Below are 57,671 nucleotides of genomic sequence, written 5' to 3' on the forward strand. Positions count from 1 at the left end.
GAGGCCCTGCCTTTATGCGCCGGCCTGTCCACGATCACCCGAACGAGACCCCTGTTCGATCGACAAGCCCCACGAGCGGTACGACAACGGCTTCTCAGAGGCTCAATCCCTCGGCCGCCAAGGTGGGGGTTGCGGTCTGCTCCGGGGGCAGCCCGCCGCAGCCGCCGGCCGGGTGCCTGAAGCGGCCGACTGGGACGGAGAATGTCAGAGGGCCCGGTCCGCTTGTGCGGTTCGGGCCCTCTGGGCTGGCGGAGAATACGAGATTCGAACTCGTGAGGGGTTGCCCCAACGTTTCTGGTCAGCTGACTCCTGCCGCCTCCGCCATGAGGCGAGCTCGCTGCTTCGGTGGCGAGGAGCGTGACATCGTCCAACTCGTCACGGTTCAAGCGGAGTTGCATCAGGCCCAGCTCGATCCTGATCCGTTGCCTCGTCAGCGGTACCAGGCGGGTGTCCGTCGGGAGCACGAATTTCAGCAATGCCATGAAAGGTTCCTCCGGGCCGTGTGATCAGGGTCGGCATGAGGTCGGTGCGGCAAAAGCGGCCACGGCCAGTTGTGGACCGCCGAGGCGCGGAAGCCGGTAGCCGCGGCGGTGAGCCGCGACGCGGACCCGCCTGGCAGTCGGCCACATAGGCAGTGCAGTGCAGTCAGGGCGCAGCCCGACGACTTGTCACTGAATGCATGTGAATCGTCACGCTCAGGATGGAGGGTTGGCAGGGCATCAATGCAAGTCGTTCTTCGGAAACTGCAAATTCTCATTCCTGGGTGTGATCTGTCGCTCCACAGTGCGGTGGGGTAGTGGCGGCGCGATCGGCGAAGCGGGCAGACTGTCAGGCAGCAGTCCGGGAGGGGTAAATCCGCATGACACAGCCCACCGTGCGTCGACGGCAGCTCGGTACGCAGCTGCGCATGCTTCGGGAGGGGCGTGGACTCCTCCTTGAGGATGTGGAGAGGCTGACCGGCATCACCGCGGCCAAGTTGTCCCGGCTTGAAAGCGCCCGCTCGGCGGCCAAACCCAAGGACGTCACGGCACTCGCCGAGGTGTACGAGTGCGAGAGCGACCTTCAGGAGTCGCTGATCGCCCTCGCCCGCGACGGCAGCAAGCGTGGCTGGTGGCAGAACTACCAGGACGTGCTGTCGCCGCACTATGCGGACCAGATCAGCCTGGAAGCCGACGCCTCCGCGTTCCGCACCTACCAGGTCCAGCTCGTACCGGGACTGCTGCAGACCGCGGACTACGCGCGGGCGATCATCTCGCGACTCGGTATCGGCATCTCAACGAGCGACGTGGAGGCGCGTGTTCAGGTGCGGATGAGCCGCCAAGCCGTGCTGACCCGCCCGAAGCCCCTGGAGGTCTGGGCCGTGATCCACGAGGCGGCGCTGACGAGCAGCGTCGGCGGCTCCCAGACGATGCGTGGGCAGCTGGACAGGCTGCTCGACCTCTCGGCCTTGCCCAACATCAACATCCAGGTCATGCCGGCCGGTGCCTCCGCGCATCAGGGCATGAACGGTCCGTTCGCCATCCTGGGCTTCGCCGAGCACAGTGATCTCGACGTCGTGTTCATCGAGGGGATGCTGACCAGCCTGTGGGTCGAAGACCGTACCGAGGTCGGTTACTACGAGACGGCGTTTCGAGGGATCACGGCCGAGGCGTGGCCGCTCGAAAGCTCGCTCGACTTCATCGTCAAGCAGAGGGACAAGATCACGTGAGCACCTACGTAACCGACTCCACCCTCCTCGCCGTGTCCTGGCGGAAGTCCAGCTACAGCGGGGCCAATGGGGACTGCGTCGAACTCGCCTTCGCCGATGACGCCGTCTACTTCCGCGACTCGAAGAACCCCGTAGGGCCGGCCCTTCGGCTGACGCGGCAGGGCTATGACTCATTTATCGCGACGGTCAAGGCCAGCGCGTTTGACTTCGAACTTCTCTGACAAGACGGCTGCTGAGGGAGTGCTGCCAGCACGCTCAGCTCACGCTCGCCAAGGTCCGGCAGACCCGTACCGGTGAGTATTTGAAGCGCACCCCGGCAGTCCAGCGCGGCGACCGTACCGTCCGGAAGACATGCCAGTGAACGCGGCTGCTGCGGCACTGACGGCCACGGCTGGTCGGTCGGCCGCCCGTTGCTCAACTCGATCAACCGAACCGCGCCCTCGACGTCGGCCGTCAGAACCCAGCCCGCGTACGGTCCCTGGCCGAGCACTGCTGTGGCCAGATCGGGAGCGCCGACGGGCTGCCAGTACGTCCAATCGGCCTGCCAGCCCGGCGCACCGACCTCCGCCAGCATCTCGGCGGCGGCCGTGTCCCGCCCCAACAAGTGAGCCCGCAGGACACCCCGCCCCCCGGCGACGGGCTCGTCGATCAACGCCGGCCCAGCAGCCCGCCAGCTAGCGGCCAAGCGAGCGTCCGGCACAGCGGCGAGCGCCGCAGTCCGCGCCGAGCCGCCGACGAGGCCTTCGCGCTGCTCGAACACGGCTGGGCAGCCTCCCATCCGGGCAACTGACCCGGTCTGCGAGGAACCCCGGTGTGCGCGGACATGGAAGGCGAGGGCTACTGGCCCTGAGCGACGCGGGCGGCACGCCCGGGCGAGCCGTTGCGGGAGACCGGGGAGGAGGACTGGGTGTTTCGGGCGGCGTGGGCGGGGCGGCTACGGCGGTCCCGACCCGTGGACGTGCCTCGGCGAGGGCGCTCGACCACCGGGTCGGCCACGACCACGGGCACACCGGTGGGCACGCGGGCGCCGGTGATCCGGGCGAGTTCCGCATCGCCGGAGTGGACGTGGGCGGACTCGGGGGTGACACCGGCGGCGGCCATCATGCGGGCCGTGCCCCTGCGCTGGTTGGGCAGTACGAGGGTGACGACGGTGCCGGACGCACCGGCTCGGGCGGTGCGTCCGCCTCGGTGCAGGTAGTCCTTGTGGTCGGTCGGCGGGTCGATGTTGACGACCAGGTCGAGGCCGTCGACATGGATACCGCGGGCGGCGACGTTGGTGGCGATCAGTGCGGTCACCGCCCCGGTGCGGAACTGCTCCAGCGTGCGGGTGCGCTGGGGCTGGGACTTGCCGCCGTGCAGTGCGGCCGCCTTCACCCCGCTCGCCAGCAGGTTCTCCACCAGGCGGTCGGCTCCGTCCTTGGTGTCGGTGAACATGATGAGGCCGCCGTCACGGGAGGCGATGTGGGCGATGGCGGCGTGCTTGTCCGAGTGCCGCACATGGAGCACGTGGTGCGTCATCGTACTGACCGCGGCGGTCGACGGGTCCACCGAGTGGATGACCGGGTCCTTGAGGAAACGGCGCACCAGGCGCTCGACGTTGCGGTCCAGGGTGGCGGAGAACAGCATGGTCTGACCGCCGCCGGGAACCTGGTCGAGCAACTCGGTGACCTGGGGCAGGAAGCCCATGTCGGCCATCTGGTCGGCTTCGTCGAGGACCGTGACACTCACACTGTCGAGCTGGCAGGAGCCGCGCTCGATCAGGTCCGCGAGTCGGCCGGGGGTGGCGACGACGACCTCGGCCCCGCGGCCCAGCGCCTGTGCCTGACGGCCGATCGGCATGCCGCCGACGAGGGTGGCCAGCCTGAGCCGGACCGAATCGGCGTAGGGGGTGAGCGCACCGGCGACCTGTTGGGCGAGTTCCCTGGTGGGCACCAGCACGAGGGCCAGCGGCCGCCGCGGCTCCGCCCGCCGCCCCGCGGTACGGGCCAGGACGGCCAGGCCGAACGCGATGGTCTTGCCGGAGCCCGTACGTCCACGGCCCAGGACGTCCCGGCCGGTCAGCGAGTTCGGCAGAGTGGCGGCCTGGATCGGGAAGGGTGAGGTCACACCACGGCGGGTCAGCGTCGTGAGGAGCGTGCCCGGCAGGTCCAGTTCGCCGAACGACTCGACAGCGGGCAACGCCGGCGTGCTGCCGACGAGAACACCCGGCATCTCCTGGGTGAAATCGGCCTTTCGTCCCCTCGAAGCGGACACGGCTCGCGGGCGGGACGTCCGGCTTGGAGAACCAGTTGAGCGAATCATGCGGAACCTTCCTGATGAGGTGGCGCGTCGTATGGAAGGACCCGCAGTGCGGGGCCGCATGAAATTCGCAAGAACGAGCCAGAAATGTGAAGAACAGGCCGGTGGGGTGCCGCGTTCTTTTTCCCGGTGGGATGGCCGCCCGGGCAGGGCCCCGGGGCGTGAAGGGCTGGGCGGGACTCATGAAATGCGGGGGCCCGCACCGTGCGAATGCGCGGTGCGGGCCCGTGCTGCCTGGCAGGTGCCATGCGGCGAGAAGTGTTAGAGGGGGCGAATGTTCTCCGCCTGCGGGCCCTTCTGGCCCTGCGTGACGTCGAACTCGACCTTCTGGCCCTCAAGCAGCTCACGGAAGCCGTTGGCGTTGATGTTCGAGTAGTGGGCGAACACGTCAGGGCCGCCGCCGTCCTGCTCGATGAAGCCGAAGCCCTTTTCCGAGTTGAACCACTTGACAGTGCCATTAGCCATAAAAAAATCTCCTTGAAGGGGACCGTCTGAAACCCACGTCTCGCGGGCTTCGTGCCGCCGCGATGATGACCCATCCGGGGAAGAGCCGGGAAGCAGATATGCGCCTGCGTCGGAACCAGCAGGCGCACACAGAGTTCATGGGAACCAAAACTGCAACTAGGACCACTGTAGCAGGATCCGGCCCGGTCCGGGGGTGATGGCTGGATCTGAAAAAAAGGGAAAATTTCGAACCTCGAACAGCTCTACCACGTCGGACCAGGCGCATACTGGCACGGATGACGAATCCAGCGCCCCGGCGCCACCTACCCACGAGTCCCTTCCGCTCCGCGCCCCCACCGCCACCCAAGCACTTCGAGGTCGGAGACCGGGTGACCCACGACCAGTACGGCCTGGGCCGGGTCGTCAGCCTCGAGGGCAACGGCCTGGTCGCGGTGCTTGTCGACTTCGGCACGCGGCAAGTGCGGATCTCCCCACCCTTCGCCAAACTCTTCCTGCTGTGACGTGAGGGCGCTGAGGCGGTCTTCACCGCCCGAAGCGCCGTCCGGACCGGCGGACAGGACGCCCCCGGCTGTGTGCTCCGGGGCTCATCGGCGTGGACGAAGCCCGCGAGTGCCCAACCGCGGTGCCCTCCCCGGAGGTGCCATGGCGATGTCCCCGGCGACCTTCGCGGTGCCGCCGACGGCTGCTCGGTGTCGTCCCGCGCCTCACGACGCGCTGCCCGCGAACACGCCGCGGTCGAGGGCCGGATGTGAGGGGGCAAGGCGATGGGACTGCGCGACCTTCCCAGCAAGTCGTGGGAGGTCAACCGCGCCTGGATGCTCGCCGCGAACCTCGGCCACGACCTGGACTGTTGGGGCCGACTGATGGGCCTCCACGACCACGACGACGTCGCGCACGCCGAGCCCGACGCCATGCGCTCGTTCGACTGGGGCTGGTACCTCTTCGAGTCCGGCGCGATCCGCCCCGACCCGAAGCCCTCGGGCGCTGCCGCCTCGGCAGACGCCACCGCGGCTATTGCCCGGTTCGAGAGCACGCCATGACCACCGCCCCTGCCGTCGCCAAACGCTCTCTCGCCGAGCTCCTCGAACAAACCTCGCCCGCGGCCCGGGCCCGCCAGGCCGAAGCCATCACCCGTCCACCCCCCCGGTCCACCCCCTCCTCGCCCCGCTGCTCCCACACGCGGCCTGGCCCGCGGCACCGTCACCGAGACCACCGACCTGTCACTGCTCCTGGCCCTCGCGGCAGGGCCTGCGGATGCGACGCCCGCGACCTGGTCCGCAGCCATAGGCATGCCCGACCTCGGGCTGGCCGCCGCGATCGGCCACGGCATCCCGATGCACCACCTCCTCCTGGTCGACGAACCCGGCGAGCATCTCCCCGAGGTCGTCGCAGCTCTCGCCCAGTGCGTTCCGTTCTCCGGTCCGACCTCCCGCCTGGCTGAAACCGCGCGCCACAGCCCGCCTGGCCGCACACCTATGCCGTACCGGATCCGTCCTTCTCTCCCACGGCCCCTGGCCCGGCGGCGCCCAGCTACGCCTGGACGTCACCGCAGCCGCCCGGTTCGGGCTCGGGGACGGCCAGCTGCTGCATCGCCGGGTGACGGTGCGGTCGAGCGGCCGGGGTCTCGCATCCCGCCCACGGACGGCCGACCTGCTGCTACCGATCGAGAACGGCCGGGTCGGCCGCGGCCGCGAAGCCCTTCACAGCCCGGTTCGGGGCCGGCCCGGCCTGCGGGGCTTGGGCGCGGGCTCCGGCAGGCGGGCCAGCCTCCCGCTGATCATCGACGCCGCGCGGCTCACGGCGTCGGACAGCGGGGGGATCAGCTTCGCGTCCAGGGCGGTCACCGCGACGGCGGCCACCACCCGGCCGGACGCCGAGTGCACCGGAGCCGCCACGCACGACAGCGAATCCACGCACTGCTCGTAGTCGAACGCGAGCCCCCGCTCCCGGACCCCGGCGACCTCGCGCGCCCAGGCGGCCTCCGTCCACCCCGCGGGCCGCTCCGGCACCGGGGCGGCCGCCGCCAGGACCAGTTCGGCCGCACTGCCGGGCGGCAGGACGACCCCGGAGCGCAGCGGGAAGACCTCGTCCACCTCGCCCCGCATGCCCCCGACGACGATGATGTGTTTTGCTTCGGGCACCGACAGGCTCAGGCTCGCCCCGCCGCTGACCGCCGCGAGTTCCCGTAACGGCTGGGCCGATGCGGCGCGCAGCGCGCGCGCCGGATGCCAGGCCTGTCCGAGCCGGAACGTTCGCGGGCCCAGCCGGTAGCGGCCTTCATGACTCTGCACCGCGCCCAGTGAGACCAGCTGCCCGAGCAGCCGGTGGGCGGTGGCCTTCGGCAGCGCGGCGTCACTCGCCAGCCGGGTCAGCCCTACCTCGTCGTCGTGCGCGAGTACCTCCATGAGTGCGAACGCGCCTTCCAGCACGCCGCGTCCCTCAGCGCCGGATCTCGCCATGAGGGTCCCCCTCTCGTGCCGGGCCGTCGATCGGACGGCCCCACAATTCCCCGTTCGGACCAGGACAGTTGGGGTTTCGGAATGGTTCCCCTCAGTCACCGGTCCGTTGAATCGCGCCACTGTGTTTCCTCGTCACGGGACGGAACGCCCCGCGGCCGGCGGCTTCGGGCAGGCGCCCCTGACCGTCACCACCGTCGGCGCGCACGACGGCGTACGCGTGATCGCCCCGGCCAGCGACCTCGACTTCGACACCGCCACGCTGCGCACCCCACTGTTCGACGCCGTCACCGCGAGGAACACCCCCGTCGCGCGGCAGTACTTCGGGCGGCGCGGGCGTGGGTAGGCCGGCGGTTTTGTCGAGAAGACCTCAGCGGCTCAGGCGAGCGTCACCCCCAGTACCAGTACCAGTACCAGTACTGGTCGGGCGCCTGGTTGCAGTACCACTGAATGACGCGGGCGCCGTCCGCAAGGCTGCCGCCCTGCGCGCTGATGCACAGCTTCGAGGCCGTGTTCATGATGCGCCTGTGTCCGAGACCGTCATCGTCAACGGTGACCCAGACCTGGTTGGCGCCGCCGTGGCAGTCCCACTGCCCGAGCCGGGCTCCGGCAGCGGTGGTCCAGCCGGGTGCTTCCAGGCACTTGTTGTTCGCGTTGACGATCTCGTAGCCGGCGCCGACGTCCTTGGTGTACCAGTACTGGTCGTTGTTCTCGTTGCAGCCCCACTGGATGGCGAGTGTGCCGTTGTTGCTGCCGCCGCCGTAGGTGCCCAGGCACTTGGCGGACTCATGTGATCACCAGGAACTTTGAAACGTCCCTGGGGTCAATCACGGTCTCGTGAAGCGTTCCGAGGTTCTGTGCGGCAGGATCCTGCCGCACCCTCAAGGGATATGGAGAGCAAGCCGACTACTTCGTGAAACGCCAAGTGACGTTGGTACTCTCCTGGCCGAGAGGGCGAGTGCCCTGAATGCGGAGCGCGTCAGATCGAGGCCACACCTTCCCGCAGTTGGGGACTCGTCAAGGACCGTCACGGTTATGGACTTTCCTTGGTACGTGACCACGACCTTCGCTCCGCAGTTACGAGGCGGGTTTCCACCTTCAAACATGGTGGGGTCGAGCGCAACAACGAAATCGTCATCTCTGATGAGCTTGCCGCACGCCACCCTCGACACCATCGGGGGAGAACCACGTCGCTGTTCCGTTGTGTCCCTTCAGCGGCTTGCCGGGCTTCGGAGGTGGTGTCGTTGTCCTGCCCGGCCCCGGAAGGTGCTGCCGTTGTCCTGCCCGGACCCGGAGCGAAAGCGGAACGGGGCAACTCAGCCAGGGCGGGGACGGGCTCCCCCCTGCTGCCCAGAGGTGATCGACGCCGAGCCAGCGGTACCGGCGTCCTCCGAGGCGGAGGCGGCGGCGACGTTGACCACCGCAGCGGAACCAGCGACCGGCAGTGCGGTTATCGCAGTTTTGGCGATTCTTGCTCTCATCGTTCTCTCTCTGAATGTCGCATTCCGGACGGCGTGGATTCGGGGACTCATGGCGGGATATTCCGCGCGACGCTGCCTCGCGACCACGCCACCGTGATGCCCGTGTATATGGGCCGACGATCGCAGCGGACCCATGATGACGAATCCCGCTAACGCTCCACTGACCTCTCGGCTCCAGAAGGCTATCCACGGCCGTATGTTTGCCGCACCTTCACGAGTGCACGATTGAGAGCCGCCGCACCTTCACCAACGCACAGCCTTCACCGCCGACTTGGTGGCCCTGCACGGCCTTCAACGCCGGTTGACCTGGTTCTCCCCAGTCACCGGTCCGTTGAATGGACCCGATCGTTGCCCGCTCGCGGTGATCGCGCCACTGTGTTTCCTCGTCAAGGGACGGAACGCCGGAGCTCCTGCGGAGGTCAGGCGGCCGTCCACCCACAGCAAACAGGGAGGCACAAATGAGTTCCATCAAGACGAGCGCCAAGCAGTTCAAGTACGTCATGGGCGCGCTGACGGCGGTCTTCTTCGGCGCTTGTTCGGCCAGCTGACGTAAACCCCGGGGGTGGGGGCGGCGAGCCGCCTCCACCCCTTCGTCCTGTTCGAGGTGCGAGGGAGGCATCAGTGCTGGAGACCGCTGTCCGGCAGGTACGGGTGGCCACGGCCATGGTGTTCGGCCGACGGCTGAACGTACGGGCCGTGGAACGGCTGGTCGCCGACGCGCTCGTCACGCTGGAGGAGTTCGGCTCGCTCGGCGATGACGTCGACGAACTGGCCGACGGACCGTTCACCGATCCGGCCGAGCGCCGCGACCTGCAGAACCGGGCGCTCCAGCGCACCGTGCGCAGGCTCGCCACACGCTCGCCCTTCTACCGGGAACGGCTCGCCGGCGTGGACCCGGCCGGGATCACGACCGAGACGCTCACCCGCATCCCGGTGACCCGCAAGGCCGACCTGATTGCCCGCCCCGCCGACTTCCTCTGCAGCGACCCGTACCTGGTGACGCAGACCACCGGCACCACCGGCGCGCCGGTCCAGATCTGGCTCTCCCGCTACGAGATGGAGCTGTGGCCCGCCCTGATCGCGCTGTCCCTGGTGCTCCGCGGTGACCTCGGCCCCGGCGACCGGATGCAGATCAACCTCAGCTCGCGGGCGACCGCCGCCGTACAGGAGGACGTTGAGGTGTGCCGCCTCGCCAACGCCGCCTGTCACGTCGTGGGACAGGTCCCGCCCGAGGAGTCCGTCGAGCACCTGCTCGGCCGCTCCGGCCCCCGGCCGACGGTGCTCACCGGAAACCCCAGCTACCTCGCCCGCATGGTGAGCGTCGCCCGCGAACGCGGATACGGGCCGCAGGACTTTGGGCTGCGCGCGGTCTACGCGGGAGGGGAGATGCTGTCGCGCAACCTGGCGGCCGCCTTCCGCGAGACCTTCGGCGCACGCACCGTCGGCGACTCCTTCGGAATGACCGAGCTGCTGCCCGTCAGCGGCCGTACCTGTACCCACCATCACCTGCACATCGACCCCAACATGGGGTACACGGAGGTCCTCGACCTGGAGACGGGCGAGCCCGCCGGGCCCGGCCGCCTCGGCGAGCTGACGGTCACCCCGTACTTCCCCTACCGGGAATGCATGCCCGTCCTGCGGTACAACACCGGTGACGTGGTCCGCACCCTGGACGGCGAGCCCGACTGTGAACTCGCCTCGGTCCCCGCGGTCTCCCACATCCTCGGCAAGGCCGGACAGCTTTACCGCACCGCCGACGCCATCGTCACCCCGCGCGACATCGTGGAGGCGCTGGACGGCACCCCCGGCCTGCCGTGGCCGCTGCGCCACCGGGCCGAGGTCACCGCCCGGGGCCGGCTGCAGGTGGAGGTCGCCTCCAAGGAACTCGGCGCGGCCGACGTGACCGAACGGCTGCGGGCCGAGGGCATCGACGCCGACGTCACCGTCCTGCCGCTGGACGACGCGGAAGCGGCGCTGCGCTTCCCGCTCCGCTGCGACCTGCTGGAGCACACCTTCACCCGGAGCCACGCATGACGGTCTTCTTCCAGCTCGCGGTCAGCTGCACCCTGGCGCTCGCGGTGTGCGTCGGCGCCGTCGGCTACTTCCGCACCGTCCGCACCCCCCGGCCGCCGATCGGCGTCTTCAACGGCGCCGACATCTTCCTGATGATGGGCTTCGTCCTGGCGCTGCCGTACCTCTACCTGGCGCTGCCCGCTGCGGTCCTGCCGGTGGTGCTCGCGATGGCCTTCGCGGGCGGGCTGTCCGTCGGCTACCAGCCCGTCATCGGTGACGGACGGCTGCGCTGGGCGCTGATCGCCGCGCTGATCGCGGCCGTGTTCGGCGCCCACCTCGCCTTCGGCGACACCGCCGCGCCGTACTGGATCGCCAACAGCTGCGTCGTCGGCCTGGTCGTCGTCTCCGCCACCAACATCAACGTCCAGGGCGGGATGCGGCTGAAGAACGTCGCGTGGTTCCTGCTCGCGCTCACCGCCTACGACGCGTTCTTCGCCTGGGTCGTCCCTCTGACCGAGGAACTGTCCGACGCGATCCAGGGCTACCCCTTCGCCCCCGCGGCCGGGCTGCGCATCGGGGAGCACCTCGGCGCCGTGCTCGGCATGGGCGACCTGCTGGCCTACGCCCTCTTCACCACCGCCGCCTACAAGGCCTACGGGAAGGCGGGGCTGCGCACCGGGATCGTGCTGGTCGTGCTCTTCGGCGCCGTGGCCCCGGTGGTCACCCTGCACATCGTCGGCGCGGTCACCGGGCACCCCGCGGCGCTGATCCCGGCCCAGGTGTTCTTCGGCCCGGCGGCCTTCGCCGGCCACCTGCTCCTGCGCCGCCGGGGCCCCGAGCGGCGGATGGCCGAACTCGTGTTCCGCCGCGACCGGATCGGAACCCCGGGGCGGCGGCCGGCCCGCAGGTCACGGGACCTGGTGGCCCTCGGTGAGCGCGGCCCGGTGAGGCGGAGCGAGGGCTTCACCCCCTAGGGACGGGTAGCCGTGATCACGTAGTAGTCGAGGAGGCCCTGTTCCCAGGCGTACCGGAAGTTCCTCGGCCAGGTGCCCGGCTTCCACCGACCGGACAGCCAGTGGTCCCAGCCGGGCCAGACCGAGGGGCCGATGGACTCGCAGCGGACCCCGGTCAGCCCCGACCGGGCCAAGGCGTCGGCCAGTTCGGAGGGCGGGCGGGCGATGTCGAGCCCGTCCGCGAAGGTGTCGAGCAGCTCCGCCAGCCGCGGGGCAGCTCCGGGGTCGGGGGCGAAGAAGCTGGTCACGGCGGCCCGGCCGCCGGGCCGCAGGACCCGGGCGGTCTCCGCGGCGCGCGCCTATGAGCAGGGTGCCGCAGGGTCCGAAAGCGGCTTCAGGGGCTGTGGGCCAGGTCCGTGACGTCGGGACGGCCCTGGAGCCACAGGCGTCGGCCTACCCGGAAAACCCGTTCACGGCTCTGTGTCCGAACGATAAGATCTTCACCGAACGCACACTTGTGCGACGAAGTTCTGTAGAGAAGCAGGTCCATGCCCCACCCGCTCGTCATCGTCACCCTCCTCGTCCTCCTCGTCAGGCTGGGCCTTTGGCTCAACAAGCACCGCAAGGCCAACGCGGGCCACGATGCGGCCGCAGCGGGCCTGGTGCCGCGCGCCGAACTGGTCGAAGTGGGCAGCGAACCCGCCGACCCGGCGGCGCGGGCCGCGCTGGATGCGGCCAAGGCGGGGGACTGGCGACCTGCCGCCGCCTACCTCTCGGACGGCGACGGCGACTGGAGCACCCGCTATGCCCGGATGAACCCGTTCGGCGACCTCGCGGCCACCGACGACATCTGGCTCTGGCAGTGGCGCAAGGAGCAGCCGGACAGCCCCGAGGCCGCCCAGGTGCATACCGACGCCCTGGTCAAGCGGGCGTGGGAGATTCGCACCGGGAAGTACGCCTCCGAGGTGACCCGCGAGCAGGCCATGGGCTTTCACCAGGTGCTGCAGGAGGCAGCGGAGGTGTCGTACGAGGCGATCCGACTCGCCCCGGCCGGGGACCCGAACGCCTGGGTGGTGCAGCAGCCGATCGCGATGGGTCAGGGCTGGTCGCACGAGCGCTACCGCGCGCTGTGGGCGGAGATCGTGGCCCGCGAGCCCCACCACTTCGGCGCGCACACCGCCGCGCTGCAGTATTGGTGCGAGAAGTGGCTCGGCAGCAACGAGTTGATGCACGAGTTCGCGGACAAGGCGATCGCCGGAGCGCCGGCGGGCAGCCTGCTGACGGTGCTGAAGCTGCGGGCGTACTGGGAGCAGGTCCTGCGCGACAAGTCCGCGGCCGCGCTCCGTTCCGCCGAGTACACGGCCGCCCTGGACGAGGCCCTGGCCGACCTGGCGGCCGCCGACCCTGCCCACCCCGGCATCGTCCCGGCGCGCGGCTGGATCGCCCACGGCCTGATCGAGAACGGCCGCCCGGCGCAGGCCTTGGACCTTTTCCGCGGGATGGGCCGGGAGATCGCCGGCCCGTGGATCTATTACGGAAACCCGGCCGCCGTCTTCGACGCCGCCCGCACCAAGGCTGCCCGCGCGGCGGCCTGACACGGCCGCGCCGGCTGCTCGCGGGGCGGTCGACGCCCGCCGGACGGCCCTCGACGAGTAGGCCCGGTCCGCCAGGACCACGACGGGCCGGGTGCGCGGTCGTCCGACCGCTGCAGTCTCCCACTCGACGGCCCTCGGCCCTCGGCCCTCCGCCCTCCGGGCGGAGGGCCGTCGCCCGTAGTACTTCAAAACGGCTGCACCGGTTGTGGCCTGGGGTTTGTCGGGTGGTCAGCCTGCTCGGCGGTATTCGTTGATGAGCCCGGCGACGGCTTGTCGGCGCGCGATTCGGGCTGCGGGTAGGGGGATGACGTTCGGGTCGTCGAGGGGGCGAGCTGGTTGCGGCCTTGGTGGGGCCGATGGCCGTTGAAGTGGCGGGCGTAGTCGTGGAGGATCTTCTCGGCGTGGCCTCGATCGAAGATCAGCAGGCGGTCGGTGCACTCTTCTCGTACGGAGCGGATGAATCGCTCGGCGTGGGGTTGCAGTTGGGGCTGCGTGGCGGGATCTCGGCGACGGTGATGCCCTCGCTGGCGAAGACGGCGTCGAAGGCGTCGGTGAACCTCGCGTCCCGATCCCGGATCAGGTGGGTGAAGTCGGCAGCGCGGTCGCCGAGTTGCCACAGCAGTTGCCGGGCCTGCTGCGTCGCCCAGGCAGCGATGGGGTGGGCGGTGATGCCGAGGATATGGACGGGGCGGGTGCGGATCTCCATGACGAACAGGGCGTACAGCCGTGCAGGCCGATGGTGTCGAGGTGGAAGAAGTCGGTGACGAGCAGTTCGCTGGCCTGGGTCTTGAGGAAGGCGGCCCATTCCCGATCTACCGTGTGTCGACGTGGCGCGGGGTCGGGTCCGGCGGCGCGCAGGGTGCGGCGGATGGTTGCGGCGCTGACGTTGTGCCCGAGTCGGAGTAGCTCGCCGTGCACCCGGCGGGAACCCCATCGGGGGGTTCTCGGCGCCGAGCCGGATGATCAGGTCGCGGAGCTGATCGGATATGGGCGGACGGCCCGGGGAAGGCGGCTGGGTCCACTTCTGTCTGATCAAACGCTGGTGCCAGGCGAGAAGCGTGCGTGGAGAGACGCTCCGGTGGCCGCGGAGTCTGCGGGGGAGGAGCCGGGCGAGTGTGGCCAGCAGCGCCCGGTCCGGCCAGCCGGGCTTCGGAGCAGCGACCTGCCGGCGTAGCACCGCGACTTCATGACGCAGGATGAGTATCTCGGCGTTCTTGGCAGCGGTAGATCTGCAGAGCAGAGCGAGCCAGGCGAGGACTCGGATGGCAAGCAGGTAGATCATCCGTACGAGCACGTGGCTGATCATGCCCACCACCGGCAAGCCGCATCTCCGGACGCCAGCAGTGGTGAGGCAATTTTGGAGCGCTACGAGCGAGAGCCGACATCTGCTCTCCCGCTTCGAGTGTTGGGCAGAGCGGGTCAGGCGCGAGCACTGGCCATCAGAGCAGCGTGCGGCAGCAGTAGTAGCCCGTCTGGGCCCGCGAACTCAACGCTGAGCGTGTCGAAGTGCCGTTTGATCTCCGACTGGATCTCGGTCGTCTGGCTGACCACGATCTGCCCGATCGAAGCCACCCCGGCGGCAGGCCCACTCCACCACTCTTCGACACTGGCCCGGTGGTCCCAGCGCAGCGTCTCGCACCTTGCCTCCTCCAGCCCGGCCGCGGTCAGCAGACCCGCGAACCCCTGCTCGGTTCGGGGGAAGTCGTCCTCCGGAGCCAGAGCGGGCAGGTGAGCCGGCCTCACCGCCCCCGCCGCCTGGATCGCCCGGCCGAACAAAGCCTGACCAGCCGCAGGCGGAGCGGCCCAGATCGTCAGAGCAACCGTCCCGCCAGAGCGGGTCACCCGCCGCAGCTCAGTCAGCGCCTGCAGAGGACGGCCCACGTGGTTGAGCACGAAGTTGCCTACCACCGCATCGAACTCGCCATCCGCGAAGGGCAGCTCCGGCAGCACCGCTACTCGGACCTCCGCAGCCGGAGCGGCTTGCCTGGCCACCACGACCATGCCGGGCTCGGCGTCCACGGCTGACACCTTCGCCCCGCGTGTGCATGCCGCCGCCGCGGCCGTCCCCGTCCCGGTCCCCACGTCCAGAACTCGCGCGCCCGCCCGCACACCGGCAACATCCAACAGCCGCTCCACCGGGTGCGCACACAACTTGGCGAAGCTGTCGGCATACGCCTTCTCGCTCCCTGACCAGGTCCGCCGCTCGCACTCGTCAAAAATCGTCACAGCCGCCCCGCCCCGCCCCTCCGCTCGGCACGTAGATCAACGCCCCAGGACCCTAACGCACCGCCACCAAACCGAACGGCTTCTTCCAGGCCGCCCACCTGTTCAGAGGGCCTCATCAGACACGTTGAGGTTCAGAAGCCGTTGTCTTTCCGATCGTGACGGATGCGTTTCTGCTCGTCAGGCATGGTGTTGGCGCCTCGGTGGCAGAGACGGGGTGTCGTGTCGTCTCTTCGGTGGAGGTGTCGGATCCGTCGGTGATGGGGCTGCTGGAGGAGTGCGAGCGTGCTGCGCGGCAGCGGGTGGAGGTTCTGCAGGCCGAGTTGCAGGAGGCGGAAGTCGCGTGGGAGCGGTTCGTGATCGCCCGTCAGACGGTGGCCGAAGTCCTGGCAGAACCGCTGCAGGCGAGGAGACGCCGCTGGCGGGGGTGGCCGGTGAACGGTCTGCGCGGGTCGCCGGGGCGGTGCCCGGATCGGTGGTTCCCGTCTGGAGGGAAGGTCTCGCACTCGACTCGCTGGCGCCGGACTACCAGCGGCTCGTGGAAGTCCTGGCCGATCGGGGCGGGGAGGAGATGGACTGTCGGCAGCTCGCGGCGGCCTTAGGTTTGGAGGTGGTCGCGGCGAAGGTGGAGGGAGTGCGGTCGAAGGTGAAGCGCCTGGCCGTGCGGGGCTGGCTGGCCGAGGAACGCCCGGGGATGTTCAGCGTGCTCGCCGGGCGAGTCGGCGGCTCATGACCATGGTCATCGACCACCGGATCATCGCCTCGGAGGTGTCGGTGCGGGTGGTCTTGGCCGTCGGGTCGACGGCAAGTGCGTTCCCGTTTGCGTCGATCAGTTCCTCGTGCACGGTCGGGTCCAGGACCGGAGCCGTTCCAGGCGCGGACGGAGTCCCGGCGAAGCTCTGGGGCTCTTCCTGGCGGGATGTCGTGTCGAACCGCCAGATTTCGGCGTTATTCAGGGCATTGAGCGCGTCGTCGATTCCGACAAAGACGAACGCCTTGAAGCACTTCGTGGGGCCGCAGGTCGTCCCGGTGCCGGCGGAGGCCGATACGACTCCCAGGGCTGTCACCTGGCTGCCCGGGGTTCCCTTGGAGGTTCCGTTGTTAGCCCCGAGGATGACGGGGCCGCACGCTGTCTCCGCGCCGGCCGGCAAAGCCGGGCCCCCGCAACTTCGCCGTCCAGCCTTTTGCATACAGTGTCGGCTGCCCCGCCATGCCCTCGGTGGTGTAGTAGTCCAACCCGCCTGCGCGAGGGTTGTCGAAACCCCATGACGGGCGCGCCGGCCGCAAGCAGGTGGCGGCGAGCGACGGATACGCGCTCGCCGGCCCCCGCAGGACCCGGCCCGCTCACCCGCGCCTGCCCGATGCGGGTTCGCGCACCGGGCGTGGAGCAGGTGGATGCCCTCACGTGCTGGCCGGTCGCAGCAACCACCCTCTCGGATGGGCGACCGGCCGCCGAGTGTCGGACAGATCCAGCAGATCACCGCGGGCCGGGCAAGGACCAGGCAGTGCGACCGGCAGAACTGTCGATCCGTCATACTTCCGACGGGAAAGCTCACCACCGGGCCGGGCCACGACGATCAGGGGAGACTGGGTCATGAGTCCTGCCGTATCGGCAGTGGGGGAGTTCGGGATGCGGCTGCTGGACCTGCGCACGAGCGCGGCACTCAGCCGCGAAGAGCTGGCCGCTCTCTCGGGAGTGAGCGTGCGCGCGCTGGCGGACCTGGAGCGCGGCCGCTCCCGCGGCCCGCAACGTCGCACCGTTCAGGCCCTGGCCAGCGCCCTGGGCCTGTCGCCGGAAGCGGCCGGGGAACTGAAGAGGGCCGCCAGCCTCGGCCGGCCCCGCCCACGACGGGGCACCCGAGCGCCGGCCCACAGCGTCCCGGCCCGGCCGCGGGACACCGGTGACCTCATTGCGCGCGAAACGGCCCCGGACCAAACCGCCCTGTGGTGCGATCAGGCGCCCGATGGGGACGGCAGGTCGAGCCGGTCGATCGCGGCGCGGCCCGACGGGTCGCAGGACCCGAAGTCGGCACAGGTGAGCCGACATCCCGTCCCCGCCCAGCTGCCGGCCGTCGGCCAGATGTGGGGTCGGGACGTGGAGCTGGCCCGCATCGAGGCGCTCGTGGCACAGCAGGACGGCCCGGCGGTGGTCGCGGTGGACGGGATGGCCGGGGCCGGGAAGACGACGTTCGCGCTCTGGTTGGCCCGGCGGGTGAGCCCCTCCTACCCCGACGGGGTGCTCTTCGTCGACCTGCACACGCACAGCCCGGCCGGCGAGCCGTCGCAACCGGGAGAGGTGGCCGCCGCCCTGCTGCGCGCGCTGGGCACACCGCCGGAGGACCTGGCGCTCGGGCCGACCGAGCGGACGGCGCTGCTGCGCAGTGTCCTTTCGCAGCGTCGGGTGGTCGTCGTGCTCGACGACGCGGACCGGGCGAGCCATGTGGCGCCGTTGCTGCCCGGGTCGGGCGGCAGTCTGGTCCTGGTCACCGGTCGGCGGCGGCTGACGGGTCTGAGCGTGCGCCACGGTGCGGTGCGTCTGACCCTGGAGCCGTTGGTGGCCGACGAAGCCGTGCTGCTGTTGCGCCGGGTGCTCGAGCGGCGGGCGGCCGGGTGGGAAACGGTGGACCGAGCGGCGCTAAGGGTGATCGCGCGGCGTTGCGCGTATCTCCCGCTGGCGTTGCAGATCGCCGCCGAGCGGCTGGCCGAGCGGGGACCTGCGTTCGCGCTCGCGTTGGCCGAGGAACTGGAACCCGACGGGGCCCGGCTGGAGATCCTGACCGTGCCGGGTGAGGCGGAGATGGCGATGCGGTCGGTGTTCGCCTGGTCCTACCGGGCGCTGAGCGATGAACTCTCCCGGGCGTTCCGCTTGCTGGCACTGCACCCGGGCGTGGTGACGGGGACGGCCGCGGGTGCGGCCCTGTGGGGTGTGCCGGTCGCTGTCGCTTCGCGGTTGTTCGGTGAGCTGCACGCCGCCCATCTGGTGGCCGAGGTGTCGCCGGGCCGGTACCGGATGCACGACCTGCTGCGCGAGTACGCGCTGGAGTGCGCTCAGGCGCAGGAGGCAGCGGCGCTGCGGGGTGCGCGTGAGCGGGTGTTCGCCTGGTACCTGCACATGGCCGAGGCTGCGGCGGATCAGCTGCTGGGGTGTGGGCGCCACCGGGTGTCGATCGACTCCCTGCCCGAGGGGTGCGAGGCGCAGGCTTTCCGATCCGCCGCGCAGGCGTTGCAGTGGTGCGAGCGGGAACGGGAGAACCTGCTGGCCTGTGCCCGGCAGGCGGGGGCGGCCGGCAGCCCGGTGGCGTGGCAACTACCCTACGCGCTGTGGGGTTTTCGGTTCCTGCGCCATCACCACCACGAACAGCTGGAGGCCGGGAACACCGCCCGCGCGGCGCTCACCGACCAGGGCGGGCCCTTGGCCGAAGCATGCGTGGAGGTCGTCCTGGCCAGTGCCCGCGCGGGTCTGCGCCAGCACGCGGCTGCCGACGTGCACTACCGGCAGGCGATCACCGGCCTCGGCACCGCAGGGGACAGGCAGGGCGAGGGGATGGCGCTGCTCGGCTACGCGATGTCCTGCATGCGCCAGGGCCGCAGCGCCGAGGCGGCCGAGCAGGTGGAGCGGGCGCTGGCGCTGTTTCGGGTCACCAACTGTGCCTGGGGCACGGCACAGGCACTCAGCGGAGTCGGCGAAGGGTACCTGACGCAGGGCCGGGCGAAGGCGGCGCTGGCACCGCTGGCCCGGGCGCGCGAACTGCACCACGCCAACGGCTCGCTGTGGCTGGAGGCATCCGTATGCACCCTGCTCGGAACCGCGCACCGGGAACTGGGTGAACACGCGCGAGCAGAGGAGTGCTACCACCAGGCGCTCCGGCTCCACGACCGCACCGGGATGCGAGCCGGCAGCGCACACGCCCTGCACCAACTCGGCAGCTGCATGGACATCCAGAACCGGCCACGGCAGGCCCGGCAGGCATGGCTCCAGGCATGGTCGATCTACCAGGCCCTTGGAGACCCACGAGAGGCGGACATACGGGTCTGCCTCGCTGCGCTCGCGCCGTGCCGCACGGCGGACGTTGACGGTCCGGAACACACCGGCCGATCCGGCGGTACTGGCCACTCGGACTGAGCATCTAGCAGCGCGAGCAACTTCAGGCACTCGGGTCGAGGTCGTCGAGTGACCGGCACCAGCGCGGCGAGGGGGCAACCGGAGCCGTCTCTGACGCCCGGTTCGAGGTCGGCCTGGCCATCCTCCGTAATTGCCAATGGTCGTATCGTCCCCGCCGCGCGATGCTCACGCCCGGAGCTGGCTGATCCTGGTCGGCATGTGTGCGAGGACGCCCACTCATGGCCCGTGCCGGTTCGTTCTCCAGCGAACCCTGTTCGCAAATCACGCTGACCTGCGAGGACATCCGATCACGCCCGGTCGTGTGCCCACCAACTGTCGAAGCCGGGTCCCTGCTCACCGCACGGCACCACCGGCGAACCCCGTCACCGTCCAATGCGCATGCCGCTCGCTTGGCTCAGAACAGCAGCAGGCCCTCGCTGCTGGTGTCCGCGATGACGGGCCGGAACTGTTGGGCGGGGATGCCGTCCAGGCGTCCGGGGCCGGCCGCGGCGGCCACGACAGGGGCGGTGATGGCCAGCCAGGTACGGAACCGTTCGGTGGCTTCGCGGTAGGGGACTTGCGCCAGGACGCGGTGTTCGCCGGAGGGGCAGAAGTCGACGGCGACGGTGATCAGGCAGGAGCCGGGCGCGTTCTGGCTGCCCGTCCAGGACGCGCGCAGCGCACCGCAGGGTTTGCGCCCGCGGGAGCTGCCAGGGGCGCGGTGGGTCGGGCGCAGCGACTGGCAGGCCGTGTGGGCGGTCCATGCGGCCAGGTGTGGCAGTGGCAGTGTGGTGCGGGCGCGGCAGCCGGGGCAGCGGTGCCAGTGGCGGAGCCAGGTGTCGGCGTGGGCGTGGAAGAGGCGGGTGTAGCGGTCGCCGACGCGTACGTCGTTGCTGTACAGGTGGTCGGGTCGTTCCTGCGCGTTGCAGGACTGGCAGACGGGGGCGCGGACGTAGCCGTGTTCGTGGCAGTGGTCGAGCGCGGCGGCTGGTGCTGTCCGGCAGACGGCGCATCCCCACCCGGCCACCTTGCGGGAGAAGCCGTGCTTCCTGCTGAGCGTCGAGTACAGGTGGCCTTCCAACTCACCGTTGTACGGGCGGAGTACGGTGGTGCGGCAGTCGGGGCAGATCGTCTGCGGGCCGTCGGCGGTGTGGACGCGCCACTGGCCGGAGGGCCGGTCGGTGACGGCCGCGCATTTCCGGCAGGTCCGTGCGGCTTGGAGCCACTGGGTTTCGGTGTGCTCGGCCGCGTCCAGCACCCTGACCACGGCCCGTGGCAGCCACCATGTTCGCGCCGTCCGGTCGCGGGTGCGCTCCACGAAGGTCCGGCGCCAGTCGATCCCGCCCAGATGGTGCAACTGGCCGTTGTCGTGTCGTGGTGCGCACCCGTGGTTGCCGGGGTCTTGTGCGCTGGTTTGTTCCCGGGCGATGCGCTGACGCCACCGCAGCGTGGGTGGGGCATCGTGCTCCAGCTTCAGGGAGCCGCGGAAAGGACCGACGCGGACCAGGTCCTCCCGGTTCACCTCGACCGCGTTCAGCTCCGTCGCCGCCCGCCGTACGTCGGTCTCGTCAACGCTCCACCGGCCGCCAGCTCCCCTCACCGTCGCCACCGCGCGTTCGCCGAGCAGTACGTACCCCGCCCCGGGATCAGCAGGAGAGCAGCTGAACGCCCCGGAAGCCGTCGGCACAGCACTGCCGGCCGTCAAATCGACCCACAAGGCGTCCGCGGCGGCCAAGGCGAGAAGGCCGCCCGAGCGGCGCGGGATGGCGCGGTGTGGCATACCCGGCAGGCTAACGGGCAGCGCTGACATCCGCACGCCCGAGGGCGACGGCCGTCCAGCGCCCGGACGTCGCACATCACCGACTACGGCGCCGACTTGCCCAGAGCCGGGGAGAGGCTTGACCGAGGCTCTCCGAGGTCCGTGCGAGCCGCGCCCCGGGCTTCGCCGAGCTCGCGATTGTCCCCCGTCGTTCACGCTCAGCCAGCCTCCAAGCGGGCGCGGCGGTGGCGGCGACGGGGTGCCGGCTGAGCCGGGGGCAGGTCAAGGGGTGCGTTCGGACCAGCTGGGTGCGAGTGCCGCGCCTCCGGAAGGATTTGCTCGGGTCCCCGCAGGGCGTACCCATACGGGCCTGGTCACGATGGAGATCGAGCCCTCCGCGATCACGAACCCCCGGACGTATTCCTGGTGAAGTCGGACGGTCTCGGGCACGTCGACACTGACGTCAAGCTCGCCGTATCCGTCCTCGGCGAGCTTGACGAAATCGGGAGCGGGGAACCTCAGCCCGTACTTGCCCGCGTTGCTCATGAAGATCGCCGCAATGGCCCTGTCGGGCTGGACGGCGTAGTCGTCTGCCGAGATGTGGAAGGACAGCCGAATTTTGCGTGTGTCGCTGTGGCGCCAGATCTCGGAGGTGTCGATGGCGATATCGGTGACGGGGCCGGCGGGGTCCAGATCGCGGATCATTCCGCAGCGCGGGCAGAGCCGGGCCTCTCGACGGATCCGGTCGATGACCGGATGACTGGCAGGTTGTCGTACCAGTAACCGCGCGCAGTACGGGCACATCTCGTCGGTCAGCTCCGGGGGGTGCAGTTCGAGGGTCTGCTCCCAGACGTCGTTGTAGCGCTGGATGCTCTGCGTGCCGCGTTCGAACAGGGCCTCAGCCAGGGTGAGTTCAGCTCTCTCCAAGCCGATGCGAACGCCGTCGATCCGCCTCCGGATCCGCCCCGTGTCGCCGGTCCGGGCAGCGATGTGCAGTGCCTTTGAGAGCGTGGTGACCTGGTCGCGGACGTTGACGAGCAGGTTGGCCTGCCGGGAGTACTTGAACCCGGTGAGAGCGACGTTTTCCAGATTGGTCAGGGAGCGGCCTGCCGCCCTCAGCGCGGACCTGAGCGGCGGTACCGTGCCGGAGCCGATCTCGGTGGTAGGGACGTCGGTCAGTACGGCAGAGGCTCGGGGCGAAGCATAGAGGACATGGGTACTGCGGCCGGTGGCCTCCGAAGCGGCGAGGGAGACGGCGGCTGCGTGCAGACTGTCACCCTCGGCTTCCCGCCTGCCCGGCACCACGTGGAAATCGCGCCACTGCTGTTCGAGCCGGCTGCCGTCCTCGTTCACCGTCAGCCATGGCAGGCCGAGCAGGGTGTAGTACGGCAAGTCGATCCTCTCGTACCTGAGATGATCGTTGATCAGCGTCGCGGCTTCGCCGAGCGTGCGGCCGGTGCCGCACGCGACGTGGAAGATGTCGTTCACCTTCAGCAGGCCGGTGATGAGCTGTCCAGTGGCGAGGTAGGCCGCCGCGGTGCCCTGCACGAAGCCGTGTGGCAGCAGGTACTCCTGCGGGTACAGGCCGTCGCTGATGCGCATCCCCATGCATGAGTTGGCGAATACGACATCGGCGCCGATCCGGCCGGCGAGGACGATGTCCTCGTTCGCCACTTCGGGACGGTAGCAACGACCGGTGAATGCACACGACGGGGCATGCGTGGCTGAGTCGGAGTCATCAGCTGTCCGAGCACCGATCGGGCAGACGACGGTGTCCGGCAGATGGATCACATCGTCCCGGCCGTGGGCGAAGAACGAGAGGACTGACGTGTGGGAGTTCAGCAGGAGCGGACGGACTGCTGACGCTCGCGCCGAGTTGCCGAGCAGCCATGTGCCGGTTCCGTACCGCCCGGGCATGTCGGGTGCCGCGGGCCAGATGCGCACGTGATCGTGAGTCGGAGTGACACGGTGCGGTAGCGCGAGTCCCTTGGCGATGAGCCAGCTGACCTGTGCGACATCGCCACCTGTGACAACGCCCAGGTGGCCACCGCTACCTGAGCCACGGTGCTCCCACAGACTGTCGTGCATGCGGACCAGAGAGCGCTCGTCGACTTCGTCCGCCAGCGCGACCAGCACGACATGCCTCGCGTCACCGCTCCCCGAACCGATATCGGTGGGATCGAGCAGTTCGAGGCTTTGCCCCTGGACGGACTCGGCGAGTGCTTTCGCGATGGCCGAGGCTCCGGACGAGGCCGGCCAGGCGACGACCACCGGTCCGGTCGTGGTCGTGGTGCGCTGAGGAGTCGGTCGGCTCAGGTCGATGACGGCCTGGTGAGAGGCGCGATGCTCACCGAGCACGGGGACCGCCTGTCCAGGACGGTGGGACCGAAGCGCGGCCAGGTAGTCGCCGATTCGGCGGTGGTATCGGAAGGGTGTGTATCGATCGGTCATCGGGACTCTCCGGCGGAGCTGGCAAGCGGCGGTTCGGCAGCATCGGTTGCGGGAGTTGGTGCGGAGGCACTCCCGATGTGCTGGGGATTGACGACGGAATTTCCGGTGAGAACCACCATGAGAAGGCCCGGCGCACCCGCGACCACGGCCATCATCAGGACCAGCACCGTGTAGTGGCCGCCTGCCAGCACCAGACCGCCCACGAGCGATCCGAGGGGTACCGCCCCGTACATGGCCGTGCGCATCAACGTGGCGGTACGGGCGCGCAGCAGCTCCGGGGTGCGCTGGTAGCGGACGCTCTGGGACGAGACGGTCTTGATCATGGCGGGTACGCCGCAACAGACCTCGCCGAGCAGGACGGGCGCCGACCGGGCGTCGAGGAGGAGCAACAGGCTCGCTCCGCAAAGGATCTGGAGCACCCCGATGAGCATCATCGGGCGTACGGCCGGTTTGAGCAGGCCGGCGATCAGTGAACCGGCCAGCTCGGCACCGGCCAGCACTCCCACGAGAGTGCCGAGCATTCCGGCTCCGCCGGGGAGCCGCTCGTGAGCAAGCCACGGTTGGGCGACGATCAGCATGCCCATGGCCGCGTTGAACGCAGTGAACGTGATCGTGATGACGAGCATGACGCGATCACCCAGGACGAAATGGAGCGCCGGGCGCAGTGAGCTTTGCGTGGCGGTATCGCCGCCCCCGGCACCCCGGCCGGTCCGCGGCCGACCGAGTGGGGCCTTCATCCGCAGGACGCAGGAGGCGAAGAAGAGATAGGTCGCGGCGTCGATGGCAAGGACCCAGGGCGCACCGACAAGCGGGGTCAGCAGTCCGCCGATGGCCGGACCGATCAGGCCCGCAGCTCCGTAGGCCACGGACTCCATGGCGATTGCGCTGTGCAGCTGCCGTTCGGGGACCAGCTCGGGAAGCACTGCGGGAGTGACGCCCATCGGCAGAATCCTGAACAGCCCGTACACCGCGGCGACCAGATAGAGCTGCCAGAGGCGTAACAGGCCGGTGACGTGAAGTAGTGGCACGGCTGCCATCGCAGTGGCACGGACGGCCGAGTCGATCACCAAGAGGTGGCGCCGGGAGAAGCGGTCCACCACCCGGCTCGCCAGCAGGCCGCCGATGATCACCGGCGCCGAGTAGCAGACTCCGAGCGTGGCGAGTGTTCTGGCTCCGCCCGCGGAAACCGCTATCCAGGCAAGCGCTGTCCAGGTGGCTCCGTCTCCGAGGAGGCTGATGGTCGCGCCGACCCAGAGTCTCCGGTAGTCCGGAAGTCCGAGCAGTTCGGCGTAGGCCCTCATGGATCCTGGTGCCTTTCTTTTCGCGGGCTCGACGGGCAGCAGGGAACGGGAGGCCGGTGGGTGCCGTCGACGAAGCGGCCCGATGTGCTAGCGGGGAACGCAGAGGCTTGCGAGGGTGCCCTGTGCGGAGGCGGCCACGACCGAGGCCACCGTGGCGATCGCGCTGGTCTCGGCAGGGAACGCATCTGCCAGACCACGCACCGTCTGGTCCACCCGGGCCCGGGCCTGCGGTCGTCGCAGACTCGGCCAGACCAGGTGATGTGCCCCGGCCGCCACGAGGAGTGCTGCGATACCCACCGACCGGACGTCGGCGGCAGGCCGCATCGCAGCCGCCGGCGTATCCCGAAGCGGATCGAAGCGATCGCGGGCCCGTGTGGGGAAGATCCCGCGAAGGCCGCGAGGACGGTCGGCCAGCAGACCCGCCGTCACCAGATCTGCCCGGATCCTGGGCAGTGCCCAGGGGCCGAGTCGGTCGATCCACACCGGGGACCTCCCGCGCCCCGACTCGCGCGAGAGCAGGTCCAGTGCCTCGTCGGTCACCTGTTGGCCGATGGGCTCGTTGCGTAGGACGAGGACCCGGTCAGGCGTCACCACCACACGTTGGGACAGTGACAGTTCGAGGAGCAGCCCCCCGGCGACGGCGTGTCCGACCTCACGTGTCCACCAGGGGGAGTCGCTTCCGAGGAGAACCAGCTGCACGGAGAGCGGGCGGGGCCCGATCACCGGGGACAGCCGAGCGCGGCCCGGAGGAAAGCGTCGTTCTCCTCGCTGAGGCCCACTGTGACCCGGACACCGTCGCCCGGGAAGACCCGCACCGTCACGTTGTGTGCGGCGCAGTACTCTCCGAACCGCACCGACTGATCGCCGAGCGGCAACCAGATGAAGTTGGCCTGGGATCGTGAGACACCGTAACCGGCCTGTACAAGAGCCGACTGAATTCGCTCGCGTTCGAGCACCGTGGCCCGGCAGCACGTCAGCAGCTCCTCGCTCGCGTCCAGCGCGGCGAGCGCAGCAGCCTGTGCCAGACGGCTGACGGCGAACGGTACTCCGACCTTCGAGACCGCGGCCGCCACCGACGGCGAAGCGACGCAGTAGCCCACCCGGACGCCGGCCAGCGCGAATGCCTTGGAGAACGTCCGCAACACGCAGACGTTGTCCCGTTCCCGCGCCAGGACGAGCCCGTCCGGCACATCGGGATCAGTGACGAACTCACGGTATGCCTCGTCCAGGACGACCAGGACATGGGAGGGTACGGCTGCCAGGAAGCGTTCGAGTTCGGCAGTGCCGAGCGCCGTGCCGGTCGGGTTGTTGGGGTTGCAGACGAACACCGCCTTGGTCCGGTCCGTGATCGCAGCCAGCATGGCGTCGAGGTCGTGGCGGTGAGCGGTGGTCAGCGGAATGAGCCGCGGCGTCGCACCGGCGACCCGGCCGAAGACCGGATATGCCTCGAAGGAACGCCAGGCACAGATGACTTCGTCACCGGGCAGACAGACAGCCTGGACGATCTGCTGGCACAAGCTCACCGAGCCGCAGCCGATGCTGATCCGTTCCCGGTCGACACCCAGTCGGTTCGCCAGCCGGGAGACGAGCTCGTCCGACGACCAGGAGGGATAGCGGTGGCCCTCGGCCGCGGCTTCGGCGATCGCTTGGAGCACGGAAGCCGGCGGACGATGCGGAGCCTCATTACTGTTGAGCAGGATCGCGCCAGGGGGCTGGGCGGGTATCAGGTAGTCCGGGATCGCGGACAGATCGGGTCGGATGGCAACGGTCATCGCGCGCCGCCGACGTGGTTCGGTGCGGGTTCGATCCGGTAGACCCGGTCCTTGAGTTGGAGGATCCGCCGGTGATCCGCCAGCAGTGCCGCCTGGTCCTCTGCGATCATGAACACTCGCAAGGGGCTGGACAGCAGGTCCGTGGTCGGTCGGATGCGATTGCCGGGAAGCACCTTTGTGATCACATGGAACACGGTCGGCAACGCCTGGATCTCCGCGATGACCTCCTCGTCCACACCGGTCACATAGCCGTTGGAGGAGGTGCGAGCGTTGTGGCAGACGGCCTCGCGCAACTTGCGGTAGACCGTGTTGCCGCCGTGACGCCGGAGGAACTCGTCCGGTTCCAGGTAGGAAAGGGCCAGCAGATCGGCCTGGTTGACGCCCGTGCAGAGGTCGTGGAAGTCGGGGAGGAGACTGCCGTTGAACCGGGCACCGATCTCGACCAGGGCAGGTCCTTCTCCGGTCATGATGATCTCCGCGTGCGCGGCGCCGAATCGGATGCCCAGTGCGTCGAGTACCTCGTCCATGTAGGCGATCAGCGCGGGCGCCGGCCCGCTGTGCGGGTCGAGCAGCACGTTGTTGCCGTACACCCGGTGGCCGGCGTACGTGACCTTCTCGTGCAGCCAGACGCCGCAGACGTGCCTGCGTCCCGAGCTTGACACCGTGTCGACCGCGTACTCGGGCCCGTCGAGGTAGGACTGAATCAGTACCTCGGTGTTGGGTTGCTCGAAGATGTCGTAGGACCCCAGGATCGTCGTAGCCGCGACGCGGATCTCCTCCTCCGACCGGCAGATGAACACTTGATCGGAAGATGCCGAGCGCAATGGCTTGACGACGTACGGGAAGTCACCGTCCGCCCGGGCCCAGCCGATGAGCTCGTCCGGGCTCTCGGACTTCCGCTGCCGTGCGCAGCGGATCCCCGCCGCGCGAAGCGTCTCGATCATCAGGAACTTGTCGCGGCGAGCAGTGGACAGCGCAGAACCGTTGCCCGGCAGCCCCATCCGTTCGGAGAGCTGATCGGCCAGCAGCACTCCCGTCTCCTGTCCGGGCACCACGCAGATCGGTCCGAATCGCGCCAGCTCGGCCTCGGTTCGGGCGGTGTCCTCGTGGATGATGTTCCGGAGGTACGGCTCCAGATCCGGCGGGGGAACGCTCGACAGCAGCTTCGCCGACCCCTGGATGTGCACCATCTCCGCACCGGCTCGGCTGAACGCGCCCGGCAGGAACCGGCCGGCCGAATAGGCGTCCACAACGGCTGCGACGGGTGCCTTCTGCCCAGACATGACTTCCATCCCCGTGCTCAGTTGTCCATGCGCGACGGCTCGCCGTCACATGCGATGCTGATGCGGTGCACCGTGCGCCCTACACCGGGCTCGACCTCCGTCACCACGTGGTAAGCAGTGGCCGTCCGCCAGATCAGCAGGTCGTCGGGCGTCCAGTGGTGGATGTAGACGTGCTCGGGGTCGTCGAGGATCCGGTCCACGAGGTCGAAGAACGCCGCGTTCTCGTTCGGGTCGAAGCCGACCACCGAATCCATGTACTCGCGCGCGGCATAGAGATACCGGCGGCCGGTGAACGGGTCCAGGCGTACCAGAGGGTGCTCCACGGACGGGTACTCGAGTGCCACCAGCGCCTTCACGTCGGCGATCGACAGCCCGACGTGCTCTTGGGCGATGCGCTGCTGCTTGGTGATGGTGTGCAGGCCGATCCGGCCCTCGACCTTCTCCTTCCACTCCGGCGGTAACCGGTTGTAGACCTCCGCGGCACTGGCGAACAGCGTATGGCCGCTCGTCCGTGGCACGTTGACGCCGTGCAGCATGGTGTACGGAGCCGGGTCCTGGACGAAGGACGAATCCTGGTGCCAGAAGTTGCCCAACCGGGGCACTCCGATGGGCCTGCTGTTCCGGGTCTCGTTGGAGGAGACCATGATCTCCTCGAAGTCCGGATGCCGAAACGTCTTCATGACGAAGGGGACGGGGGTGCCGATGCGCGAGGCAAGCTCGATCTGCTGAGCCGGAGTGAGTGGCACTTGCCGGACGACGACGAGATCGTGTTCGTGCAGCGCGTCGAGGACCTCACCCAGGACGGCGGGTTGCAGCAGGTCGTGGTAGTCGATTCCGGTGAACTCCGTCCCGATGAACGGGTTGGGCTTTGTTCTCTGCATCACGGCTCCCGACAGGGTTTCGCGCTCGCGCGGATTCGCGGGTTCAGACGGAGTACGACGCCAGCGCGGACCGCAGTGCGGCCGGCGACGTGAAGAGATGGCTGCGCATGCCCACCGACTCGGCTGCGTTCACGTTCTCGATCCGGTCGTCGACGAAGAGCACGTCCTCCGGCGGCAGTCCCAGGTCGTCGCAGCATCGCAGGTATGCGGCGGGGTCCGGTTTCGCCAGCCCGACCCGGCACGAGAACGCCAGGACGGAGAAGCAGCTCAGCCAGGAATGCACACGCTCGTAGTGTGCGGCCAGCTCCTCCGGGATGTTCGAAAGGAGGCCGATCGGAGTTCCGCTCCCGGCCAGTTGGGTGACCAGGTCCACCATCTCGTCGTCGACTTCCCCCCAACTGGCCACGTCGGCCGCGATGAGCGCCGAAGTCTGCGAATCGGTGAAGGACACGCCGGTTGCGATGCCCAGCCGCTGCCAGTACTCGGGGCCGGAGACGTCACCGCGGTCGTACGGTGGGCGCTGCGCCCAGTACTCCCTCCAGAGCGTGTTTCCCGGTACGGCGGAGAGCGCCTCGAGGTCGGCCAGGGATGCCGCGGACTGCTGCCGGGCGATGACGCCGAAAAGATCGAAGAGTACGGCCTGCACGGCGCTCACCCCTGCCGCTCGGACAACGCCATGGGACTGGCGGAGTTCGCAGCGGACCCGGTCCTGCGCCGCAGCCAGGCGCTCAGCACGGCGCAGACCAGCGCCAGAGCGAAGAGCAGCATCGGAACCGACCGCACATCCGCCAGCTCGATGGTCTTCCCCAGGAGCGGCGGGAAAGCGACGCCTCCGATCATCGAGGCGGCGATCACGAACGCGCCGGCGGACGCGATGCCGGGGGCGGCCCGGTGGAGCCAGGGAAGGCCGGTCGGGAAGATCGGGGCGATCGACAGGCCCACCCCAACGTAGGCGAAAGGTGCGGCCTTGGGGACGGCCGCCAACACGAGAGACACCGCCATGCCGAGGCAGCTCGCAGTGACGATGGCCGGTGCCGAGAAGCGAAGGCTGAGGGGGACGGCCAGAAAGCGGCCGACGGTCATCGCGAGCCAGTACACCGATGTGGCGGTGGCTGCGGCACCAGCCCCGTAGCCGACGGCCTCCAGGTGTGTCGGCTCCCAACCGCCCACACCGGTCTCGATCGCCACATGAAGAACGTAGATCACGATGAAGGCCATGATGACGGTCACGACTCCGCTGGTCCCCGCTCGGGAGTCGGGTTGATCGGCCGGCTGCGGTTCCTCGCGGCGCACGCCGACGAGACCGAGGACGAGCAGGAGTGCGATGCCCGCCATACCGGCGAACATCCAGGGGTAGCGGTCCGCGCCGAGCCAGCCCACCAGAGCCGGTGCGACCACTGCACCGACCCCGAAGTGTGCGTTGAGCAGGTTCAGCATGGCTGTGCTGCGCTGACCGAAGCCCACTGCGAACAGCTGGTTGAGCCCGTAGTCGATGCCGCCGAACCCGAGTCCGATGATCACAGCGGCGGTCAGGGCCGTCGGCCAGTTCGGGGCCACCGCGAAGAGCAGCGAGCCCACCGCCATGAGCCCGTACGAGGCACCCAGAAGGGTGCGGTGACCGATCCTGCCGCGCAGGCGGTAGAAGATCAGTACGCCCAGGAGGGCACCTACGAAGTGAGCACTCAGGCCGAGACCGGCCACGGCCGGAGTCGCTCCGAATTTCGACCGGATCGCGGGAATCGCCGGCCCGTACAGCGCCTGGAGCGCTCCGATCAGGGCAAACGCGGCGCACGAGGCCACTACGGCAGTCGTGGTGAAGAGCCGCGGCGGTTCGGACCTCGCGACATCTTCCGTGGGTGCGGTCATCGGTCTCCTTGAGGCATCGAGCAGTACCGACCAGATCGAACACTATGGATGGGAGAATAAACACTCATAGTGTGCGCCTGTCAACCGATCGCCCGCTACTCATGGTCCTTCGCCAGAGCGGCGACGCGAATGAACCGCCCCGCGAGAGCCTGCGAACCAGGGGTGTGCTAAATGAGCCCTATGAATATTGCTGAGCGACACCGGCTCGTACTGGCGCTGCTGGCCGAGCGCAACCGCGCGTCGGTGGCCGAACTCGCTCAGGCCTCCGGCGCGTCGGAGATGACCATCCGCCGGGACCTGGAGCAGTTGGAGTCCCGTGGTGTCCTGCGCCGGGTCCACGGTGGCGCGGTCAGTGCCCTGCTGAGCGGCGTCGAGCCGCCGTATGCGGTGCGTTCAATGGTGGGTGCGGAGGCGAAGGCCAGGCTGGCCGCCGCGTTGGTCGGACTGCTGAAAGACGGCGAGACCGTGGCGCTGGACACCGGCACCACCGCAGTGGCCGTAGCGGAAGCCATGGCGGACAGGCGGTTGACGGTCACACCACTGTCCCTGCACGCGGCGACTGTGCTGGCCGCACACGACGGCGTCCAGCTGCTGATGCCGGGCGGTCAGGTGAGACGGGGGGAGCTGTCGTTCTTCGGCGAGCTGGCCGTGCGGACGTTTGAGGACCTGCGGTACGACACGTTCATTCTGAGCTGTTGCGGCGTGGACGCCGTGACCGGTGCGACCGCCTACAACCTGGACGACGTCCACGTGAAGCGTGCGGCGGTCCGGGCGGCGGGGCGCACCATCCTGCTGGCAACGGCGGACAAGGTCGGCCGGGTCACGTTCGGGCGGATCTGCAGGCTCGACGAGATCAGTCTCATCGTCACCGACGCCGCCCCGGACTCTCCGGGGGTCAGGGAACTCAGGGAGGCCGGCGCAGACGTGCTGACGGTCTGACGTAGCGATTCCGACACGTTCCGTGACATGACAATCCCTTGCGGAAAGTTGTTGCGAGTCGAACATCACGATGATTAGATCGTGACGGAAGTGAAAGACGCGCAGGGCGCGATCCACCACCACGCCTGTGACAGTTGGTCGTCCGGCGTGTCAACTCTGGGGGGTGTTCGCATGCCAAGATCCTGGTCAACTTGTGCTGCGCCATTCCGGTCGAGGATCTGAACCCGACCCTCTCAGTCGCCATCGATGTGGTTGCGTCCGCAACCCCGAACAGCCTGGGCCAGCAATCCGAACATCGCGCTGATGCACTGAGCGCTACCTCCTCTCCTGTCATGTCCCGATCATGGCCGCCACTCCCTGCTGCAGTACCGATGCGACTGGGACCGCGACGACATAGCAACCTGCCTCGAATGGGGAAGTTCGTATGGATGTCAAAGCCGTATCAGACCTGATCTACTACCCCGTCAGCGAAAAGAAGATGGTCCGAGGGGAGGGTGTCTATCTCTACGACGAGGATGGCAAGGACTACCTCGACTGCGCCTCCGCCACGTTCAACCTGAGCCTCGGCTACTCCCACCCGGTAGTTCTGAAGGCCATGAAGGAACAGGCGGACGAGCTGATCCACCTCACCTCCTCGTATCAGAGCGACCCGATCAACGGGCTCGTGCGTCGGCTGATCGACGTCTCGCCGGACAACATCACCAAGGTCCATCCCAAGGTCTCCGGTGGCTCCTCGGCCAACGAGGGTGCGATCAAGATGGCGCAGTACGCCACGGGCAAGTCCGAGGTCATCACCCTGTTCCGGAGCCATCTCGGGCAGACCATGATGATGGCCTCGATGTCGGGCAACGCCTTCCGCAAGGCGCCGTTCCCGATCCTGTACCCGGGCAACCTCCAAGTCCCCGACCCGTATTGCTTCCGGTGCTTCTACGGCCAGAAGAAGGAAACGTGCGGGATGATGTGTGTCGACCGCATCGACGACTTCCTGGAGTACGCCAGCGGCGGCCAGGTAGCGGCGATCGTGATCGAGCCCATCTCCGGCAACGGCGGAAACATCGTTCCGCCGGACGGCTACATGCAGCGACTGCGCTCCTTCTGCGACGAGCACGACATCGCCCTGATCTTCGACGAGATCCAGACCGGAATCGGCCGGACCGGGCAGATGTTCGCGGCGCAGCACTTCGGCGTCGAGCCCGATGCGATCACCACCGCCAAGGGGCTCGGCGGCTCGGGCGCCCAGGTCGCCGCCATCCTCACCAATGACCGCCTGGCCGGCCTGCCGGCGCACCACCACTCGTTCACCTACGGCTCCAACCTGCTGGCCGCCGCGGCTGCCAATGTGACCCTGGACATCGTCCGCCAGCCGGACTTCCTCTCCAACGTCCGGGCCACGGGCAACTACATCCTCGGCCGGCTCGCCGACATGCGGCTTCGCTACCCGGCCATCGCGGACGTCCGGGGTGTCGGCCTGATGATCGGCTTCGAGATGACGGAGCGGGACGGGTCCCCGGCCGTGAAGCTGACCAACCACCTCGCGCAGGCCGCGATGCAGCACGGGTTGATCCTGCGTACGTCGCGCTACGGATACGGGAACGTGCTGAAGATCCGCCCGCCACTGATCCTGACGCTCGACCAGGCGGAGCAGCTGTGCGACCGTCTGGAGGCCCTCTTCGCCGCGGAGTTGTCGAAGTGAGGGAACTGCTGATGGGTCTCGGACGGCACGTCCGGTCCGAGCTGATGGCGTACGCGGAACGTGGACTCACCCGTCAGGTGCACGGCGACTCGCCGGGTGGTGATGCCCAGTTCGACGTCGACGCGGTGGCTGAACGTGCGGTCGTGGAGTACCTGCGCGACAACGCCGGTAGTCCACTGGCGGTCTACACCGAGGACGGCTCGTTCGTGGAGATCGGCCGCTCCCCGAAGACCGTCCTGGTCGTCGACCCGATCGACGGCACCAGGCCGACCTCGGCAGGTCTGGAAATGGGCATGGTGTCCATCGCGGCGGCACCGCTTCAGGGGCCCGCCCCGACGCTCGCCGACGTGACGGCCGGGCTCCTGATGGAGATCAAGGACGGATCGTGGATCTACGGCGACGAAGCCGCAGGACTGTCCAGCGGAGGCTTCCCCCATCAGGTGCCCCGGCTCAGCACCACCACTGAACTCGCCAAGATGTTCTGGTCGATCGAGTTCAACGGCCACCCCATGCACCTCATGAACGCGGCCTACTCCCACCTGGTGGACCTGTCCGCCAACACCGGAGGGGTCTTCGTCTTCAACAGTGCCTCGTTCTCCATATCCCGTGTGATCACCGGGCAGTTGGATGCCTATGTCGACATCGGCAACCGAATCCTGCGGGACCACCCGGGCACCGAAGGCGACTTCCTGAACGCCGGGCGCGGCTCGATCCTGCACCTGTTCCCCTACGACATCGCCGCCGCGGCCTACCTCGCCCGCCTTGCCGGCGTCGTCATCACCGATGCCTACGGCAAGGATCTCGGCAGCACATCGCTGCTCGACCTCGATCCGATGAACCAGCAATCGTGCATCGCGGCAGCCACGCCGGAACTGCACCAGCAACTGCTCGACGAGATCCGCTGGGATCTGCCGGGCGTGTCCGCCGCAGCGAGTGGAGGCATCGCATGAAGGCCCTCGTCCTGACCGACGAACGTACTCTGGCGCTGGTGGACCGTCCCGCCCCGGAGGTCAGCGAGCCTGACGACGTGATCGTGCGGGTGGTTCAGACGGGTATCTGTGGGACCGACCGCAGCGTGCTGCTCGGCAAGTTCGCGGCCGAGCCGGGCGTTGTGATGGGGCACGAGGCGGTCGGCACGGTTCACGCGGTCGGGCCGGGCGTCACCACGCTGGCCCCCGGTGCGCGAGTCATCATCAACCCCACGCTCTACTGCGGCCATTGTGAATCGTGCCTGCGGGGCTACTGGGACTTCTGCGGCAACAAGGCCGGAACCGAGGTCGGCATCGATCGCGACGGGGCGTTCGCGGACTTCATCCGGCTGCCCGAGCGGTTCTGCCACGCCATCCCGGACGGCATGAGCTTCGACCGGGCCGTGGTGGTGGAGCCCCTCGCCTGCGCGCTGAACAACATCGAAGCGGGCCGGCTGCAGACCGGCGAGACGGCGGTCATCGTCGGCGGTGGGCCGGTCGGGGTGGTCTGTGCGCTGGCCGCACACGCCTACGGCGCCAGGGTGCTGCTGGTCGAGCCGGACTCCTTCCGGCAGTCGCTGTGCCGGGACGTGCTGTCCGAACTCGACAGCGACACGGGGCGGATCAGCGTCCACACCCCGGAAGACCCCGCGCTCACCTACCGGGGCGACTTGGTGATCGACACTGTCGGCAACCTCCTCGAACAGAGCCTCGGTTACGCGGCCGTCCGCGGGCGGGTCGTGGTGATGGGATACAACAGCAACGCCTCGGCCACGGTCCGGCCGCTCGAGGTCCTGCAGCGGGGGTTGCAGATCATCGGCGCCGGCGACTACAACAGCCAGCTGTTTCCCAGGGCGATCGAGCTGGCCCGTTGGCTGCCACTGGAGAAGGTGGTCACCCACCGGTTCGGCCTGCACGAGTTCGACGAGGCGTTCGCGTCCCTGGCACCGGTTACCGGAACGCCGTACTCGGCGCTGAAGGTCGTCCTGGTGCCGGAGCCCAGCGGGGTGAATGAGTGAGGCCACGGCTCAATTCCGCCCTGTTGCCCGGCCTGGACCGTCCCGTGATCATCGGGGAGTACCCCTACTACCGGGCCAGGCCGGAGAACTGGACGTCGAACCTGCGTGAGCTGCGCGGTCTGGGCGTGGACGTGGTGTCCTGCTATGTCCCGTGGCGCTTCCACGAGGTGGCCGACGAGCCCTCGCCACGGTTCGACTTCACCGGTGCCACCGGACCGCAGCGCGCGGTGACCACACTGCTGGACATCGCCGCCGAGGCAGGGCTGGGCGTTCTGCTGAAGCCGGGGCCGTTCATCCACGCGGAGGTTCAGCTCGGCGGCCTCCCGGACCGGCTCTGCGAACCGGACCGGGTTGCCTACGTCGGTCTCTCCGGCCGGCCGCTGACCTCCCAGGGCAAGCCGCTGCCCACGCTGTTCGACCCCCGGACGCGTCGCGAGGTCGAGACCTGGCTGGGAGCCGTCAGTGCTGAGGTGATCGCTCCCCGGCTCGCCCCGGACGGCCCGGTCGTGGCCGTCCAGATCGGCAACGAGGGTGTCTACGGCGATGCCCACATCCCGATCACGGCACAGGATGCCAGCGGCCCCGCCCGGCTGGCGTTCGCGCGGTGGCTGGCAGAGCAAGGCCACACCGAGCAGGCGGCCCGATGTGACCAGGACGTGGACCTCTGGTCCGCCGACCTGCGCCGACTGTGGTCGCGGTGGTCCGGTCAGGCCATCGTCGACGTCTGGGAATGGCTGGCGAGCACGCTCCCACCGGGCGTGCCCACGGTGGTCAATGTGCCGTTGGCACCGACCACCGGGCCGCGGCCGACCATCGACGCCTGGGCCGCCCGGACGACGGCGATCGGTGCGTCCAGGCACCTGATCGGCCACACCGAGTGGGTGGGCAATCCCGCCGCCGACCCGGACGCCTTCCAGGCGCACCTGGCCGGCATCCGGTTGGGCCGAAGCGATGTCGTGGAGGCGAACTGGGGGTTCACCTGGACCGACAGCGGCTTCGCTGAGCCTCGTACCCCGCTGTTCAATGCTCTTCTGTCGTTGATGCTCGGTTCCACCAGCTGCAGCATCTACACGGCCTGCGCCACCAGTTCGTGGGATGCGGCCATCGACATGGACCCCGAGGGGCTGCGCGCCGAGGGCGTCGACCCGCAACTGCACACCCCGCCGTACTGCCCGGGGGCGCCGACCACGGAGGACGGGAAACCCGGTGCGACCGCGGAAGGACTGCGCCTGCTCTCCGACTTCCTCGGCCGCTTCGGCTCGGAGTTCCTGACGACCACGCTGCACCGGGACGCGGTGGCCGTCGTCGATCGTTCGTTGCCCGAGGCCGACGCGTGGTCGGATGACAAGGGCAGCGCGCTTCAGCAGGTCGCGGCGGTCGCCGGCGAGCTGTTGTTCCGCCACTCCGTACTGCTCGATCCACAATGGCCGGAGGCGGTGGACGGCGGTGCCCCGGACGGCGTCCGGATCGGTGTCCTTCGTGCCGCGGACGACCAAGGCGGCATACGCCCGGCGCAGGACGAGTTGGTGCTGGATTCCGGGCCGGTCCGGACCGAAGCGGTCCGCGAATACCTCGAACGCCTGGTCCCGCCGACGCACCACGTTCCTTGGCGTAACACCGAAGGACGGGCTGCGGTGCTTCGCCGGGTCGACCGGGACCGACGCACCGAGGTCGTCGGCGTCTTCAACCCCTACGGTGATGCGGACACCGTCACCGGAACAGCGGGGGACAGGCGCTGGACACTGTCCGCGCCGGCCGGATCAGCCGCCGTGGCGGTGTTCCGGGACGGAGAGCTGCGGGGCTGGGTCGCCACCCCGTGCGCACAGGACGGAACACCGGCCACGCTGGCCGCAGTCTGACGGCTGCCCGTCCCGGGACCGGTCCCGACAGATCGGGCGCGGAGCAGCCGGCTCTACCACAGTGCACCGCGCCCTCCCCAGCCGCCCGGCCGCCTCACCTGACAGGAGGCGGCCGGGCCTTCCGCCGCCACACCGCTGCCGCACCGGTTCGGACGGCGGTTCCCGCACCAGTGGATAGTCGAGGTGGTTTCCTTGCCCAAGTCCGCCGATGCCGCGATGTTCCGGCAGTACCGGCCGGCAGATGGTCATACCCTGCAGATCCTCGCGGACCTCATCCGGCAGAAGCTGCCGATCTTCGCCATGCCGTCCTGGTTCGTTACGGCCGAGTCCGCCCAGGTGGGCTTCCTGCTCAGCGAGGCCGCCAGCGAACTGACGGGCCGGACCTCGGAGGCCACCCACCGCTCCTTCTTCGCCAATTCGCGGTACGAGGCGTATCACGGTGCGATCAAACTCATCCGGCACAGCCGCCTCGACACCTTCGACACTCACCGCGGACGGGTGCTGGTCCTCGATCCGGACGACGGTCTGCGCCATCGCTTCGACCCGCTCGGTCGCGGACCGGACCAGGCCCTCGTTCCCGGTGTCGTCTTCGTGCGAAGCGTCGTGGAGCTGGCCTCCGCGCTGAGCTCCGGCCAGTACTGCGGTGTCGTCCTTCTCGACCCGGCTCGCCTGGCGAACACGGAGCTGGCCGAGATCTCCGGACAGTGCCGGTCTGCCGGCACGCGGATCGCCCTGGATCTGTCCGACTTCGACTTCAGGGACCGGCACTTCGTTCCGGCCGCGGTACTTCGGCCCGATCTGCTCGTGGTCGGCGAATCGCTCACCGGCTATCAGGTGCCGTTCGGTGCCTTCGTCGGGACCCAGGACATCTTCCGGGCCTGGGCCACTCCCGGCACGACGTTCCTCCACTCGAACACCTACGGGGGAAACTCCGTCGCGATGCATGCCGTCAAGTCCCGGCTGCTGCAGAGGTGGAGCACCGCCAGCACGGCCCATCGGACCGTGAGCGACATCGGCCGCGACTGGGACCAGGTGCTTCGGTACTACGGTCGCCATGTCAACCCCGGCACCGCGCGGATGCACCGCAAGCTGCGTGGTGCACTGCGCGTGGTCAGGGCCGACGGTTCCCGGCTGACGGTCCAGCTGGACTCGGGCCGCAGGCTCGACCTCGTCGACGGCCTGTGCGGCGCGGGTCTCGGCGTGAACGGCCACAATCCGGCCGATGCGCTGACCGAGGTCGTCGGACGCCACGACCCCGAGACGGACTACGTCGCGGAGTTGGAGCGGCTGCTCACCCGGGAGACCGGGCTCGACCATGTGCTTCCCGCCGTCAGCGGTGCCTCGGCGGTGGAGACCGCCCTGACCATGGCGATGCTGGCGAATCCAGGGCGGCGCAGGATCCTGGTCTTCAAGCACAACTACGGCGGCAAGACCCTGGTCTCACTCCTGGCCACCGCAGCCACCAGGACCAGGGCGCCGTTCGCACCGCTCTATGACGACATCCGGTACATAGACCCCTTCGCGGCGGATGCCGCGGCCTTGCTCGAGGACGAACTCCGCTCCGGGCACGTGGGTGTGGTGTGGATCGAGCTGGTGCACGGAAGCTCGGACTCGTTCGCTCCGATACCGGACGAACTGCTGGGGATCCTCGCGCGGGAGCGCACCGAGCGCGGGTTTCTCATCGGTGTCGACGAGGTCCTCACGTCCTTCTACCGCTGCGGTCGCAGGTTCGCCCACCAGGGGCGACTGCCGGTGGTCGACCTCGTGACGGTCTCCAAAGCACTCAGCTACGGCTGCTTCCCGACCGGCGCCGCCGTCGTCTCCGAGGAGGTCCACCGAGCCGCGCGGGAGTACGCGCCGGCTTTGGTGGACGAGCTGCGGACCCGTCATGCGAACCAGCTCGGCGCTCACTTCGGTGTGCAGGCGATCACCCAGGTGGACGCGCTGGGTCTGGCGCAAAAGGTCGCGGCCCTGTCCCGAACGGTCTCGGACGGGATCGCCGCGATGAGCGGTGGGTCGGGGAGCGTCGACCGGTGCTTCTCCGAGGGCCTGCTCGGCCGGATCGAAGTCAGGCCGCCTCGCCTGCTGCGCCCGTTCGTCAAGCCGGACGGGGAACTGATGACCTTCGCCATGATGCTGTGGTGGATCACCCGGGCCCGGGCCTTCGTCGTCTACGACGTCTTCCTCCTGCCGCTGATCGCCACTCCGGAGGAGATCCGTCGCTTCACCCGCAGCGCCGTCGAGCTGTCCCGGACGAGTCCGTACCGAGTGCTCGCGCAGGTCGGAGCCTTTCTCTTCGAGGACCGGGTCGCCGGTCTCGTCCGTCGGTGGACCACGGGGTTCCGGCCACGCCGTTTCAGGAACAGGGGATGATCATGAATGGCACGTCCGGTGTGGACGTCGTCCGCCGGTTCTTCGACCTCTTCGCGCAGAACCGGCTGGAGGAGATCAAGGATCTGCTCGCCGACGACTTCGAGTGGGTCTACCACGGTCCCGAATCGCTACCGTGGGCCGGCATCTATCGGGGCGCGGGCGGCTTCGACCGGTTCTTCGAGATCGTCCGGGATCTCATCGACGTCCAGGAGTGCGAGCCGTACGAGTTCATCGACGCCGGACACCGGGTCATCGTGCTCGGCTTCAGCCGCACGAGGGTCATCGCTTCCGGCGCGGAGTACAAGGCGCAGTGGATCAACGTCTTCACGGTGCTGGACGGCCGCATCACCCAGTACCTCGACCTCTTCGACACCGCCAGCGTCGTCGAGGCGCTGCAAAGGTCCTGAGAGGCGGTTGACATGACGCAGGACACCATCCATCGCACATTCGCGGCGGTGGTCCGTGCCCACCCCGGGCGGACCGCCCTGATCTGCGGACCGGATCGGATCAGCTACCGCGAACTCGCCAGCAGGGTGGACGGCTTGGCTGAACGGTCGCTCTCCTCGCTCGACCCGGAGGAACTGGTGGGCATCTGCGCCACCCGGTCACCGGAGTCGGTGGTGGCGCTGCTCGCGATCCTCCAGGCCGGGGGAGCATACGTTCCGCTGGACCCCGACCTGCCCGATTCCCGCCTCCGATGGCTGGTGGCTGACAGTGGTGTTCGCAAGGTGTTCGCGCACCGATCCGACACCGCACGGCTGCGACAGGTCCTCCCGGCCGAGGTACGGGTCCTGCCGCTGGACGGGGACGTGCCGGCCGCGATGGCGGACCGGACGCCGCAGAGCGGTGGCAGCGACAGTCTGGCCTACGTGATGTACACGTCCGGCAGTACCGGCGAACCGAAGGGCGTGCTGGTGGAGCACGGGTCGGTGCTCGCCCTGGCCCGAGGCGCCACGGCCGCTCTGGGGCCTGACGACGTGTTCCTCCAGCTGGCACCCCTTCACGTCGATCCCTCCGTGTTCGAGATCTGGGGCGCGCTGCTCAACGGGGCGACGCTGGTCCTGCCTGCGAGCCGGGATCTCGGCGTGTACGACATCGGCCGGGAAGTGCTGCGGCACGGGGTGACCGTGCTGAGGCTGGCGGCGCCGCTCTTCGCGGTCGTCGTCGAACACGACGTCACTTCGCTGCGTGGAGTGCGCCTCCTCGTCTCCGGTGGCGACCGGGCGGACCGGCGAGCGGTCCGGCGGGCTCTGGCCGAACTGCCCGGCTGCCTGGTGGTCAACGGCTACGGCCCTACGGAGACCACGGTCTACGCCTGCTGGCATCCGATGACGCGCTACGACGACTCCTGGCCGTCGGTGCCGATCGGACGCCCCCTCGACGCGGCCCGGGCCGTGGTGGTGGACGAGCAGCGACGACCTGTGGCACCCGGCGAGGTCGGCGAGCTGTGCATCGGCGGCCCGGGAGTGGCCCGGGGCTACCTGGGACGTCCGAAGCTCACGGCGGAGCGGTTCATCGAGCACCCGGACCGGCCCGCCGAGCGCCTCTATCTGACGGGCGACCGGGTTCGGCATCTCGCCAACGGCGACCTCGAGTTCATCGGACGCCATGACGACCAGGTCAAGATCCGCGGCTTCCGGGTGGAACTCGGCGAGGTCGAAGCCGTTCTCGCGGCAGCTCCCGGTGTACGCCAGGCGGCGGTGGTTCTGAGGCGCGGGGACGCCGGGCAGCAGTTGGTGGCCTTCGTCACCCTCGGCCCGGAGTGCACCGCCGACGGTGCGGCCCTCCGGGCTCACCTCGACGGTCTGCTCCCGCGGCACATGGTGCCCACGGCGGTCACGGTTCTGCCCGAACTGCCGGTGACGCCGAATGGCAAGACCGACCGCCGGGTGCTGGCGGAATCCGTTGCCGAACCGGACGACCGTGCGCCGGTCGCGTCGCCGAGCACCGACACCGAACGGCACCTGCGGGGGATCTGGCAGGAGGTGTTGGGCCTTTCCGGGATCGGGCCCAACACCTCGTTCCTCTCGCTCGGTGGCGACTCACTGTCGGCCATGGCCATCACCGCGCGGATCGAACGCGAGCTCGGTGTCCCGCTCCCACCCGCCGCGCTGTTCGACTCGGTCACCGTGCGGGAGTTGGCCGCCCAGGTCGACGGCGCCGAGCGACGGCCGTATCCGCCGTGCGTCAGAGCAGGTGCCCGGGTGCCGCTGTCGCCGAGTCAGCAGGGCGTCTGGTTCGAGGAGCGGCTCGTCGGCGGCGGGCGCTACAACATCGGTCGGAGCTTCCTCGTCCAAGGCCCGCTGGACGTCGGGGCGCTGAGGCAGGCCATGGCCGTTCTCGCCGACCGGCAGCCCGTGCTGAAGTCGGTGATCGAGCACGACGGAACGGACTGGTTCCAGACGGTCCGCGACGAGCAGGTGCCACCGGTATCGCACGTCGAGCTGAGCGGACTGCCGAGTGCCCTCCGGGAGGACCGGGCCCGGCAGCTGATCCACGAGGCCGCCGCTACCGATGTGACCTCCCCGAACGAGTCCCTGGTCCGCGTGTTGGTGATCGATCTCGGCGAAGCCCGGACGATCGTCCACTTCGACGTCCACCACGTCATCGCGGACGACTGGTCGTTGGACGTCCTTTTCGACGAGCTGTCCGCGCTGTACGAGCAATGCCGTGGCCACCGCCCCGCAGTGCTTCCCGCGCTGGAGCTGCGGTACGCCGACCACGTCCTCGCCGAACACGAACGCCTCGGGGACCGCCTCACGACAGCACACGCCGCCTGGCAACGGACGTTCGAGGGCTGGAGCGGTTCCTTGGACCTGGTGACGGATCACCCGCGGCCGGCGGTGCTCAGCGGCGCGGGCGACCAGGTGCGGGTCGACCTGGACGAGGAACTGACCCAACGGCTGGCCGACTTCGCGCGCCGCCATGATCTCAGCCGGTTCATGCTCTGTCTCGCCGCGGTGTACGTCGTGCTGTCCAAGCACACCGAGCAGGACGACATCTGCCTCGGGACGCCCGCCGCCGGCCGGCAACAGCCCGGCACGGACCTGCTCATCGGCTATTTCGTCCGTCTGCTGGCGATACGGGTGAGGTCCTCGGGCGAGGCCACCGTCGCCGAGCTCCTCCGGCAGGTGCGATCCGCCTGCGTCCAGGCGTACCGGTACCAGGATGTTCCGTTCCAGGCGATCGTCCGGGAAACGGGCACCGCTGGTTCGACGCACGGCACACCACCCTTCCAGGTGGTGGTCAACTACCAGCAGCGCTCACCGAGGCCGCTCCGGTTGGGACCCGCAGAGGTCGAACCCTGGCCGGACGCCACGAACCGCCCGGCCAAGTTCGACCTCTCCTTCTCGTTCCAGGCGGACGGCGACCGTACCTCGCTCGAGGTCGAGTTCAGCACCGAGCTGTTCCGCCGTGACGTGATCGAAGAGCTGACGTCCCATCTGGTGACCGTGCTCCGCGCCATCACGGCCGACGACGGGCGCCAACTGCGGGACATCGACCTGCTCGGACACGACGAGGGGCTTCGTCCGCCGCTCGATGCGGAGCACGGCGAGCCGGCACCGGACGCGACCATCCACGAGCTGTTCGACCGTCAGGTTCGCATCGTTCCCGACAAACTCGCCGTGGTCGGCGAGGGCGAGGCCCTGACGTACCGCGAACTGGCCGATTCCAGTGATCGGGTGGCTGCCCACCTGATCCGGCAGGGCGTGACCCCCGGGAGTCTGGTCGCCGTGTGCCTGCACCGCTCGCCAGGGCTCGCGGCCGCGCTCCTGGGCGTGCTGAAGGCCGGCGCGGCCTATGTCCCACTGGACCCGACCTACCCTGCCGAGCGGCTCAGGTTCACCATCGACGACGCGAAGGCACGATTGCTCGTCTCCAGCAAGGACCTCCATGAGGAGTTGTTCGGCGAGGCGATCTCCGCCACCCCGGTCGACATCGATGCTCTGCTGCGGAAGCCGACGGACGGCCCGGTGTCGCTTCCGAAGTCCGCGGGGGACGACCTCGCTTACGTGATCTACACGTCCGGCAGTACGGGCACACCGCGCGGGGTGATGATCGAGCACCGGTCGGTGGTCAACACGCTGCGCGGCAATCTCGATCGGCATCCGCTGGTCCCTTCGGACGTCTGGATGCAGTTCACCTCGGCCGGTTTCGACGTGGCGGCCTACGAGCAGTTCATGCCACTGGTGTCGGGGGCGACGGTGGTGTACTGCCCCGATGAGACCAGACAGGACCGGGACGCCTTCGTCCGCTTCCTCCGTGATCACCGCATCACGGTGATGGTGGCCGTCCCGTCGTTCCTGCGCGCGCTGGGGCAGCCCGACCTCGCCGGCGTCCGGGTGCTGGTGACGGCGGGCGAGCCGGCGGATGTGCACGACACCCGGATGTTCTCCCGGACAGCGACCGTGATCAACGGATACGGGCCGACCGAGGCGGCCATCCTGGCGACCACGTACGAAGTGAACCCTGCAGACCGGCTGGCACGGGTGCCGATCGGGAAACCCCTGCCGCACACCCGGGCCTACGTGATCGACCGCCATGGCCGGATGGCCGCCGCCGGAGTGCCCGGAGAGCTCTACCTCGGTGGCGCGGGTGTCGGACGCGGCTACTGGAACAACCCCGAGCAGACCGGCCGGAAGTTCGGTCCGCACCCGGCCGTCGGCGAGGAACGTCTCTACCGGACCGGGGACCGGGTGCGGTGGCTGCCCGACGGTAGCCTCGACTTCCTCGGCCGGCTTGACGACCAGATCAAGCTCAGGGGTTTTCGGATCGAACTCGGCGAGATCGAATCCGCCATGACGGCCCAGGCGGATGTCGGGGCCGCAGCCGTCGTGGTCAACCGGTCCGGGCCGGACGCCGAACTGGTCGCCTTCATGGCTGGCAACGCAGACCCGGACGGGGTCCGGGAGCACCTGACCCGACGGCTGCCCCGGTACATGGTGCCGTCCTCGATCGTCGTGGTTCCGCGGATCCCGATGACCAGCCACGGCAAGGCCGACCGCGAAGCGCTTGCCCGGAGTCTGGAGAGCGAGCGGCCGAGCAGGAACGCCGTGGTCGCCGCCTCGTCCCTCGAACAGCGTCTCGCGGTGCTGTGGAGCGATGTGCTCGGGACGGAGGTCACTTCGGTGGAACAGGACTTCTTCGCCGCCGGCGGACATTCGCTGCGTCTGATGCAGCTGCTCGGCCGGGTCGAGCGGGAACTCGGGGCGCGAGTCACCGTACGCGACTTCCTCACCGAACCGACGGTCCGAGGCATCGCGCGGAACCTTGAGCGGGCCAGGACCGGGGCCGAGACCCCGATCGACGTGGTGGACCGTTCGCTGGCCCGGCTCGATCCGTCCCTGGTCTTCCCCGCGGCACCGACCGGACCGCAGCCGATGCGGTCGGTGCTGCTCACCGGCGCCACCGGCTTCGTCGGAGCGTTCATCCTCCAGGAGTTGCTGCTCCGCACCCCGTGCGAGGTCGTCTGCCTGATCCGAGCCGCCACACCGGACGCCGCACGGGCGCGCATCCACGAGGTCGCCGACCGGTACCGGCTGCGGATCGACCCGCAGGACTCTCGACTCGCAGTAGTAGCGGGTGATCTTTCCCGCGCCGATCTCGGGCTGGCGCCGTCCGTGCTCGACGACCTCGGGCAGCGCACCGACACGATCATCCATGCCGGTGCACGCGTCCACCACATGTCGGGCTATCAACATCTCGCCCCGACCAACGTCGGGGGAACGGAAGCGCTGCTACGGCTTGCCGCCACGGGCAGGCCCAAGCGCCTGCACCACCTGTCCACGACATCGGTGTTCGGTGTGGGCGCCGAAGAGCGCCGGATCGACGAGAACTCGCCGATCGAGCACGAGCGGCATCCCCGAGGGCGGGGCTACTCGGCCAGCAAGTGGGTGGCCGACCAGCTCGTGTCCCAGGCGGTCTCTCGAGGCGCGGACTGCCGCATCTACCGGCTGGGCCGTGCCTCCGGTGACACCGTGAACGGCGCGGCCAACCCTGACGACATGTTCTGTCGGATCCTCATCAGCTCTGTCCGGCTCGGCTGCTATCCCGTGGACTCCGAGCTCGACTTCGACCTGGTGCCCGTCGACGTCATGGCCCAAGCCATCGTTCGCCTGGCGACGGCCGCGGGGGGACCACGCACCGTCTACCACCTGCACCACCCACGACCGGCTGGACTCAGCCTGTTCCTGAATGCTTTCGACCGGAGGCATGGCACCGTCACCTCGGCGGTGAGCCTGCCCCAGTGGGTGCGGCGCCTCCAGGACGCCGCCGCCGGTGGCACAGATCTCCCCGCGTTCCCTTACCTCGACCACCTCAGGGAACTCGCCGGCGCATCCCGGTGCCACGGCCGGAACACATTCGTCAACACGGAGACGGCCGGCGCCCTTGCCCGGCTCGGACTGGACCTCCCGACCATCGGGCCGGCGCTGACGGAACGCTATTGGGCCTTTCTCGACAGCACCGGACTCCTCATGACGAAAGGCGAGGCATGACCGACACGACCCAAGGCCGGATGTTCTTCCCGGTGGCCCGTCAATGCCCGTTCGACCCGCCCGTCGAGGTGACCCGGCTGCGGTCCGACGCGAGCGTGACCCAGGTCTCCATCTGGAACGGGACCCGGCCCTGGCTCTTCACCCAGTACGAGGACGCTCGCGCGGTCCTGTCCGATCCGCGGTTCAGCGCGGACAAGGGCCGCCCGGGATATCCCCTGTCCAGCCCCGCCGCAGGATCCGAGGTGACCACACCGCCCACCCTCCTGGTCATGGACAACCCGCTGCACGACGCGTATCGCCGGCTCGTACTCAGCGAGTTCACGGTGAAACGCGCTGAGCAGTGGCGCCCGGCCGTGCGCAGGTTGACCGACGGGTGCATCGACCGGTTGCTGGCCGGTCCGTCGCCAGCCGATCTGGTGGCGCAGCTCGCGCTGCCGATTGCTCTGGGGACGATCTGCGAACTGCTCGGCGTGCCCTACCAGGACCGCGAGTTCTTCCGGACACGTACCCACACCATGGGCTCGGTCACGGTCACCACCGACCAGGCCGCCGCCGCCCGGCGCGAGCTGCAGGACTACCTGTTCGGCCTGGTGAAGGCCAGGACCGAGGCACCGGGCGAGGACTTCATCAGCCGCATGGCGGTCAAGCACGTGCGCGGCGGAACCATGAGCCACGACCTCCTGGCCGCCATGGCGCTGCTGCTGCTGACGGCAGGGCACGACACGGCGGCGAACATGATCGGCTTGGGAGTGCTGACCCTGCTTCGGCATCCGGAGCAGTTCGCGCGCCTCGGGGAGAGCGAGGACCCCGCCGTCGCCGCCGGAGCGGTCGAGGAGTTGCTGCGTCACCTGACCATCGTGCAGCGGGGGATCAGGCGAATCGCCGTCGAGGACGTCGAGGTCAACGGCCACCAGGTGAAGGCCGGCGAAGGCGTCATCGCCGGGATCGACGTGGCCAACCGCGACCCGCAGCGGTTCGCCTCGCCCGAGGAGTTCGACATCACCCGGGACTCGCGTGCTCACCTGGCGTTCGGCTACGGGATCCACCAGTGCCTCGGTCAAGCGCTGGCCCGGATGGAACTCCAAGTCGTGTACACCGCCGTCGCCCGGCGGATCCCGACCCTGCGGCTTGCTGCTCCGCTGAGCGAGGTCAGGTTCAGGTCCGACATGGCGGTCTACGGCGTTCACGAGCTGCCGGTCTCCTGGTGAGCGCTGTCCCCGCGTCGATCGTCAACCGTGCCAGGAGAGTGTTGAGATGAAGGTTTCGCTGATCCAGGAGAAGTGTGTCGGTGCTGGGCAGTGCGTGCTGTCGGCGCCCGACGTGTTCGACCAGGGAGAGGACGACGGAATCGCGGTGATCATCGCGCAGTCGCCGGCTCCGGGCCGGGAGGCAGCGGTCCACGAGGCTGCGGACCTCTGCCCCGCCCGTGCGATAGAAGTGACGGAGTGATGAGCGAGCCGCTGTTGGATGCGCTGCGTGCCCGACTCGGCGCGGCTGCCGTACTGACCGACCCAGCGGTGACCGACAGTTACTCCCGCGACATGATGCCGATCGTTCCGGCCGGCCGACCGGTGGCCGTTGTGCTTCCGGGCAACACCACGGACGTGCAGGCCTGTGTCCGTGCCTGTGCCCAGGCCGGGGTTCCCATCGTTCCCCGAGGGGCGGGAAGCGGGCTGACGGGCGCCGCCAACGCCGTCGACGGCTGCGTCGTCCTGGTGACGACGAAGCTGGACCGCATCGTCGAGGTTGACCCGGTCAATCGCTTCGCCGTCGTCCAGGCCGGCGTCGTGAACGGCGAACTCCGCCGGGCGGCAGCCGAGCACGGACTCTTCTATCCGCCCGATCCGTCCAGCTACGAGTGGTGCACGATCGGCGGCAACCTGGCCACCAACGCGGGCGGGTTGTGCTGTGTGAAGTACGGAGTGACCAGCGACTACGTGCTCGGCCTCGAGGTGGTGTTGGCCGACGGCTCACTGCTCAGGACCGGGCGGCGCACCGTCAAGGGCGTTGCCGGCTACGACCTCACGCGACTGCTCGTCGGCAGTGAGGGGACGCTCGGTGTGATCACGGAGGCCACCGTCGCGCTGCGGCCGTTGCCCGAGGCCCCCTGCACCCTGGTCGCGTCATTCGACACGACGGAGAACGCCGGCACCGCCGTGACCAGGATCGTCGCGGCAGGCCTCGTTCCTTCGCTGATGGAAATCATGGATGCCACCTCCGTGGGGGCGGCCGAAGCATACCTGGGCGTCGACGTGGGCGGCGGGGGCTGCGCGGCCCTCCTGCTGTGCCAGTCGGACACCGGCGGTGCGACGGGTCGGAAGGAACTCGCAGAGGTTGGCCGCATCTGCCGGGCGGCCGGAGCGCGGCTGACGCACTCCACGGACGATCTGGCCGAGGGGAATCTGCTGCTCCAGGCCCGCAGGGTGCTGCTGACCGCGCTGGAGCAGCAGAACGCGTGTATGACGGAGGATGTCGCGGTACCCCGTACCCGCATCACGGAACTCATCGTCGGGTGCACCCGAATCGGCGAGCGGGCCGGTCTGCCCGTCGCCGTGTGCGGCCACGCCGGAGACGGCAACATGCACCCGACCGTGATGTACGACCGATGCTCGGCCGACGAGTTCGACCGGGCAGCCAGGGCCTTCGACGAGATCCTCGAGCTCGCCCTCTCGCTCGGCGGGACGATCACCGGCGAGCACGGCGTCGGTCGGTTGAAGCGCGATTGGCTCGAACGTGAGATCGGGCCGGTCGGCATGGCGGTACACCGCAGGATCAGGGCTGCGCTGGACCCGGACGGCCTCTTCAATCCGGGCGGCATGTTCGTCCGTTGATGCTTCCGACTGACCGCGAGAGGGGATCACTTGTCCGGTGAAACGGAAATTCGCGCACGCCGGGTCGTGCTGGCCACCGTCTCGTCCGATGCGCACACCTGGAACCTCGTCTATCTGCAGCTGGTCCTGGCAGAGGCGGGTTACGAGGTCTTCAACCTCGGGCCGTGCGTGCCTGACGACGTCCTCGTGACGGCGGTGCGAGAGCACCGACCGCGCGCCGTTGTCATCAGTTCGGTCAACGGCCATGGTTTCCTAGACGGTTCGCGCGCGGTCCGCGCTCTGCGAGCGGACCGCGCTTGCCGACACGTGCCCGTGGTGATCGGTGGAAAGCTCGGGGTCCTCGGGAGCCAGAACGCCAGATACGCCCAGCAACTCCTGGACGCGGGGTTCGACGCGGTGCTCATGGACGGTACTCCGGAGCAGCTCACGGCGTGGCTGGCCGCTGTTGACGAGCCGGATGTTCCGACGCGTCCCGTGGAGCTGGTGAGGGCCCCTCGATGAGGACACCGTGCCTCCCGGACCTCGGCCCGTACGTCCGTCAGGCTTCCGCCGAGGGCCGTCTGGTGGTCCAGCCGCGCATGGGCATGCCGGACCCTGCCCGCATGTCGGCGGGCCTGGCCGCCGTCGCCGCCATGCCGGGTCGCCCGATGGCCACCATCACCTTGGACAGCTATACCAGGATCGGCGACCACCGGGCGGCTCGCGCGGCTCTGACGGCCGGTGAACCGCTCAACGGCTTTCCCGTCATCGCGCACGGTCCCCGGTTGACAGCACAGGTGGCAGCGGCGGCGGGGTCGGTGCCCGTGCAGATCAGGCACGGTTCGGCGGATCCCCGCGACATCTTCACGGCGATGGCGTCCGCGGGGCTCACCGCGAGCGAGGGAGGACCGGTCTCGTACTGCCTTCCCTATGGACGGACACCGCTTGGACGATCCGTCGCGGCGTGGCGGGAGGCTGCCGCCCAGCTTTCCGAGGACAGCGCGGCAGTCGGCCGCATCGCGCACCTGGAGACGTTCGGCGGCTGCCTGCTCGGACAGCTCTGTCCACCGTCGCTGCTGGTCGCCATCAGCGTGCTGGAGGCCCTGTTCTTCACCGAGAACGGTCTCCGAAGCGTATCTCTCAGCTACGCGCAACAGACGAACCAGATCCAGGACATCGAAGCCCTCGCGGCCATGCGTGCGCTGGCAGCCGAGTTCCTGCCCCCGGACGTCGACAGCCATCTGGTCCTCTACACGTACATGGGCGTCTTCCCTCGCACCGAGGCTGCCGCGGAAACCCTGCTCAGCGCCAGTGCCGAGCTCGCCGCACGCGGGGGAGCCGAGCGGCTCATAGTGAAGACGGCGGTGGAGGCCCATCGGATCCCGACGGTGGCCGAGAACCTCCGTGCCATGCGGATCGCCGACCGTGCTGCCGTCCGGGCCCGCAGGCTGAGCCGGCTACCCGGCGCCGATGAGGTCGACTGCTCCCAGATCCTCAACGAGGCGCGGCTACTGATCGATGCCGTGCTGCAATACGGAGAGGTTGGCAGCGGCCTGCTCAACGCGTTCCGCGAGGGTCTTCTGGACATTCCCTTCTGCCTGCACCCGGACAACGCCGGCCTGACCCAGGGCACGATCGCGGCGGACGGGCGTCTGGAGTGGGCCCGGACCGGAAGGCTGCCACTACCGCCCGCGCGCGTCCGACGGCGGCTGGGATCGGCGGAGCTGCTGCGGATGCTCAACGACACCGCGGAACGCTACGAGCGCGAGGGCGTGCGGCAGCTGCCCTCCCGTTCGGCCTGACCGCACGGTCGCGGGCCGCCTCGACCAGTCGGCGGAGGCGGCCCGCGACGATGCGACGAGGTGGCGAAGAAAAAGCTTGACGATGAAGGTGTTACGTATAACATTGGATCGTCTGGTTGATCGCGTAGAGATCGATACGGGTGTTGGGCCGGGTTTTCGCTAAGGTCGGCATCTGGGGGAGGAACTCGACTTGGATGTGCGGCCCGAGCATTTCTGTTTATCCGATCCAGTATTCTATGACACGCCATATCGAAACCGTGCGGGCGAGGTCTTGGCCGAAGCAGCTTCCGTGGCGACGCCGGACGGCTGGCTGAGGCGGGACGACGACATCTGGTGCTATCTGGCACCTGCCTCCGGTGGTATCGCCGAGCAGGGCTGGAAAATTCACGTGTCGGCCCGCCCCGACAATGCCGACCGGGTGATCTCGACGGTCTGGAAGTACTGCGTCGCGAAGTTATTGCCCTTCAAGTTCTTACGCACCGCGAAGGGTTTCTTCCTGCAGAACGCCAAGGACGCGCACCGGTCGTCCAGTGGCAAGATGGTGACCATCTACCCGGGTGGTGCCGAGCTCCAGGAAACCCTGGAGGAGCTCTCCGTGCTCCTCGAGGGCGAGCCCGGACCGCTCATCCTCAGCGACCTCAGGTGGGGTGCGGGCCCGCTGCACGTCCGCTACGGGGCATTCGTCGACCTGAAGTGCCCCGGCCCGCACGGGGAGCTCATACCGGCGATCCGCCGGCCCGACGGGCAGCTGGTGCACGACGAGCGCAAGCCCAGCTTCACCCCGCCCGCCTGGGTGACCATCCCGGACTTCCTGCTTCCCCACCTGCGGGCCATGGGGGACGGCGCGCCACCGGCGGACTTCCCCTACGAGATCGAAGGCGCCCTCCACTTCTCCAATAGCGGCGGGGTGTACACGGCCAAGCGCGTCGCCGACGGCCGGAAGGTCGTCCTGAAGGAGGCGCGGCCGCACGTCGCCTGCGACTCCCGGGGGCTGGATTCGAAGGACCGCCTCCGGCACGAGTGGGAGATCCTCAACCGGCTCTCCGGAGTCGCCGGAGTCCCGCAGGCGTACGGCCACTTCCCGATCTGGGAGCACGACTTCCTTGCGATGGAATTCATCGAAGGAATACCGCTGTCCAGGTGGCTGGTCCTGAACTATCCGCTGACCCGCCATTCGCCCGACGCCCATCAGGTCGAGGAGTACCGGCGGCGCGCGCTGGAGATCGTCGAGCAGATCGAGAAACTCGTCTCGGAGATCTCGGCCCGCGGAGTGGTGCACGGGGATCTGCATCCGAACAACCTGATGATCGGCGACGACGATTCCGTTCGCCTGATCGACTTCGAGTTCGCGTATTTCGAGGGTGATGCCCGAGAGCCCGGTGTGGGCGCATTGGGCTTCACCGCGCCGTCGGAGGTGACCGGCCGGGAGCTGCACCGGTTCTCACTGGCGGCATTGCGCCTGGCGGTATTCCTGCCGCTCAACAACCTCCTTCCGCTGGTCCCGGAAAAGGTCACTCCGTTTGTGGCGGAAATCCGATCCAGGTTTGCTCTTCCGGCCGAATACTGTGAGCGGATAGTCGCCGGCCTGAGCCGGCCGAGCGGGGCGGGCCGAGCGGGCGGAGCGACCGGCCAGCGCACGCGGCCGGGCCACTTCGAGCTGCCGTCCGGCGAGGGGCGAACCGGCGAACTGCTCCGGTCGATGGTGGAGTCGATCGAGTCCAGCGCGACGCCGGAGCGGGAGGACCGACTCTTCCCGGGAGACGTCAAACAGTTCGTCCAGGGCGGCCTGAACTTCGCGTACGGCGCGGCCGGTGTCCTGCATGCGATGGCCGCCGTCGGTCACGCACCCGACAGCGCCCACGTCGAGTGGCTGGCGGACCGGGCCGAGCGCGACGCGCAGCAGGAGACCGGGTTCTACAGCGGCAGCCACGGCATCGCGTACACGTTGGACCGGCTGGGCCACCGGCAACTGGCCGGCCGCCTCGTGGACTCCGCGCTCGGCCGACTCGACCAGGCGTCAAGCATCAGGCTGTTCGACGGACTTGCCGGTATCGGACTGCATCTGCTGGAGCGCCGCGCGGCGGGCCGGGGGAACTACTCCGGCGAGCTCCAGGAGATCACCCGGCGAGTCGCCGAGGCCGTGGAGCGGGGCGGTCTCTGGCTCGCCGACGCCGAGGGCGACGTGCCGGTCTTCGCGGCCGACGAGCAGGGGTACAAGACCTATCGTTCAGGTCTCCTGCACGGGTGGTCCGGTGCGGCGCTGTTCCTCCTGCACACCCACGCCGCCACCGGGGACGCCGCCCACCTCGATCTGGCCGTCCAGGCCCTGCACCGGGATCTGGACGCCTGCGAGTCGATCGAGGACGGCTCCCTGCAGATCGTCGACAGCGTCAACCGGGCCCTGCCCTACCTGGCGACCGGCAGCGCGGGCGTCGCGTTGGTCGCGGACCTGCTGCTCGACTTCCGGGACGACGAGCGCGCCAGGGCCGCCCTGCTGCCGCTGCTCGCTTCGTGTCAGACCGAATTCGTCGTCGGAGCCGGGCTGTTCAACGGGCGGATCGGGCTGCTCGCCAGCGCCGGCCGGATCGCCCGGCGCCGCCCCGAACTGGGGCTCGTCGAGCCCGTCCGACGACTCGTGCCGACCATCAGCCGGCACGCCGTGAGCTACCGAGGGGGTCTCGCCTTCCCCGGTGACCACAACCATCGCCTGTCGATGGACCTGGCCACCGGCACCGCGGGAGCGCTGCTCGGTATTCCCGCAGCCCTGGGAGAGGGAGGCGCCGCCTTCCTGCCCTTCCTCGAGCTGCGGTCGGAGTGACACCGGGTCACTCCGAGGAGAAGCAACCAACCATGAGAGAGGGACTGTCATGAACTTCGTCCTCGGCTTCCAGAAGCTGAACGTTCCGCAGGACTCGTCGCCGCTGGCGATCAGCACTCAGAGCGTCTGGTGCTCGGTGTTCGGTCACTGCGTCATCGACGACTGATCCGAGTAGCGGAAACGATCCTGCGCCGGGTGGAAGCTGCAGCTTCCACCCGGCGCTGCGTGGTTCCGGTCAGGGTGAGCAGGTGGACTGCCGGACCACGAGAGCGGTACGCAGCACCCTCGACGGCAGGGCAGAGCTCCCGTTCAGCATCGCCGCCATGGCGGCTATCCCGAGCCGACCGAGCTCCTCGCCATTGAGGTCCACGGTGGTCAACGGCGGGACGAGGAGCGCCGAGGCGTCGATGTTGTCGATCCCCACCACGGAGAGGTCCTCGGGGATGCGCAATCCGAGCTCGGCGGCGACGTGGTAGACGCCGGCCGCGACCACGTCGTCGTCGCAGACCACGGCGCGCGGCCGGTCGGCAGCGGTCAGCAGTTGCTGGGCGGCCTTCCGGATGGCGGCGAGCCCCTCGGGCTCCGGGATCACCTGCTCCAGCACCTCGAGATCCCGGGCCGCGGCCTCGAAGGCGTTCTGCCGGGCGCGGAAGGTGTAGGCGGTGCGGGCATAGCGGAGATGGCCGATCCGCCGGTGGCCGAGCTCCACCAGGTGGCTGACGGCCGATCGCATGCCGCCGGGCACGTCCAGCTCGATCACCAGCTGGTTCTCCGCCGACAGCGCGGGGTCCGAGTCCAGGAAGACCACGGGCGTGAGGGGCGGCAACTCGCCGATCTGTCGGTCGTTCGGCGAGCAGATCATCAGGCCGTCGAACTGGTTGGCGCTGGTGGAGCGCGCCAGTGTCTCGCTGTTCCAGTTCGAGCTCACCACGACCGTCAAGTCGTGCTCCTCGGCGGCCTCATGAGCACCCGACAGGGTGCGCGCGAAGAACGGACCCTTGATGTCGGGCACAGCGAGCAGGATCATGCCGGTCCGGCCCAGCCGCAGTTGACGGGCTGCGGCCTGGGGCTGGTAGCCCAGGCACTGCGCGGCCGCACGTACTCGCTGTCGGGTGGCTTCGGAGACCCGGTGACCGCCGGCACCGGAGAAGACCAGGGAGACGGTGGCCTGGGAGACGCCCGCCACCCGTGCCACGTCACGCCCGGTGGGGCGATGTACCGGTGGCGTGGCGTCAGCTGGATTCCCCGCGGAGCCGGACTGGCATCCGACGGTGGATCGCGGGCCGTCCTGCTGTTCCGGAGTACGGCTGAACGTCAATGACATCGCCCCCTGGCCATCGATCAACGGTTGGTACCGCGGGTGGAGCTCCTGCTCGCGATCCTGAGGCTTCCCAAGTCGAATGGAGGATAGCGTTCGGGGCCCCGCCCCGCGGCATCGGGCGCACTACCGCGCGGTCTGCGCGGGCGGTGGGGGTGTGCGCGCGGGGTTCCGGAGGAGGGCTTCCAGGGCGGTCCGCACGGCCGTCTCCAACTGCGGATCGGCGCCCGTCGCCCAGTGGTGCGGTGCCATCACCACCTCGATGTCGGGCTCCACGCCACGGTTCTCGAGCTGCCAGCCGTAGCCGTCGAACCAGGTCGCGAACTTCGGCTGGCTGACGGCCGTGCCGTCCACCAGTCGGTAGCGCATGTCGACGCCGAGGACGCCGCCCCAGGTGCGGACGCCGACGACCGGGCCGATACCCATCGCCTGGACGCCGGCATTGATGATGTCGCCGTCCGAGCAGGAGAACTCGTTGGCGAGCGCGACCACCGGACCGCGCGGAGCGTCGTAGGGGTAGGGCCTGGCGGTCGCGAGGCCGCGGGCGGAGCTCCAACCCACCACCGTGCGGGCGAGTTTCTCCAGCACGAGCTGGGAGGTGTGACCACCGCGGTTGTCGCGGAAGTCGACGACCAGCCCCTCCCGGGCCGCCTCGGTCCGCAGGTCCCGGTGCAGCTGGGACCAGCCGGTGCCGATCAGGTCGGGCACGTGGAGGTAGCCGACGCGGCCGCCGGAGAGCTCGTGGACGCGACCTCGACGCTCCTGGACCAAGCCGTGGTACCGCAGCGGCTCCTCGTCGGCCAGCGGGACGACCACCACTCGCCTCGGGGCGCCGCCTCCGGCGGGCAGGACGGTGAGTTCGACCGGGCGCCCGGCGGTACCGGCGAGCAGCGGGGCGGGGCCTGACAGTGCGTCCACCGGCCAGCCGTTCACCTCGGTCAGCAGATCGCCCGGACGGATCGCCACCCCGGGCGCGGCGAGCGGGGAGCGGGCCCGCGGGTCGGACGCCTCTCCCGCCAGGACGGTGCGCACCCGCCAGGTGCCGTCCTCAGCGCGGGTCAGGTCCGCCCCCAGGAACCCCGGGCTCTCCCGCTTTCCGGCGGACCGGGCGGGCGCGGCGACGTTGGCGTGCGAGACCCCGAGCTCGCCGTTGACCTCCCCCAGCAGATCGACGAACTCGTCATGGCTGCCGACCCGGTCGAGCAACGGCCGGTAGCGGGCCTGGACCTCGTCCCAGTCGAGGCCGCCCATGTCGGCGCGCCAGAAGTTGTCCCGCATGAGCCGGACGGCCTCGTCGTACATCTGCCGCCGCTCGGCCGCGAGATCGACCACCAGCCGGATGTCCGAGAGGTCGAAGTCCGTCTCGGAGCCCGCGCCCGCCGCCGTCGGGAGGCTCCTGAGTTTCTTGCCCGCCACGAACGTCACCCGGCTGCCGTCGCCGCAGACGGTGAACTCCTCGACTCCGGTGGCGAGCTGTGCGGTGCGACGGTTCTGCAGGTCGAAGTGCTCGAGGACGGGTGCGGAGCCGCCGTCGGCGGTGGCCGGCAGGCGGGTCCACGCGACGCCGGTGGCGGTGGCGCGCAGTGCGGAGAACTGACCGCCCGGGACGGGGAACGGCAGGATCCGGTCGTCCAGGCCGGCGAGGTCGAGCGGGCCGTCCGGCGCGGGGCCGTCCGGCGCCGGGTACTGCCTGGGGCCGAACGGTGACGGCGTGTCGGCGGCCAGGGTCATCAGGTACGGCCGACTCCCGGACGGGAAGGACACGTCCAGCAGGTGCTGGTCGAACTGCGGCTCGAAGTTGCGCAGCGACAGGAAGGCCAGGTGCCTGCCGTCGGCGGTGAACGCCGGGGAGGTGTCCTGGAAGCGCGGCGGTGTCAGGTCGGTCACCGACCGTTCGTCGGTGTCGGCGAGCTTCAGCCGGCGGATCGGCCAAGGGCCGGGGTGGGACCAGACCAGCCACCGGGAGTCGGGCGAGAAGGCGAGACCGGAGACATCCCCCTCGGCGCTGTGCGTGAGCTCGCGTACCTGGCCGTCGGCCGTCTGGACCAGCAGGACCCGGCCGTCGGCACAGGCGAGTGCGATCCGCTCCCCGTCGGGTGAGACGACGAGTTCGAGCACCCGCCCCAGCCGCCGGGCGAGCACCTGCCCGGGCGCCGGGCCGGCGCTGTCGGGGTGGACCAGCTCGAGGGCGTCCTCCCCGTCCGAATCGGTGATCCAGACCACGCCTCGGCCGGGGACGAACTGTGCCAGGCGCGCACGCACACCCGGCTCGGCCCGCAGCATGCGGGCGGGGCCCTCGGGATGGGTGAGCAGGTGAACGGTGCCCCGGACGGTGACCACGGCGGACCGTCCGGTTCGGTCAGGCGCCATGGTCGACAGGTGCGGTCCGGCGTCCACGACGCTCCCGGCCGCCGCCGAGCCGCCGCCGAGGCTGATCTCCAGGCGGCGCGGCCGGCCGTCCTCCAGGCCGTCGAGCAGCCACAGGTCCCCCGCCGCGTGCCAGATGACCCGGGTCCCGTCGGTGCCGGCGTTCCGGGCGTAGAAGCCCTCGTCGCCGCAGTGGTGGCAGCGCAGATCGGTGCCGTCCGGAAGGCTGGAGTACACCCTCGCCACGCCGTCGTGGTCGGACAGGAAGGCGATGCGGTCGCCCACCCACATCGGCGATTCGACGTTGCCGCCCAGGTCGGCGTGCAGCCGGGCGAACTCCTCGCCCGGCCGGCCCGGCGAGCCGGGTCCGATCCACAACTTGCCGACCGCCCCGCCGCGGTAGCGCTTCCAGTGCATCGCCTCGCGGCCGTTCCCGATGGAGACCAGCAGCACCCGCTCCCGGCCAGCCGGTTCGTACGCCAGACCGCCGATGGGCCCGTAGGGGAGCCGCTGCGGCTCACCACCGGCCAGCGGTATCGAAAAGGCCCAGGTGTGGCGGAACATCGGCTGGCCGCTGCTGGTCGTGGCGACCGGGTCGCCG

General features: G+C 69.2%; 43 protein-coding genes and 1 pseudogene (1 of these 44 running past the window's edge). 24 read left to right on the forward strand and 20 right to left on the reverse strand.

Annotation, left to right across the window (positions count from 1 at the left end; translation table 11 throughout):
- Window positions 1-859 precede the first annotated feature (859 nt).
- Window positions 860-1,708, forward strand: coding sequence for a helix-turn-helix domain-containing protein (locus ACZ5ON_RS26115; RefSeq protein ID WP_465597418.1), 849 nt, complete (start codon window positions 860-862; stop codon window positions 1,706-1,708).
- Window positions 1,705-1,929 carry a DUF397 domain-containing protein gene (locus ACZ5ON_RS26120; protein WP_465597421.1) on the forward strand — a complete coding sequence of 75 codons (225 nt, stop codon included), beginning with the start codon at window positions 1,705-1,707 and terminating at the stop codon, window positions 1,927-1,929. The genes ACZ5ON_RS26115 and ACZ5ON_RS26120 overlap by 4 nt, the downstream gene beginning before the upstream one ends.
- A gap of 616 nt (window positions 1,930-2,545) precedes the next feature.
- Here the strand turns inward: ACZ5ON_RS26120 and ACZ5ON_RS26125 are convergent.
- Window positions 2,546-4,069 (reverse strand): DEAD/DEAH box helicase, encoded by a 1,524-nt coding sequence (locus ACZ5ON_RS26125; RefSeq protein ID WP_465597424.1) that lies wholly within the window; start codon window positions 4,067-4,069, stop codon window positions 2,546-2,548.
- Between the two features lie 198 nt (window positions 4,070-4,267).
- Window positions 4,268-4,471, reverse strand: coding sequence for a cold-shock protein (locus ACZ5ON_RS26130; protein ID WP_030303996.1), 204 nt, complete (start codon window positions 4,469-4,471; stop codon window positions 4,268-4,270).
- 275 nt (window positions 4,472-4,746) lie between these two features.
- Between ACZ5ON_RS26130 and ACZ5ON_RS26135 the strand changes: the two genes are divergently transcribed.
- Window positions 4,747-4,971 (forward strand): hypothetical protein, encoded by a 225-nt coding sequence (locus ACZ5ON_RS26135; protein WP_465597427.1) that lies wholly within the window; start codon window positions 4,747-4,749, stop codon window positions 4,969-4,971.
- A gap of 264 nt (window positions 4,972-5,235) precedes the next feature.
- On the forward strand, window positions 5,236-5,511 hold the full coding sequence (locus ACZ5ON_RS26140; protein WP_465597430.1) for a hypothetical protein: 276 nt from the start codon (window positions 5,236-5,238) through the stop codon (window positions 5,509-5,511).
- 660 nt (window positions 5,512-6,171) lie between these two features.
- Here the strand turns inward: ACZ5ON_RS26140 and ACZ5ON_RS26145 are convergent.
- On the reverse strand, window positions 6,172-6,930 hold the full coding sequence (locus ACZ5ON_RS26145; protein ID WP_465597433.1) for a helix-turn-helix domain-containing protein: 759 nt from the start codon (window positions 6,928-6,930) through the stop codon (window positions 6,172-6,174).
- 121 nt (window positions 6,931-7,051) lie between these two features.
- On the opposite strand from ACZ5ON_RS26145, the gene ACZ5ON_RS26150 reads away from it, so the two are divergent.
- A complete protein-coding gene (locus ACZ5ON_RS26150; RefSeq protein ID WP_465597436.1) occupies window positions 7,052-7,273 on the forward strand; it encodes a hypothetical protein in 222 nt (73 codons plus the stop codon).
- Window positions 7,274-7,316: 43 nt separating this feature from the next.
- On the opposite strand, the pseudogene ACZ5ON_RS26155 reads toward ACZ5ON_RS26150, so the two are convergent.
- Window positions 7,317-7,703: pseudogene (locus ACZ5ON_RS26155) on the reverse strand (RICIN domain-containing protein); the annotation flags it as partial.
- Window positions 7,704-9,029: 1,326 nt separating this feature from the next.
- Here ACZ5ON_RS26155 and ACZ5ON_RS26160 point away from each other — a divergent pair.
- Complete coding sequence (locus tag ACZ5ON_RS26160) at window positions 9,030-10,442, forward strand: phenylacetate--CoA ligase family protein (protein WP_465597439.1); 1,413 nt, start codon at window positions 9,030-9,032, stop codon at window positions 10,440-10,442.
- Window positions 10,439-11,395, forward strand: coding sequence for a hypothetical protein (locus ACZ5ON_RS26165; protein WP_465597442.1), 957 nt, complete (start codon window positions 10,439-10,441; stop codon window positions 11,393-11,395). Before ACZ5ON_RS26160 ends, ACZ5ON_RS26165 begins: the two co-directional genes overlap by 4 nt.
- On the opposite strand, the gene ACZ5ON_RS26170 is transcribed toward ACZ5ON_RS26165, so the two are convergent.
- Window positions 11,392-11,682, reverse strand: coding sequence for a hypothetical protein (locus ACZ5ON_RS26170; protein ID WP_465597445.1), 291 nt, complete (start codon window positions 11,680-11,682; stop codon window positions 11,392-11,394). The genes ACZ5ON_RS26165 and ACZ5ON_RS26170 overlap by 4 nt on opposite strands.
- Before the next feature lie 240 nt (window positions 11,683-11,922).
- Here ACZ5ON_RS26170 and ACZ5ON_RS26175 point away from each other — a divergent pair, with 240 nt between their 5' ends.
- Window positions 11,923-12,969 carry a hypothetical protein gene (locus tag ACZ5ON_RS26175; RefSeq protein WP_465597448.1) on the forward strand — a complete coding sequence of 349 codons (1,047 nt, stop codon included), beginning with the start codon at window positions 11,923-11,925 and terminating at the stop codon, window positions 12,967-12,969.
- A gap of 185 nt (window positions 12,970-13,154) precedes the next feature.
- Here the strand turns inward: ACZ5ON_RS26175 and ACZ5ON_RS26180 are convergent, their stop codons facing one another.
- The 3 genes from ACZ5ON_RS26180 to ACZ5ON_RS26190 all read right to left on the reverse strand — a co-directional run bounded on the left by ACZ5ON_RS26180 (window position 13,155) and on the right by ACZ5ON_RS26190 (window position 15,195).
- Window positions 13,155-13,451, reverse strand: coding sequence for an integrase core domain-containing protein (locus tag ACZ5ON_RS26180; RefSeq protein WP_465597679.1), 297 nt, complete (start codon window positions 13,449-13,451; stop codon window positions 13,155-13,157).
- Window positions 13,388-13,675 carry a hypothetical protein gene (locus ACZ5ON_RS26185; protein ID WP_465597687.1) on the reverse strand — a complete coding sequence of 96 codons (288 nt, stop codon included), beginning with the start codon at window positions 13,673-13,675 and terminating at the stop codon, window positions 13,388-13,390. Before ACZ5ON_RS26185 ends, ACZ5ON_RS26180 begins: the two co-directional genes overlap by 64 nt.
- 713 nt (window positions 13,676-14,388) lie before the next feature.
- Complete coding sequence (locus ACZ5ON_RS26190) at window positions 14,389-15,195, reverse strand: class I SAM-dependent methyltransferase (protein ID WP_465597451.1); 807 nt, start codon at window positions 15,193-15,195, stop codon at window positions 14,389-14,391.
- A 472-nt stretch (window positions 15,196-15,667) separates the two neighbouring features.
- Here ACZ5ON_RS26190 and ACZ5ON_RS26195 point away from each other — a divergent pair, with 472 nt between their 5' ends.
- Window positions 15,668-15,925 carry a hypothetical protein gene (locus tag ACZ5ON_RS26195; protein WP_465597454.1) on the forward strand — a complete coding sequence of 86 codons (258 nt, stop codon included), beginning with the start codon at window positions 15,668-15,670 and terminating at the stop codon, window positions 15,923-15,925.
- Here the strand turns inward: ACZ5ON_RS26195 and ACZ5ON_RS26200 are convergent.
- Complete coding sequence (locus tag ACZ5ON_RS26200; protein ID WP_465597457.1) at window positions 15,891-16,259, reverse strand: hypothetical protein; 369 nt, start codon at window positions 16,257-16,259, stop codon at window positions 15,891-15,893. The genes ACZ5ON_RS26195 and ACZ5ON_RS26200 overlap by 35 nt on opposite strands.
- Before the next feature lie 527 nt (window positions 16,260-16,786).
- On the opposite strand from ACZ5ON_RS26200, the gene ACZ5ON_RS26205 reads away from it, so the two are divergent.
- Window positions 16,787-19,315, forward strand: coding sequence for an ATP-binding protein (locus ACZ5ON_RS26205; RefSeq protein WP_465597460.1), 2,529 nt, complete (start codon window positions 16,787-16,789; stop codon window positions 19,313-19,315).
- 394 nt (window positions 19,316-19,709) lie between these two features.
- Here the strand turns inward: ACZ5ON_RS26205 and ACZ5ON_RS26210 are convergent, their stop codons facing one another.
- The 9 genes from ACZ5ON_RS26210 to ACZ5ON_RS26250 all read right to left on the reverse strand — a co-directional run bounded on the left by ACZ5ON_RS26210 (window position 19,710) and on the right by ACZ5ON_RS26250 (window position 30,607).
- Complete coding sequence (locus ACZ5ON_RS26210; RefSeq protein WP_465597463.1) at window positions 19,710-21,074, reverse strand: endonuclease domain-containing protein; 1,365 nt, start codon at window positions 21,072-21,074, stop codon at window positions 19,710-19,712.
- 261 nt (window positions 21,075-21,335) lie between these two features.
- Window positions 21,336-23,504 carry a hypothetical protein gene (locus ACZ5ON_RS26215; RefSeq protein WP_465597466.1) on the reverse strand — a complete coding sequence of 723 codons (2,169 nt, stop codon included), beginning with the start codon at window positions 23,502-23,504 and terminating at the stop codon, window positions 21,336-21,338.
- Window positions 23,501-24,805, reverse strand: coding sequence for an MFS transporter (locus ACZ5ON_RS26220; protein ID WP_465597469.1), 1,305 nt, complete (start codon window positions 24,803-24,805; stop codon window positions 23,501-23,503). The genes ACZ5ON_RS26215 and ACZ5ON_RS26220 overlap by 4 nt, the downstream gene beginning before the upstream one ends.
- 87 nt (window positions 24,806-24,892) lie before the next feature.
- Window positions 24,893-25,528: a GPP34 family phosphoprotein gene (locus ACZ5ON_RS26225; protein ID WP_465597474.1), complete on the reverse strand. Its 636-nt coding sequence runs from the start codon at window positions 25,526-25,528 to the stop codon at window positions 24,893-24,895.
- Entirely contained in the window at window positions 25,525-26,577 is a 1,053-nt protein-coding gene (gene hisC / locus ACZ5ON_RS26230; protein WP_465597479.1) for a histidinol-phosphate transaminase, read from the reverse strand. Before hisC ends, ACZ5ON_RS26225 begins: the two co-directional genes overlap by 4 nt.
- Window positions 26,574-27,860, reverse strand: coding sequence for an ATP-grasp domain-containing protein (locus ACZ5ON_RS26235; protein ID WP_465597482.1), 1,287 nt, complete (start codon window positions 27,858-27,860; stop codon window positions 26,574-26,576). The genes hisC and ACZ5ON_RS26235 overlap by 4 nt, the downstream gene beginning before the upstream one ends.
- A 17-nt stretch (window positions 27,861-27,877) precedes the next feature.
- A complete protein-coding gene (locus ACZ5ON_RS26240) occupies window positions 27,878-28,741 on the reverse strand; it encodes a TauD/TfdA dioxygenase family protein (protein ID WP_465597485.1) in 864 nt (287 codons plus the stop codon).
- Window positions 28,742-28,784: 43 nt separating this feature from the next.
- Window positions 28,785-29,387: an HAD family hydrolase gene (locus tag ACZ5ON_RS26245; RefSeq protein WP_465597488.1), complete on the reverse strand. Its 603-nt coding sequence runs from the start codon at window positions 29,385-29,387 to the stop codon at window positions 28,785-28,787.
- Between the two features lie 5 nt (window positions 29,388-29,392).
- Window positions 29,393-30,607, reverse strand: coding sequence for an MFS transporter (locus ACZ5ON_RS26250; protein WP_465597491.1), 1,215 nt, complete (start codon window positions 30,605-30,607; stop codon window positions 29,393-29,395).
- Between the two features lie 180 nt (window positions 30,608-30,787).
- Between ACZ5ON_RS26250 and ACZ5ON_RS26255 the strand changes: the two genes are divergently transcribed.
- The 14 genes from ACZ5ON_RS26255 (at window position 30,788) to lanKC (ending at window position 53,385) form a co-directional block, all read left to right on the forward strand.
- A complete protein-coding gene (locus ACZ5ON_RS26255) occupies window positions 30,788-31,546 on the forward strand; it encodes a DeoR/GlpR family DNA-binding transcription regulator (protein WP_465597494.1) in 759 nt (252 codons plus the stop codon).
- Window positions 31,547-31,970: 424 nt separating this feature from the next.
- Window positions 31,971-33,239 carry an aspartate aminotransferase family protein gene (locus ACZ5ON_RS26260; protein WP_465597497.1) on the forward strand — a complete coding sequence of 423 codons (1,269 nt, stop codon included), beginning with the start codon at window positions 31,971-31,973 and terminating at the stop codon, window positions 33,237-33,239.
- Window positions 33,236-34,189: an inositol monophosphatase family protein gene (locus ACZ5ON_RS26265; protein ID WP_465597500.1), complete on the forward strand. Its 954-nt coding sequence runs from the start codon at window positions 33,236-33,238 to the stop codon at window positions 34,187-34,189. The genes ACZ5ON_RS26260 and ACZ5ON_RS26265 overlap by 4 nt, the downstream gene beginning before the upstream one ends.
- A complete protein-coding gene (locus ACZ5ON_RS26270; protein ID WP_465597503.1) occupies window positions 34,186-35,226 on the forward strand; it encodes a zinc-dependent alcohol dehydrogenase in 1,041 nt (346 codons plus the stop codon). The genes ACZ5ON_RS26265 and ACZ5ON_RS26270 overlap by 4 nt, the downstream gene beginning before the upstream one ends.
- Window positions 35,223-37,085, forward strand: a complete 1,863-nt coding sequence (locus ACZ5ON_RS26275) for a beta-galactosidase (protein ID WP_465597506.1) — start codon at window positions 35,223-35,225, stop codon at window positions 37,083-37,085. Before ACZ5ON_RS26270 ends, ACZ5ON_RS26275 begins: the two co-directional genes overlap by 4 nt.
- A gap of 192 nt (window positions 37,086-37,277) precedes the next feature.
- A complete protein-coding gene (locus tag ACZ5ON_RS26280; protein WP_465597509.1) occupies window positions 37,278-39,458 on the forward strand; it encodes an aminotransferase class III-fold pyridoxal phosphate-dependent enzyme in 2,181 nt (726 codons plus the stop codon).
- Between the two features lie 2 nt (window positions 39,459-39,460).
- A complete protein-coding gene (locus ACZ5ON_RS26285; RefSeq protein WP_465597512.1) occupies window positions 39,461-39,865 on the forward strand; it encodes a nuclear transport factor 2 family protein in 405 nt (134 codons plus the stop codon).
- Window positions 39,866-39,877: 12 nt separating this feature from the next.
- Entirely contained in the window at window positions 39,878-45,955 is a 6,078-nt protein-coding gene (locus ACZ5ON_RS26290; protein WP_465597515.1) for a non-ribosomal peptide synthetase, read from the forward strand.
- Window positions 45,952-47,163 carry a cytochrome P450 gene (locus ACZ5ON_RS26295; RefSeq protein ID WP_465597518.1) on the forward strand — a complete coding sequence of 404 codons (1,212 nt, stop codon included), beginning with the start codon at window positions 45,952-45,954 and terminating at the stop codon, window positions 47,161-47,163. The genes ACZ5ON_RS26290 and ACZ5ON_RS26295 overlap by 4 nt, the downstream gene beginning before the upstream one ends.
- Window positions 47,164-47,209: 46 nt before the next feature.
- Window positions 47,210-47,404, forward strand: coding sequence for a ferredoxin (locus ACZ5ON_RS26300; protein ID WP_465597521.1), 195 nt, complete (start codon window positions 47,210-47,212; stop codon window positions 47,402-47,404).
- The gene (locus ACZ5ON_RS26305; RefSeq protein ID WP_465597524.1) at window positions 47,404-48,786 is read left to right on the forward strand and encodes an FAD-binding oxidoreductase; all 1,383 of its coding nucleotides are present in this window, start codon (window positions 47,404-47,406) and stop codon (window positions 48,784-48,786) included. Before ACZ5ON_RS26300 ends, ACZ5ON_RS26305 begins: the two co-directional genes overlap by 1 nt.
- Before the next feature lie 30 nt (window positions 48,787-48,816).
- Window positions 48,817-49,287 (forward strand): cobalamin B12-binding domain-containing protein, encoded by a 471-nt coding sequence (locus ACZ5ON_RS26310; RefSeq protein ID WP_465597527.1) that lies wholly within the window; start codon window positions 48,817-48,819, stop codon window positions 49,285-49,287.
- On the forward strand, window positions 49,284-50,567 hold the full coding sequence (locus ACZ5ON_RS26315) for a methylaspartate mutase (protein WP_465597530.1): 1,284 nt from the start codon (window positions 49,284-49,286) through the stop codon (window positions 50,565-50,567). The genes ACZ5ON_RS26310 and ACZ5ON_RS26315 overlap by 4 nt, the downstream gene beginning before the upstream one ends.
- Before the next feature lie 196 nt (window positions 50,568-50,763).
- On the forward strand, window positions 50,764-53,385 hold the full coding sequence (lanKC, locus tag ACZ5ON_RS26320; protein WP_465597682.1) for a class III lanthionine synthetase LanKC: 2,622 nt from the start codon (window positions 50,764-50,766) through the stop codon (window positions 53,383-53,385).
- Window positions 53,386-53,620: 235 nt separating this feature from the next.
- On the opposite strand, the gene ACZ5ON_RS26325 is transcribed toward lanKC, so the two are convergent.
- Window positions 53,621-54,580 (reverse strand): LacI family DNA-binding transcriptional regulator, encoded by a 960-nt coding sequence (locus ACZ5ON_RS26325; protein ID WP_465597533.1) that lies wholly within the window; start codon window positions 54,578-54,580, stop codon window positions 53,621-53,623.
- 249 nt (window positions 54,581-54,829) lie between these two features.
- Window positions 54,830-57,671, reverse strand: partial view of a S41 family peptidase gene (locus ACZ5ON_RS26330; protein WP_465597536.1) — the 3' portion only. Its footprint extends 308 nt past the window's final position; the window shows 2,842 of its 3,150 coding nt (coding positions 309-3,150); its start codon lies off the right edge, out of view; the stop codon is at window positions 54,830-54,832.

It is taken from the genome of Kitasatospora sp. NPDC032150, from assembly GCF_055579945.1.

Bases quoted from the DNA above. Each gene is read 5' to 3' on its own strand.
- ACZ5ON_RS26115 (WP_465597418.1), top strand. From the start codon at position 860: ATGACACAGCCCACCGTGCGTCGACGGCAGCTCGGTACGCAGCTGCGC.
- ACZ5ON_RS26125 (WP_465597424.1), bottom strand. From the start codon at position 4,069: ATGCGGCCCCGCACTGCGGGTCCTTCCATACGACGCGCCACCTCATCA.
- ACZ5ON_RS26130 (WP_030303996.1), bottom strand. From the start codon at position 4,471: ATGGCTAATGGCACTGTCAAGTGGTTCAACTCGGAAAAGGGCTTCGGC.
- ACZ5ON_RS26135 (WP_465597427.1), top strand. From the start codon at position 4,747: ATGACGAATCCAGCGCCCCGGCGCCACCTACCCACGAGTCCCTTCCGC.
- ACZ5ON_RS26140 (WP_465597430.1), top strand. From the start codon at position 5,236: ATGGGACTGCGCGACCTTCCCAGCAAGTCGTGGGAGGTCAACCGCGCC.
- ACZ5ON_RS26145 (WP_465597433.1), bottom strand. From the start codon at position 6,930: ATGGCGAGATCCGGCGCTGAGGGACGCGGCGTGCTGGAAGGCGCGTTC.
- ACZ5ON_RS26165 (WP_465597442.1), top strand. From the start codon at position 10,439: ATGACGGTCTTCTTCCAGCTCGCGGTCAGCTGCACCCTGGCGCTCGCG.
- ACZ5ON_RS26175 (WP_465597448.1), top strand. From the start codon at position 11,923: ATGCCCCACCCGCTCGTCATCGTCACCCTCCTCGTCCTCCTCGTCAGG.
- ACZ5ON_RS26185 (WP_465597687.1), bottom strand. From the start codon at position 13,675: ATGGAGATCCGCACCCGCCCCGTCCATATCCTCGGCATCACCGCCCAC.
- ACZ5ON_RS26205 (WP_465597460.1), top strand. From the start codon at position 16,787: ATGAGTCCTGCCGTATCGGCAGTGGGGGAGTTCGGGATGCGGCTGCTG.
- ACZ5ON_RS26210 (WP_465597463.1), bottom strand. From the start codon at position 21,074: ATGCCACACCGCGCCATCCCGCGCCGCTCGGGCGGCCTTCTCGCCTTG.
- ACZ5ON_RS26215 (WP_465597466.1), bottom strand. From the start codon at position 23,504: ATGACCGATCGATACACACCCTTCCGATACCACCGCCGAATCGGCGAC.
- ACZ5ON_RS26220 (WP_465597469.1), bottom strand. From the start codon at position 24,805: ATGAGGGCCTACGCCGAACTGCTCGGACTTCCGGACTACCGGAGACTC.
- hisC (WP_465597479.1), bottom strand. From the start codon at position 26,577: ATGACCGTTGCCATCCGACCCGATCTGTCCGCGATCCCGGACTACCTG.
- ACZ5ON_RS26235 (WP_465597482.1), bottom strand. From the start codon at position 27,860: ATGTCTGGGCAGAAGGCACCCGTCGCAGCCGTTGTGGACGCCTATTCG.
- ACZ5ON_RS26240 (WP_465597485.1), bottom strand. From the start codon at position 28,741: ATGCAGAGAACAAAGCCCAACCCGTTCATCGGGACGGAGTTCACCGGA.
- ACZ5ON_RS26250 (WP_465597491.1), bottom strand. From the start codon at position 30,607: ATGACCGCACCCACGGAAGATGTCGCGAGGTCCGAACCGCCGCGGCTC.
- ACZ5ON_RS26255 (WP_465597494.1), top strand. From the start codon at position 30,788: ATGAATATTGCTGAGCGACACCGGCTCGTACTGGCGCTGCTGGCCGAG.
- ACZ5ON_RS26260 (WP_465597497.1), top strand. From the start codon at position 31,971: ATGGATGTCAAAGCCGTATCAGACCTGATCTACTACCCCGTCAGCGAA.
- ACZ5ON_RS26270 (WP_465597503.1), top strand. From the start codon at position 34,186: ATGAAGGCCCTCGTCCTGACCGACGAACGTACTCTGGCGCTGGTGGAC.
- ACZ5ON_RS26285 (WP_465597512.1), top strand. From the start codon at position 39,461: ATGAATGGCACGTCCGGTGTGGACGTCGTCCGCCGGTTCTTCGACCTC.
- ACZ5ON_RS26290 (WP_465597515.1), top strand. From the start codon at position 39,878: ATGACGCAGGACACCATCCATCGCACATTCGCGGCGGTGGTCCGTGCC.
- ACZ5ON_RS26295 (WP_465597518.1), top strand. From the start codon at position 45,952: ATGACCGACACGACCCAAGGCCGGATGTTCTTCCCGGTGGCCCGTCAA.
- ACZ5ON_RS26300 (WP_465597521.1), top strand. From the start codon at position 47,210: ATGAAGGTTTCGCTGATCCAGGAGAAGTGTGTCGGTGCTGGGCAGTGC.
- ACZ5ON_RS26305 (WP_465597524.1), top strand. From the start codon at position 47,404: ATGAGCGAGCCGCTGTTGGATGCGCTGCGTGCCCGACTCGGCGCGGCT.
- ACZ5ON_RS26315 (WP_465597530.1), top strand. From the start codon at position 49,284: ATGAGGACACCGTGCCTCCCGGACCTCGGCCCGTACGTCCGTCAGGCT.